Annotated in this window: 43 protein-coding genes (1 of these 43 cut by a window edge); 20 read left to right on the forward strand and 23 right to left on the reverse strand. The window is 66.6% G+C overall.

From position 1 onward, the window contains the following. Both ABQZ09_RS06360 and ABQZ09_RS06365 read right to left on the reverse strand, forming a co-directional pair. Window positions 1-1,317 carry the 5' portion of a cytochrome ubiquinol oxidase subunit I gene (locus ABQZ09_RS06360; protein ID WP_349776429.1) on the reverse strand. 93 nt of this gene lie to the left of the window's left edge, so 1,317 of the gene's 1,410 nt are visible here — the first part of the coding sequence; its start codon is at window positions 1,315-1,317; the stop codon falls past the left edge of the window. A 250-nt stretch (window positions 1,318-1,567) separates the two neighbouring features. After that, complete coding sequence (locus ABQZ09_RS06365; RefSeq protein ID WP_047694764.1) at window positions 1,568-1,849, reverse strand: hypothetical protein; 282 nt, start codon at window positions 1,847-1,849, stop codon at window positions 1,568-1,570. Between the two features lie 530 nt (window positions 1,850-2,379). Between ABQZ09_RS06365 and ABQZ09_RS06370 the strand changes: the two genes are divergently transcribed. Continuing rightward, window positions 2,380-3,660 (forward strand): sigma-54-dependent transcriptional regulator, encoded by a 1,281-nt coding sequence (locus ABQZ09_RS06370; RefSeq protein WP_184555780.1) that lies wholly within the window; start codon window positions 2,380-2,382, stop codon window positions 3,658-3,660. Window positions 3,661-3,725: 65 nt separating this feature from the next. Next, window positions 3,726-3,917 (forward strand): hypothetical protein, encoded by a 192-nt coding sequence (locus ABQZ09_RS06375; RefSeq protein ID WP_425511542.1) that lies wholly within the window; start codon window positions 3,726-3,728, stop codon window positions 3,915-3,917. Here the strand turns inward: ABQZ09_RS06375 and ABQZ09_RS06380 are convergent. Next, window positions 3,911-4,294, reverse strand: a complete 384-nt coding sequence (locus ABQZ09_RS06380) for a response regulator (RefSeq protein WP_047694768.1) — start codon at window positions 4,292-4,294, stop codon at window positions 3,911-3,913. The two genes, ABQZ09_RS06375 and ABQZ09_RS06380, sit on opposite strands and share 7 nt — an antisense overlap. Window positions 4,295-4,494: 200 nt before the next feature. On the opposite strand from ABQZ09_RS06380, the gene ABQZ09_RS06385 reads away from it, so the two are divergent. Continuing rightward, entirely contained in the window at window positions 4,495-8,034 is a 3,540-nt protein-coding gene (locus tag ABQZ09_RS06385) for a CheR family methyltransferase (protein WP_349776430.1), read from the forward strand. Window positions 8,035-8,614: 580 nt separating this feature from the next. Continuing rightward, window positions 8,615-9,187, forward strand: coding sequence for a hypothetical protein (locus ABQZ09_RS06390; protein WP_039405829.1), 573 nt, complete (start codon window positions 8,615-8,617; stop codon window positions 9,185-9,187). A gap of 173 nt (window positions 9,188-9,360) precedes the next feature. Here ABQZ09_RS06390 and ABQZ09_RS06395 read toward each other — a convergent pair whose 3' ends face one another. The 4 genes from ABQZ09_RS06395 to ABQZ09_RS06410 form a co-directional block, all read right to left on the reverse strand. Next, window positions 9,361-9,699, reverse strand: a complete 339-nt coding sequence (locus ABQZ09_RS06395; RefSeq protein WP_228314844.1) for a hypothetical protein — start codon at window positions 9,697-9,699, stop codon at window positions 9,361-9,363. A gap of 82 nt (window positions 9,700-9,781) precedes the next feature. Further along, window positions 9,782-10,681, reverse strand: coding sequence for a manganese catalase family protein (locus ABQZ09_RS06400; RefSeq protein WP_039405823.1), 900 nt, complete (start codon window positions 10,679-10,681; stop codon window positions 9,782-9,784). 130 nt (window positions 10,682-10,811) lie between these two features. Next, window positions 10,812-11,318 carry a YciE/YciF ferroxidase family protein gene (locus ABQZ09_RS06405; RefSeq protein ID WP_039405821.1) on the reverse strand — a complete coding sequence of 169 codons (507 nt, stop codon included), beginning with the start codon at window positions 11,316-11,318 and terminating at the stop codon, window positions 10,812-10,814. A gap of 220 nt (window positions 11,319-11,538) precedes the next feature. Further along, the gene (locus ABQZ09_RS06410) at window positions 11,539-12,090 is read right to left on the reverse strand and encodes a cysteine hydrolase family protein (RefSeq protein ID WP_349776431.1); all 552 of its coding nucleotides are present in this window, start codon (window positions 12,088-12,090) and stop codon (window positions 11,539-11,541) included. A gap of 246 nt (window positions 12,091-12,336) precedes the next feature. On the opposite strand from ABQZ09_RS06410, the gene ABQZ09_RS06415 reads away from it, so the two are divergent. Beyond that, entirely contained in the window at window positions 12,337-12,531 is a 195-nt protein-coding gene (locus ABQZ09_RS06415; RefSeq protein ID WP_039405970.1) for a hypothetical protein, read from the forward strand. A gap of 19 nt (window positions 12,532-12,550) precedes the next feature. Here the strand turns inward: ABQZ09_RS06415 and ABQZ09_RS06420 are convergent, their stop codons facing one another. Continuing rightward, window positions 12,551-13,759 (reverse strand): FAD-dependent oxidoreductase, encoded by a 1,209-nt coding sequence (locus ABQZ09_RS06420; protein ID WP_349776432.1) that lies wholly within the window; start codon window positions 13,757-13,759, stop codon window positions 12,551-12,553. Window positions 13,760-14,038: 279 nt separating this feature from the next. Between ABQZ09_RS06420 and ABQZ09_RS06425 the strand changes: the two genes are divergently transcribed. From ABQZ09_RS06425 to ABQZ09_RS06440, 4 genes are all read left to right on the forward strand, one after another. Then, on the forward strand, window positions 14,039-15,337 hold the full coding sequence (locus ABQZ09_RS06425; protein WP_228314846.1) for a sensor histidine kinase: 1,299 nt from the start codon (window positions 14,039-14,041) through the stop codon (window positions 15,335-15,337). Further along, on the forward strand, window positions 15,334-16,110 hold the full coding sequence (locus tag ABQZ09_RS06430) for a LytR/AlgR family response regulator transcription factor (RefSeq protein ID WP_228314847.1): 777 nt from the start codon (window positions 15,334-15,336) through the stop codon (window positions 16,108-16,110). The genes ABQZ09_RS06425 and ABQZ09_RS06430 overlap by 4 nt, the downstream gene beginning before the upstream one ends. Before the next feature lie 51 nt (window positions 16,111-16,161). Continuing rightward, window positions 16,162-16,533 carry a hypothetical protein gene (locus tag ABQZ09_RS06435; RefSeq protein ID WP_349776433.1) on the forward strand — a complete coding sequence of 124 codons (372 nt, stop codon included), beginning with the start codon at window positions 16,162-16,164 and terminating at the stop codon, window positions 16,531-16,533. A 174-nt stretch (window positions 16,534-16,707) separates the two neighbouring features. Next, window positions 16,708-18,303, forward strand: a complete 1,596-nt coding sequence (locus tag ABQZ09_RS06440) for an APC family permease (RefSeq protein ID WP_047694783.1) — start codon at window positions 16,708-16,710, stop codon at window positions 18,301-18,303. Window positions 18,304-18,487: 184 nt separating this feature from the next. Here the strand turns inward: ABQZ09_RS06440 and ABQZ09_RS06445 are convergent, their stop codons facing one another. Continuing rightward, on the reverse strand, window positions 18,488-19,087 hold the full coding sequence (locus ABQZ09_RS06445; RefSeq protein WP_349776434.1) for a hypothetical protein: 600 nt from the start codon (window positions 19,085-19,087) through the stop codon (window positions 18,488-18,490). Window positions 19,088-19,564: 477 nt separating this feature from the next. Here ABQZ09_RS06445 and ABQZ09_RS06450 point away from each other — a divergent pair, with 477 nt between their 5' ends. After that, window positions 19,565-20,491 carry an oxygenase MpaB family protein gene (locus ABQZ09_RS06450; protein WP_349776435.1) on the forward strand — a complete coding sequence of 309 codons (927 nt, stop codon included), beginning with the start codon at window positions 19,565-19,567 and terminating at the stop codon, window positions 20,489-20,491. A gap of 538 nt (window positions 20,492-21,029) precedes the next feature. On the opposite strand, the gene ABQZ09_RS06455 is transcribed toward ABQZ09_RS06450, so the two are convergent. From ABQZ09_RS06455 to ABQZ09_RS06475, 5 genes are all read right to left on the reverse strand, one after another. Next, a complete protein-coding gene (locus ABQZ09_RS06455; protein WP_228314858.1) occupies window positions 21,030-23,099 on the reverse strand; it encodes a M13 family metallopeptidase in 2,070 nt (689 codons plus the stop codon). A gap of 148 nt (window positions 23,100-23,247) precedes the next feature. Continuing rightward, complete coding sequence (locus ABQZ09_RS06460; protein WP_228314848.1) at window positions 23,248-23,943, reverse strand: glycosyltransferase; 696 nt, start codon at window positions 23,941-23,943, stop codon at window positions 23,248-23,250. 304 nt (window positions 23,944-24,247) lie between these two features. Then, on the reverse strand, window positions 24,248-25,243 hold the full coding sequence (locus ABQZ09_RS06465; RefSeq protein WP_039405793.1) for an aldo/keto reductase: 996 nt from the start codon (window positions 25,241-25,243) through the stop codon (window positions 24,248-24,250). Window positions 25,244-25,623: 380 nt separating this feature from the next. Beyond that, the gene (locus ABQZ09_RS06470; RefSeq protein ID WP_228314850.1) at window positions 25,624-26,193 is read right to left on the reverse strand and encodes a flavodoxin family protein; all 570 of its coding nucleotides are present in this window, start codon (window positions 26,191-26,193) and stop codon (window positions 25,624-25,626) included. Between the two features lie 94 nt (window positions 26,194-26,287). Continuing rightward, window positions 26,288-27,184, reverse strand: coding sequence for a LysR family transcriptional regulator (locus tag ABQZ09_RS06475; RefSeq protein WP_039405787.1), 897 nt, complete (start codon window positions 27,182-27,184; stop codon window positions 26,288-26,290). Between the two features lie 188 nt (window positions 27,185-27,372). Between ABQZ09_RS06475 and ABQZ09_RS06480 the strand changes: the two genes are divergently transcribed. The 3 genes from ABQZ09_RS06480 (at window position 27,373) to ABQZ09_RS06490 (ending at window position 31,330) form a co-directional block, all read left to right on the forward strand. After that, on the forward strand, window positions 27,373-28,188 hold the full coding sequence (locus tag ABQZ09_RS06480) for a dioxygenase family protein (RefSeq protein WP_349776436.1): 816 nt from the start codon (window positions 27,373-27,375) through the stop codon (window positions 28,186-28,188). 111 nt (window positions 28,189-28,299) lie between these two features. After that, entirely contained in the window at window positions 28,300-29,544 is a 1,245-nt protein-coding gene (locus tag ABQZ09_RS06485) for a putative DNA modification/repair radical SAM protein (protein WP_349776437.1), read from the forward strand. Window positions 29,545-29,890: 346 nt separating this feature from the next. Further along, window positions 29,891-31,330 (forward strand): UdgX family uracil-DNA binding protein, encoded by a 1,440-nt coding sequence (locus ABQZ09_RS06490; protein WP_184441590.1) that lies wholly within the window; start codon window positions 29,891-29,893, stop codon window positions 31,328-31,330. Window positions 31,331-31,804: 474 nt separating this feature from the next. Here the strand turns inward: ABQZ09_RS06490 and ABQZ09_RS06495 are convergent, their stop codons facing one another. Further along, on the reverse strand, window positions 31,805-32,362 hold the full coding sequence (locus ABQZ09_RS06495; RefSeq protein ID WP_047696413.1) for a fasciclin domain-containing protein: 558 nt from the start codon (window positions 32,360-32,362) through the stop codon (window positions 31,805-31,807). A gap of 485 nt (window positions 32,363-32,847) precedes the next feature. Here ABQZ09_RS06495 and ABQZ09_RS06500 point away from each other — a divergent pair, with 485 nt between their 5' ends. The 3 genes from ABQZ09_RS06500 (at window position 32,848) to ABQZ09_RS06510 (ending at window position 36,622) form a co-directional block, all read left to right on the forward strand. Beyond that, window positions 32,848-34,485: a Na+/H+ antiporter gene (locus ABQZ09_RS06500; protein WP_039405778.1), complete on the forward strand. Its 1,638-nt coding sequence runs from the start codon at window positions 32,848-32,850 to the stop codon at window positions 34,483-34,485. 434 nt (window positions 34,486-34,919) lie between these two features. After that, window positions 34,920-35,864 carry an ABC transporter ATP-binding protein gene (locus tag ABQZ09_RS06505; protein ID WP_039405775.1) on the forward strand — a complete coding sequence of 315 codons (945 nt, stop codon included), beginning with the start codon at window positions 34,920-34,922 and terminating at the stop codon, window positions 35,862-35,864. Further along, complete coding sequence (locus ABQZ09_RS06510) at window positions 35,861-36,622, forward strand: ABC transporter permease (protein WP_047696421.1); 762 nt, start codon at window positions 35,861-35,863, stop codon at window positions 36,620-36,622. Before ABQZ09_RS06505 ends, ABQZ09_RS06510 begins: the two co-directional genes overlap by 4 nt. A gap of 773 nt (window positions 36,623-37,395) precedes the next feature. Here the strand turns inward: ABQZ09_RS06510 and ABQZ09_RS06515 are convergent. Further along, a complete protein-coding gene (locus ABQZ09_RS06515) occupies window positions 37,396-37,662 on the reverse strand; it encodes a DUF3297 family protein (protein WP_179456768.1) in 267 nt (88 codons plus the stop codon). A gap of 163 nt (window positions 37,663-37,825) precedes the next feature. On the opposite strand from ABQZ09_RS06515, the gene ABQZ09_RS06520 reads away from it, so the two are divergent. After that, window positions 37,826-38,374 carry a DUF6630 family protein gene (locus tag ABQZ09_RS06520; protein WP_184555821.1) on the forward strand — a complete coding sequence of 183 codons (549 nt, stop codon included), beginning with the start codon at window positions 37,826-37,828 and terminating at the stop codon, window positions 38,372-38,374. 379 nt (window positions 38,375-38,753) lie between these two features. Here the strand turns inward: ABQZ09_RS06520 and ABQZ09_RS06525 are convergent, their stop codons facing one another. The 6 genes from ABQZ09_RS06525 to msrB all read right to left on the reverse strand — a co-directional run bounded on the left by ABQZ09_RS06525 (window position 38,754) and on the right by msrB (window position 43,533). Further along, window positions 38,754-39,038: a DUF4031 domain-containing protein gene (locus tag ABQZ09_RS06525; protein WP_039405763.1), complete on the reverse strand. Its 285-nt coding sequence runs from the start codon at window positions 39,036-39,038 to the stop codon at window positions 38,754-38,756. Between the two features lie 8 nt (window positions 39,039-39,046). Continuing rightward, complete coding sequence (locus ABQZ09_RS06530; RefSeq protein WP_039405761.1) at window positions 39,047-39,640, reverse strand: hypothetical protein; 594 nt, start codon at window positions 39,638-39,640, stop codon at window positions 39,047-39,049. Between the two features lie 476 nt (window positions 39,641-40,116). Further along, the gene (gene motB / locus ABQZ09_RS06535; RefSeq protein ID WP_349776438.1) at window positions 40,117-41,319 is read right to left on the reverse strand and encodes a flagellar motor protein MotB; all 1,203 of its coding nucleotides are present in this window, start codon (window positions 41,317-41,319) and stop codon (window positions 40,117-40,119) included. Between the two features lie 10 nt (window positions 41,320-41,329). Beyond that, window positions 41,330-42,184 carry a flagellar motor stator protein MotA gene (gene motA / locus ABQZ09_RS06540; protein WP_039405757.1) on the reverse strand — a complete coding sequence of 285 codons (855 nt, stop codon included), beginning with the start codon at window positions 42,182-42,184 and terminating at the stop codon, window positions 41,330-41,332. A 229-nt stretch (window positions 42,185-42,413) separates the two neighbouring features. Further along, the gene (locus tag ABQZ09_RS06545; protein WP_349776439.1) at window positions 42,414-42,902 is read right to left on the reverse strand and encodes an MliC family protein; all 489 of its coding nucleotides are present in this window, start codon (window positions 42,900-42,902) and stop codon (window positions 42,414-42,416) included. A 166-nt stretch (window positions 42,903-43,068) separates the two neighbouring features. Beyond that, on the reverse strand, window positions 43,069-43,533 hold the full coding sequence (gene msrB / locus ABQZ09_RS06550; protein ID WP_039405751.1) for a peptide-methionine (R)-S-oxide reductase MsrB: 465 nt from the start codon (window positions 43,531-43,533) through the stop codon (window positions 43,069-43,071). Between the two features lie 339 nt (window positions 43,534-43,872). On the opposite strand from msrB, the gene ABQZ09_RS06555 reads away from it, so the two are divergent. Then, window positions 43,873-44,301: a hypothetical protein gene (locus ABQZ09_RS06555; protein ID WP_349776440.1), complete on the forward strand. Its 429-nt coding sequence runs from the start codon at window positions 43,873-43,875 to the stop codon at window positions 44,299-44,301. A 159-nt stretch (window positions 44,302-44,460) separates the two neighbouring features. Here ABQZ09_RS06555 and ABQZ09_RS06560 read toward each other — a convergent pair whose 3' ends face one another. Beyond that, window positions 44,461-44,940: an Lrp/AsnC ligand binding domain-containing protein gene (locus ABQZ09_RS06560; protein WP_047693916.1), complete on the reverse strand. Its 480-nt coding sequence runs from the start codon at window positions 44,938-44,940 to the stop codon at window positions 44,461-44,463. A gap of 148 nt (window positions 44,941-45,088) precedes the next feature. On the opposite strand from ABQZ09_RS06560, the gene ABQZ09_RS06565 reads away from it, so the two are divergent. Then, entirely contained in the window at window positions 45,089-46,378 is a 1,290-nt protein-coding gene (locus ABQZ09_RS06565) for a D-amino acid dehydrogenase (protein ID WP_184555833.1), read from the forward strand. Next, complete coding sequence (gene alr, locus ABQZ09_RS06570; RefSeq protein ID WP_349776441.1) at window positions 46,378-47,475, forward strand: alanine racemase; 1,098 nt, start codon at window positions 46,378-46,380, stop codon at window positions 47,473-47,475. The genes ABQZ09_RS06565 and alr overlap by 1 nt, the downstream gene beginning before the upstream one ends. Window positions 47,476-48,075: the final 600 nt, after the last annotated feature.

The following is a 48,075-nucleotide window of genomic DNA, read 5'->3' on the forward strand; positions in this document are numbered from 1 at the left end:
GTCGCGGCTGGCTTGCGGGCCCGCACGCACCAGCTTCACCAGATAGAAGATGCCGAACCCGAACACGAAGGCGTAGCCCAGCACATACACCAGCAACGACACCGCCACGGTGGCGGTGGACTGCGCACCCACCGCGTCGGCGGTGCGTAGCAGCCCATAGATCACCCACGGTTGCCGCCCGATCTCGGTGACGAACCAACCGGCCACCAGCGCGATGAAACCGGCCGGCAGCATGACATTCCAGGCCAGCACCAGGGCCCTGGCATGCAAGCGCCCGCGCCACCAGGCAAGCGCAGACACCCAGGCCAGCAACAACATCGCCATCCCCAACCCCACCATGATGCGGAAGGCGAAGAACACCGGCGCCACCGGCGGTCGCTGATCGCGCGGCACCGCGGTCAACGGCGTGATGTCGCCATCGGTCGTGTGGGTCAGGATCACGCTGCCCAGCCGCGGGATCGCCACCTCGTAGTCGTTGCGCTCGGCCTCGGCATCGGGCACGGCAAACACCACCAGCGGAACGCCGGCGCCATCAGCCTGCCGATGCCAGTGCGCTTCCATCGCCGCCACCTTCAAGGGCTGATGTTCGAGCGTGTTCAAGCCATGCTGGTCGCCGACCAGCACCTGGATCGGCAACACGATTGCCGCAAACGCCACCGCCAGCCGCAACATGCGCGCCGCAGCGTCTGCATGCAGGCCCCGACGCAGGTAATACGCCCCCACGCCGCCCACCACGAAGCAGGTGGTGATGAACGCGCCCAGCGCCATGTGCACCAGACGATACGGAAACGAGGGGTTGAAGATGATCTGCATCCAGCGCACCGGCTGCACGATGCCGTTGACCATCGCGTAGCCCTGCGGTGTATGCAGCCAGCTGTTGGATGCCAGGATCCAGAACGTGGACACCAGCGTGCCGATCGCCACCATGCAGGTGGCAAAGAAGTGCAGCTTCTCCGAGACGCGTCCCCAGCCAAACAGCATCACGCCCAGGAAGCTGGCCTCCAGGAAAAACGCGGTCAGCACCTCGTAGCTCAGTAGCGGCCCGATCACACTGCCGGCGATGCGGCTGAGTTCGGGCCAGTTCGCCCCGAACTGGAATGCCATCACGATGCCGCTGACCACACCCATGCCGAAGGACACCGCAAAGATGCGCAGCCAGAAGAAATACAGCCGCTTCCAGAGCGCATCGTGCGTGCGCAGCCAGCGCCACTCCAGAAACCCGAGCAGATTGGCCAGCCCGATGGTGAACGCGGGGAACAGCACGTGGAACGAGATGACAAAGGCAAACTGGATACGGGATAGCAGCAGCGCTTCCACAGGGGTCTCCCTAGTGCCGGGTGCGCGTGAGCGCGGTCAGGTGGTCACGGCGTAGTGGTCCGGGCGGGCGCGAGATGACACCGGGGCATGTCGTTGCCGTCTGCATGGGGCGCCGCGCGCGCCGTCGGGGCGTCTGTCGCCAGCGTGCGCGCATGCGACCGCAAAAAGCGTGACGTGCCGCACCGGACGCAGCCGCAACGCAGGGAATCGGCGGTGACCGCGCAAGGACCACACCGCAGCGCCGGCGACCTCAGGCGCTGCGCAGATGACGCAGGCAGCGTGGCGCCAGCCAGTCCGCCAGTGCAGCGTTCATCGAACCCGGGGTCAGGCACAGCGCATCGCGGACTGCCTTGATCGCCTCCTGTTCGCTGAGCTGCGGGCGGGCGTTGTAGGCCGCGCACACTGCGCGCACGGTTGCATCGGGCACGCCGTCGAATGGGTAATACCCGAGCTGTCCGCGGCGGTGTTCGCCGCGCCAGTACTCCAATTGGTCTTGCACATCGGCCGGGCGATGTGCGGAAACTGCCTGCATGGGACACCTCTTGCGACGCGATGGCGCCAATGTCTGCGGCAATATGGAACAGGCACGTGAGCACGCCGTGCACACGCTCTCCACACTGTGTGCGTAGGCTGTGGGTAACCCAGCGGGCCCGACATCGTCATTGAACGGGCTGTTCCGGCTGCACCTGCGGCCACCCGCGTCGGCGCCGGCCACATCCCGTCGCCCTGCAACGCACCAGCGAGCTGATCCACTGGCTCGATCACACGACCTGACGCCGACGACGCGCTGCAGCAGTCGCAAACCTTGCCCTGTTTGGCGTTTCGACACTCCCGGTACGGCGACCGAACCCGACCATGACCCTTGGCACTGGCAAATTCCAGCGCAGCCGTGCGTACTTCGGGCACATCATTCCGGCGAGCTCGACTTGGGGAGGAGCGCCGTATCATCACGATGGTCGTGGCCGCAACGTGCAATCCCGTGGTGACGCGCAGGCGCTTTTTTCGCGCCGCCGTCACAATTCTCAACTGAACATGTATTAGTCATTGCGGACAGAAGCGCTCATGGACCGTCTTTCCTGCGCCATCATCGACGACGACGTGGAGTTCTGCGATCAGGTGGTGGAGTTAGCCACCGATAGCGGCTTCCGTGCCAAGGGCATCCACACCCTTGGCGAGGCCAGCCGTTGGCTGGACAGCAACTTTCCCGACCTGCTGGTCGTGGACGTTGGCCTGCCCGACGGCAGCGGTTTCGATCTCATCGAACGGCTCGACCCGGACCACACCCCCCAGATTGTGGTGGTCTCGGGCGATTACGCCTACGAAACCCAGGGCCGCGCACATCAGTTCGGTGTCAGCGAGTTCCTGACCAAGCCGTTTGCACCCGAGCGCCTGGAGCGGGTGCTCGGTGGCCTGCGCGAAGCGCAGCAGGGCAACCTTGGCATCGTCGGCAACAGCGACAGCATCGTGATGCTGCGCAAGGACATCGTGCGAGTGGCGCCAACCGATCTGAATGTGCTGGTGACCGGCGAAACCGGCACCGGCAAGGATCTGGTGGCGCGTGCCATCCATCGGGTGTCGGGCCGTCGCGGCCGCTTCGTGCCGGTCAACTGTGGCGCGATCCCGGAAGAGCTGCTGGCCAGCCAGTTGTTCGGTCACGAGCGCGGCAGCTTCACCGGTGCCGATCGCCGCCATGCCGGATTTCTGGAGCAGGCGGCGGGCGGCACGCTGTTTCTGGATGAGATCGGCGAGATGCCCAAGCGGCTGCAGGTGTATCTGCTGCGCGCCATCGAGTCGCGCAGCTTCATGCGCGTGGGCGGGAACGAAGAGATCCCGCTGGACGCGCGCGTGGTGGCGGCCACCCATCAGCATGTGCAGCGCGAGCAGGCGGTACTGCGCGAGGACCTGTTCTATCGCCTCAACGAGTATCCCATCCAGGTGCCGCCGCTGCGCGAACGGCGCGGCGATGCGCGCGTGCTGGGGCTGCGGGTGATCGACGAACTCAACGTCAAGTACGGCAAGCGCAAGCTGCCGACCAAGTCGCTGCTGCGCTATCTGGCGTACCACACCTGGCCGGGCAACGTGCGCGAGCTGCGCTCGTTCATCCACTATCTGTATCTGCGCTCGGACGGCGATCTGCTCAGTGCACCGGATGTGGAGCAGACCGTGCCGCAGGCCGACGAAGACGGGTTGCTGATTCCGGCCGGCTGGACCATGCGCCAGGCCGAGGACGCCATGATCGAGTCGGCGCTGGCACGCACGCGCTTCAACAAGAAGGCGGCCGCACGCGAGCTGGGGATCAGCGTGCGGACCCTGCACAATCGCCTCAGCGACAAGGACGCCTAGTGGTCGACGCTTCGCAGGGACGGCGGCGCGAGCTGCTGCATCAGTTGCGCAACCGGCTCAATGTGATGGGCTTTGCGTTGTATGCCTTGCGCAGCGAGGCATCCAAACCGCTGGAGACGCTGCGCAACGCGCATCAATCGGCCACCGAACTGCTCAACCAGCTGGGCGAAGAAGAACGCGCGCAGCACCGGGCCGACGGCCTCCAGGCGGAGATGCCGCCAGGCGACATGTCCCGCAACGATGCCGCCGGTCAGTGATGCTCGGCCGCTTGCGCCTGGTCGCTCAATAGCGTGGTGATGGTGCGCGGGTTGTAGGGCTTCATGCAGTACGACAGATGCGCAAAGCGCGGCGGCAAGGTGTAGCGGTCGTAGCCGGAGCAGAACGAGAACGGCACGCCACGCTCGAGCAAGGCGTCTGCCACCGGAAAAACCGCCTGCCCCCGCACGTTGACGTCCAGCAGCGCGCCATCGATGGCCTGGCCCGAGGCAACCAGCGACAGCGCTTCTGGGACGTTGCCCACCGGCCCCACCACACGGACACCGGCTTCCACCAGCAGGTCGTTGAGCGATTCGGCCAACAGGTAATCGTCTTCCACCACCAGGATGCGACGGCCGTTGAGCGGATTGTCGAGCATGTGACCTCCTGAGCGACGCGCGATCATCCGATGCGCGGCACATGGTGCGCGCAGCGGCGGTTAACGCAGTGCGTAAGCAGGCACTTCCAAGACCGGTCCGTGCAAGGCAGCCGGCACACCTGAGGTTTGCTGCAAGTGCCGGGTGTGCGCGATCATCCCGGCTTGCGCTTGATCACCGGCGCCGACGATACGACGCGGACATGATCGAAGACGACGCTTTTCCCGACGACACCGTGCCGGAGTCCTCCAGGCACGCGCCATTGTTCATTCTTGGCGTGGGTGCGGCCGGCCTGGATGCCACACGGCTGGCCGAGCTGCTGGACGCGGTTGCAGGCGCGGCCAACCTCACGGTCATGCTGCTGCTGCGCGATCGGCAACTGCTCGACCCGGTCCGCCTGCGCGAACTGCTTGGCGCGCAGGCCAGTCTGTTGCTGGTGCCCGAAGATGGCGACCGCCTGCAGCCGGGGCGTTTCTACCTGCCGCCCGACGGCACCGTGGTCACCCTAGAAGAAGGCTGCCTGCGGTTGCGGCCGCTCAATGGCGAAAGCGAGCACGGCCTGATCGACGGCTTCTTCGTGTCGATGGCGCACGACCAGGATGGCAACGTGATCGGTCTGATCATGGGCAATACCGAAGGCGACGGCACCCTAGGCACCGCCGCGATCAAGGAGTGCGGCGGACTGGCGCTGGCGGTGGACGACCCCTCCCTGCACGAACTGGATCTGCGCAGCGCCAGCAACCCGGCTGCAATCACCGACGACATCCTGCCGTTGCCACGGGTGGCTGCGCGTATCGCCGCGCACATGCAGCGCCACCACAGTTTCGGGCATGCGCTGCCGGTCGGCGTGCGCAACGGTAGCGAAAACGATCAGTTGAGCCAGGTGGCCAGCATCCTGCGCAACACCACCGGGCACGACTTCCACGGCTACAAGCGCGCGACCTTCCTGCGGCGGGTGCAGCGCCGCATGCAGGTGGTGCAGGTCGAGGCGCTCGAGCACTACCTGGATGTGCTGCGCAACCGGTTCGACGAACCGCTGCTGCTGTTCAACGATCTGTTGATCGGGGTGACCCAGTTCTTCCGCGATCGTCGCGAGTTCGAGTTTCTCGAAGAGCAGGTGATTCCGCGCCTGTTCCAGGGCAAGCACCTGGGCGATCACCTGCGCGTGTGGGTGCTGGGATGCTCCACCGGCGAGGAAGCCTATTCGCTGGCGATGCTGCTGCGCGAGCATGCCGAAACGCTGGACGCACCACCGCGCATCCAGATCTTCGCCAGCGACATCGACGGACGGGCACTGGCCACCGCGCGGGTAGGGCGCTACTCGTCGAGCATCGTCGGCGAAGTGGCACCGGAGCGCTTGCAGCGCTGGTTCGTCAAGGAAGGCGATACCTACGTGGTGCGCAAGGAGCTGCGCGAGCTGTGCGTGTTTTCCCAGCACAGCATCGTCAAGGACCCGCCCTTCTCGCGGCTGGATCTGGTGTCCTGCCGCAACCTGCTGATCTATCTGGATGCAGAGCTGCAGAACCGGGTGATCCCGATCTTTCATTTTGCGCTCAAGCCAGGCGGCTACCTGTTCCTGGGCAACGCGGAAAACGTCTCGCGGCACGCCAAGCTGTTCGCGCCGGTGGAGCGCAGCTTTCGGGTGTTCCAGAAGATCGATGCCGACAACCGTGTGCATGCCACCTTCCCCACGTTGCCGCACGCGCCCACCAGCCGGGTGCCGGCACCGCCGCAGCCTCAGCGCAGCTCCAGCAATGCGCTGGTGCGTGCCGGCGAGCGGATCGCCGACCGTTACGCACCGGCGTATGCAGTGCTCGACGAGCATTTCGACGTGCTGCATTTCTCCTCGCAGGCCGGGCGCTTCATCCGTCCCGGCGGCGGCGCGCCCAGCCTCAACCTGGTCAACCTCATCCATCGCGACCTGCGACTGGACCTGCGCAGTGCGTTGACCCGCGCCGAAGCGGAAAAGGTGCCGGTGCAGATCAGGGGCATCCAGATACACGAAGATGCTTCGGCATGGGCGGTGGATTTGTTCGTGGAGCCCACCTCCGATTCGGAAGTACCGCGCGGCTATGTGGTGCTGTTTCAGGAGGTGGAAACGCGCGAGTTGCTGGAGCTGACCGGCGCGCGCGATGCGGCTGCCGACAGCGGTCACGTGCAGGTGCTCGAGAACGAGCTGCGCATCACCCGTGAACGGCTGCAGTCGATGATCGAGGAGCTGGAGAGCACCAACGAAGAGCTCAAGTCCTCCAACGAAGAATATCAATCGCTCAACGAGGAACTGCAGAGCGCCAACGAGGAGCTGGAAACCTCCAAGGAAGAGCTGCAGTCGGTGAACGAGGAAGTCACCACCGTCAATGGCGAGCTGGCGCACCGCGTGCAGGAGCTGGCGCACGCCAACAGCGACCTGAAGAACCTGCTGGAAAGTACCCAGATCGCCACGGTGTTCCTGGACAACGACCTGCGCGTGACCAACTTCACCCCGGCGGTGACCGACATCCTGCCGCTGGTGGAAAGCGATATCCACCGGCCGATCAGCCACCTCAAGCTGCATGTGGCCTACGATGAATTGCAGGACGATGTGCGACGGGTGATCCGTACCCTGGCCGTGCTCGACCGCGAGGTCGAGAACCCGTCCACGCGGGCGCGCTACATGGTGCGCGTACTGCCGTACCGCACCGTGGACAACTTCATCGGCGGCGCGGTGCTGACTTTCATGGACGTCACCCCGCTGACGCGCGCCGAGCGCGCGCTGCGCGGCAGCGAGCAGCGCCTGCGGACCCTGATGGAAGGCATCCCACAGCTGGTCTGGCGCTCGCTCGATGGAGGCCACTGGACTTGGTCGAGCCCGCAGTGGTCCAGCTATACCGGGCAAAGCGATGCCGAAAGCCTGGAGCTGGGCTGGTTGCAGGCGGTGCACCCGGATGAGCGCGAGCTCACCATGAACGCGTGGCACGCCAGTGCACGGACCGGCGGGCTGGATGTGGAGCACCGCCTGTTCAATGCGGCCGAGCGTGGCTATCGCTGGTTTCATACACGCAGTGCAGCGGTGCGTGACGAGCGCGGCCAGGTTCTGGAATGGCTGGGTACGTCCACCGAATCGGACAACCTGCGCAGGTTGCAGGAACAACAGCGCGTGCTGGTGACCGAGCTGCAGCATCGCACCCGCAACCTGATCACCGTGGTGCAATCGGTGGCCAAGCAGACCATACAGAGCAGCCACGACATGCCGGACTTCGCTGCCAAGTTCGAGGACCGGCTCTCGGCGCTGTCGCGCGTGCAGGGACTGTTGTCGCAATCGGACAACGAGCCAACCACGATCGGTGCCTTGCTGCGCATGGAGCTGGATGCGCTGGGCGCCGTACCGGATCAGCATCGCATCATCGTCGATGGCCCGGATGTGGCCTTGCGCAAATCCACCGTGCAGACGCTTGCGTTGGCGTTGCACGAGCTGGCGACCAACGCGCTCAAGTACGGTGCGCTGGCAGTGGACACCGGCACCTTGATGATTCGCTGGGATGTGGTCACGACTGACGAGATACCGTCGCGCCTGGTGTTGCAGTGGATCGAGGAAGGTGCCAACCAGCAGCTGCGCGACGACCGCGACAAGGCCGGCGGGTTTGGGCGCCGCCTGATCGAAAAAGCGCTGCCCTACAGCCACGGTGCGCAGACCCGCTACGAGCTCAGCGACACCCGGCTGGAGTGCGAGATCCAGCTGCCGCTCAATCCCGTGAATGGGTAAGCGGGCGGGCATTCGCTGCGTGTCAACGGGCGAGGGTGCAGCAACGCAGGTTATCTGAGCGACCGGACCGGCGGGATGCCGTGCGCGTCGTGGGCACCGGCTGCCTGCCTTGTTGTGTGGCGTTGCATGCGAACGCACGAGCGCGTGCGCATGCCGCAACCTGGCCATCGTGTTGCGCAGCCGAGGCCAGCGAGCGCTGCGGGCAAGGTCCGCGCAACGTTGGTGTGCGTCATTGCTGCATGTGCTGCACGTACTGCGCAGGGCGCTGCCGTTGTGTTCGGCGCTGCGGCGAAACAGCATGCAGCGCACCTTTGTGCCGACGTCCGGCAGATCCTGCAGCTGCCGCTCGCCAGAGCAGACTCTACTGCGCGAATCTGGCACACCTGCTCGCGGCAGGCGCGCTCGATGCGGAAAATCCTGCGCTGCGGTGCATATCTTGCGACCCATTCGCGCCTCGCAATGACTGCGTGCTGGGTGAAGCAGGCGCAAACGCTTGCACCGTCAACATCTGCGCCAGTCAAAAACTTGGCGCGCATTGTGCGTAAGAACTGTTGTCACCTGGATGCACAGTGGAGCAGTCATGATTACCCGCATTTTTCAGTTGTCCGCCCGTGTGGCGAGCAACGCGTGGGTCGAGGTCGGTGTGGGGGCCGATGCCGACATCCTGGTCGCCGATCGTGGTGGCAAACGCGAGGAGCGCGCCACCTTCGGACGGCGTCCGCCCGGCCAACAACGTTCGATCCATATGCAGGAGCCGGCCTGGTTGGGCGGTGTCGACCTGGCCATCTGGGAGACCCAGCGCTGCGCCATTCCGTTGTGCGGATTTGTCTGCACGGCCTCCGCCGATGGCACCACCGCAGCAACCTGGCTGAGCCCGGATGGCGGCGCGCTGTATGCGGCAGGCCTGCGCAATGTGATGGACATCGGCGGTCGTCTGCAGATGGGATTTTCGTTGTTGGTGGCCTCGTCGGCGAGCATGCCCACGCATCGTCCGCTCTGCATCGCTGGCGACGTGCGGTCATGGTTGCAGATGGGTGGCACCGAGGCCATGCGGCATCTGGCGCCGTGGCGGCTGGAGCGTTGCACGGCAGCGGCTGGCGTGCGGCCGGAATGGGCGAACGAGACACATCCGCCAGCGGAGGTGCGCGCGTGATCATGCCAATACGCAGCAATGACAAGGGGCCCGTCGGGCCCCTTCTTTATTGCGGTAATGCCTTGCAGTGAGACCTGCCACAGCGAGCTGTCATCACCAATAGCGATCCGCTTGGTCCTTCCAGGCGATGACGTCGCGCAATCGGTCCGAGCGCACGCGCATCGCGGCGCAGGCTACGTCTGCGACGTGTCGTCGTCGGTTTGCTCACGCGCCTGCTGCTGTGCGTCGATGTGCTGCTGCTTGCCATAGGTACCGCTCTGGCCAAAATTGGGCTGCGTGCTGCCATCGCGCTCGGCGTGCCCGTCGGGCTCGCCTTCGCCCAGACTGCCGCCATGGCCATGGCCGCGCTGCGTGAGTTCTTCCGGCTTACCGTCACGCGGCGGTGGCATGTCGCCTGTCTGCGACGCAGAGGGATCGGTGCGGCCGCGGCCATCTTCGGACGCGTCGGTTCCGCTGCCGCGGTAAGCCGATTGACGCGCGTCGTGCGTATCCAGTGTGGTCTTGTCGTTCATGCAAACTCCTGAAGAAGTGCCAATAAAAAGCCCGGGTCGCTGACGGCCCGGGCCGGGATGGGCGCGGTGGCGCCCATCAGGTCTAGCGCTGAATGTCGCCGGTGGTGGAGCCGGCACCCGGGCCTGCACCCAGGTCTGCACCGGTCACCCGATCCAGTTCCGGGTTCGACAGCAGACGCTGCGACATCGCATCCAGCGCAGCGGTCTGTGTCTTGTCCAGTGCCACCGTCGCCGAGCCATCGCCACCGTCCACTGCCGCCTGCTGTTCGCGGTCGGCCACCACTTCCCACTGCTCGCCCGCATTCCACGGGCCAACCATGTCGCCTTCGCCCTGCGAGGTGTTGTAGTACTTGTCGGTGAAGCGCGGGTCACCCGGCAACTTGCCCGGCGGGAAGTTGGGTTCGATCGAATACAGTGCCTTCTCGAACGACTTCTGGTGTGCCACTTCGCGCGTCATCAGGAAGCGCAACGCATCCACGATGCCCGGGTCGTCGGTGACGTTGATCAGGCGCTCGTAGACCAGCTTGGCGCGTGCTTCGGCGGCGATGTTGGAGCGCATGTCGGCGGTGGGACAACCGATGCTGTCCACATACGCCGCCGTCCACGGCACACCGCTGGAATTGACCAGCGCCGGGCCGCCACCATACAGAATCTGCTGAGTGTGGCTGGTGCTGTTCTGGGTCATGGAACGCATCTCCATGGCCTCTTCCATGCCTTCGGACAACACCGCCTTCGGCCCCTTGTTGAGCATGGCGATGATCGAGCCAATGATTTCCAGATGGCTGATTTCTTCGGTGGCGATATCGAACAACAGGTCCTTCCGGCCCGGATCGTCTTCACCCAGCGCCTGGGTGAAATAGCGCATCGCTGCGGCGAGTTCGCCTTGCGGTCCGCCGAACTGTTCGAGCATCAGCGTGGCCAGATCCGGATTGGGTTGGGCAACGCGGACGGTGTACATCAACCGCTTGTTGTGCATAAACATAGAGATGCTCCATGGCTGGCGCCCGGCAACTACAACCACTCAGGGAGCGGGCAGAAACGTGGGGCTTGGCTTTCGGGATGACCGCACGGGGCGGCAAACGCAGGGCGGCAGGGCCGCCCTGCGCGATGACTCAGGCCGCTTTGCTGGCCTTGGATGCCTTCTGATTGCCGCCCTGTTCTGCAAGCAGGGTCAGCTTCTCGTCGGTGGCTTTTTCTTCTTCCAGCGTGGCCAGCAGCAGCGGCAGCGCATCGGCATAGCCCAGCTGCTTGGCCATCGCGGCAATGGTGCCGTACGAGGCGATCTCGTAATGCTCCACCTTCTGCGCGCCGCCGATCAATGCGGCATCCCGCACTGGGCCGGCTTCGATTTCGTCGATGACTTCGCGGCTCTCTTCGACCAGGCCTTCCATTGCGGCGCACTTGATGCGCTTGAGCTTGATACCCAGCACCTCGACCACCTGGTCGATGCGTTCGATCTGGCCCTGGGTTTCTTCCAGATGGGTTTCAAAGGCCTCTTTCAGCTTCGGCTCGGTGGCAGCACGTGCAAGCCGCGGCAGCGACTTGGTCAGCTGCTTCTCGGCGCTGTAGATATCGGACAGTTCGTGGATGAAAAGCTCTTCGACAGTCTTGATCGCCATGGATGGCTCCTTTCGGTTGGTCAGAGGTTGAAACGCGGCACTTCACCGCTTGGCGGTGACGCCTGACTTGTTGTGCGCGTTCGAGAAGCGCGAGCACGATGACTGCCGTCAACTCGAAGCGTTGCTGCGTGATGGCTAAGCTAGTCCTGCGAGTGTTAGCGCGATTGGTGGAAACGGTGATCCCGATGCGATGCCGGCCTGGGCCGTGACGCGATGCGCGTCACCCAAGGGTGATCGAGCCGGAGCGTGCGAGGCTGGCGTGGAAGCCCTCCTGCAGCACGGTGCGTGCGCAGCTCTCGCGCGTATCGGTCTCGGCCGTCGTGCAATCACGTGGGACCGCGATGGACAGGCCGCGCGCAACGGCGTCGACGGCGGTGGCCAGCACGCACACGTCCAGTGCCACGCCGGTGATCACCACCTGGTCGACCTGCAGGTCTTTCAACAGGGGCGCCAGTGGCGTATGCCCGAACGCCGAATGCGTGGGCTTGAGCATCCGGTAGTCCTGCGGTTGCGGCGCGAGCAGCCGTGCGATGTCGCAACCGCGCGCGTCGGGCTGCGCAGCAAGGGCGATGATGCTCGGCAGGTCGGCGTGCCAGTCTGATACATTGTCGTTGATGTAGATCACCGGCCGCTGTGCCTGGCGGAAGCGCGCAGCCAGTGCGTGGATGCTGCGGGCCGCACCTTGTGCACGGTGTGCGAGCTGCTCGCCGCCGTCGAAGTCGAAGCGGTTGAACATGTCGATGATCAGCAAGGCCGGGCGTGACAGGCTCATGCGGCACCTCCGGCGCAACGCGGTGCGCTGGCGTTGTGTCGTGCGGACGTGGCTGCGTGCGTCGGCAGGGCCGTGCCTGCGTGCAGCGTGAGATCGAACACCATTGCGCGTGCACCTCATCATTGGGGATGTGGGCAGGCTATGCGCGCGGCGTACATCGGCAATGAACGTCTTGTCGAGGATATGTCTGCGCATGCCGCGCGCAGATGCGCTACAACCGTGTTTCCTTATGCCCGGGAGATGCGCATGACGCCACTGGATAAACCGCTACGCCGCGAGCTGCAGATCGGCGAGCAGGCCTATACGCTGATCATCGATCCGGACGGCCTGAAGCTGGTGGAGAAAGGCAAGCGCAAGGGCGTGACCTTGCGCTGGGACGCGCTGGTCAGTGGCGATGCGGCGCTGGCCACCGCGTTGCAGGCATCGCTGGGCGAAGCATGAGCCCGCCGCGCAATGCAGCTCAGCCCGATGCGAACAGGCGCGCCAATTCGCGTACCGCCGCTTCGGAGGCGGCCTGGTCCGGTGCGGCATCGGCATTGTTGAAGTCGTTGGCACCTTGCGACTGCACCAGCAGCCCGTCGCGCCGCGGCACCACGTTGAGATTGTGGCCGCGCCAGACCAACCCGTAGGTCACTTCCGGTTGCGGGATCAGGCGCGCGGTCTGCCCGCGCACCGGGATCACGCTCTCGTCGCCCAGCAGGGCGCGTGCGCCATAGCCGGTGGCGTTGATGAGGATCTTTTCACGCAGGTCGGCGAACTGGCGCGGACTGTCGAAGTTGCGCGTGACCAGCTCGCCGCCAGCCTGCAGGAAGTCCTGCAGCAACAGGCGTGCATAGGCGCTGATGTTGAAGGTCAGTTGGCTGTAGCGGCGCACGAACGGCACCGGAAACGGATGGCTGCCGGCAGCGACCGGTTGCGAGCGCGGGCCCAGATCGTGCAATAGCGTGCGTTCCAGCGCGGGATAGTCCGGCTCGTGCACCTCGGCCGAGGCGACCGGTTGGTCGAACGGCACATCCGACAAGGCGTAGCCATCGCGCCATTCGATCGGCTCGCCCGGCAGGCCCAGCAAGGTCTGGTATCGGCGAAAGGACATCCGCGCCATCTCCTGCCAGCGTGTCTTGAAATCCGTCGTGGCGTACTCACTGGTGCACACGCGCGAATCCGGCGACCACACGCCGGTGGCATAGAACGAGCGCACGTCCGGCAGGCGCTCGCGGGCATAGATGCGCACGCGCAGCCCGGCGCGTTGCGCCACCAACGCCGTGGTCAGCCCGATCGCGCCGCACCCGATCACCGCCAGCTCGCGCGCATCCGCATCGGCAGCACGCACCAACCGGACTGCGTGCTCGGCAGCACCCCACGACAGCGACCAGCCGCTGCCACCGTGGCCGTAGTTGTGCACCACCGTCTTGCGCCCGATGCGCTCGGCCTCGATGCGCGGGCCCTGCGCCCGGAACGGGCGCGTGCAGCCATCGATGGCGATGATGCGATCGACCGAGGCGCGGATCGGTACCAGTGCAGGTGCGGCGGCGAAGCGCAGCGGTGCGCCGATCGGCAGCGCTGCAGAGGGCAGTGCTGCGGCCGCCGGCGTGCGGCTCGCGGCCAAGCCACCGGTCGATGCAGCCGCAAGCGCCACGCCGGCGCTGCGCAGGAAGTGACGGCGGTCCATGCGACTCCTTACGATCTGATCGGGTGTGGGCGGCACGCTGCAGCGTGCGGCAACGCCGCTCCGCCCGGCATGATACGCGCGCTGGCGCGGCCGCACCGGATGACCCACACAGTGGCGCCGGCTGCGCACACCGGGCCTGCCATGCGGGTACGCCGCCGGGGTTCGTCGCCCGATCGCGGCACTTGAGGCGGCGCTGGCGGCCATTCGTCGCCTCGGGCGTTGGCGACGGCACGTGCCGGCTATGCTCGCTCCCGTCCCAGCCCTGCGAGTTGCCCGTCCGTGTCTGCCAGCGTCTTCCTAATCGTGCGCATCGTGTTTGCCTGGGCTGCCGCCTTGGTGGTGGCCGCCATCATGTGGGCGCAGCTGTTCGGTTCCACCGGGGCGTTCTTCGGCCTGATCTGCACCGTGCTGCTGACGCTGGCGTTGATGAGTTCGATCACGCATGTGCGACGCGTGCGGCTGATCGCCGGGCGGCTGGATCACGACACCTTGTCCACCCGCCAGCGGCGCCAGATCGAAGTGCCGCTGGATGTGCGGGCCAGCTTTGCGGTGGTGGAAGAGGCGGTGCGCGCCCTGCCGCGCGTGCAGGACATCGAATGCGCGCCGGGCAGCCTGCTGATCCGCGCCAAGATCCGGCGCATCGACCCGTACGAAGGGCGCCAGCCGTCGCGCTGGAATCTGTTCGCGCGCTTTGCCATCACCCACAACACGGTGCTGGTGACGATTGCGCCAGGGCAGGGCACCAGCAGCGTCACCGTGCTGTGCGAGCCCGACGCCGGTGCCTGGGTGGACCTGTTTGCGGTGGACGAGGGCAGTAACTTCGAAAACGCCGAGGCGATCAATCGCGCGGTGGTGCGCCGGGTCGGCGAGCAGCGTCGCGACGAACAGGCTGCGGCCGAGCAGTCGGTGATGGAGAAGGAACTGGCGGTGGCGCGGCTAAACCTGCTGCACGCCCAGGTCGAACCGCACTTTCTGTACAACACCCTGGCCAGCGCGCAGGTGCTGGCGCGTACCGACCCGCCACGCGCCGACATCATGCTCGGGCACCTGATCCAGTACCTGCGCAGCTCGCTGCCCAGCGCCGACGGCGCCATCTCCACCTTGGGCGAAGAACTCGAGCGCACCCAGGCCTACCTGGAGATCCTGCGCATCCGCATGGGCACGCGGCTGGCCCTGCAGGTGGAAGTGCCGTACGAGCTACGCGGTCTGCAGCTGCCCTCGATGATGCTGCAGACGCTGGTGGAAAACGCCATCAAGCACGGCCTGGAGCCCAAGCCCGGCGGTGGCACGGTGTGGATCCTGGCGCGTCGCCTGGACGACCACGCCACGCTGACCGTGGCCGACGACGGCCAGGGCTTCAACACGCACAGCCAGGGCACCGGCATCGGCCTGAAGAACCTGCGCGAGCGCCTGCAGCTGATCTATGCCGGCAAGGCGAGCTTTGCCATCGTGTCCAATTTTCCCAGTGGCGTGGCGGCCACCCTCACCCTGCCGCTGCCGGCGCAGCTGGTTGCGACGCGGTCGCCGCCGCCGTTGCCCGGCACCGCAACCGCACCCGCCCCGCAGGTGCAGGCATGAGCGCGCTGCGTGCGGTGATCGCCGAGGACGAGGCGCTGCTGCGGCAGTCGCTGCTGACGTTGCTGGGCGAGGTGTGCCCGCAGCTGCAGGTGGTGGGCGAATGCGAGGACGGTTCCGGCGCGCTGGAGACCATCGCCACCGAGCAACCGGATGTGGTGTTTCTGGATATCCGCATGCCCGGCCTCACCGGCATCGAGGTGGCGCGTGGCATGCGCGAGGTCAGCCCGCGCACGCAGGTGGTGTTCGTCACCGCCTACGACCAGTACGCCATCGATGCGTTCGAACACGGCGCGGTGGACTACCTGCTCAAACCGATCAGCCGCGAGCGGCTGCAGGCCACCTGGCAACGCGTGCAGCAACGTGCCGCCGCCGGCCAGCCGGACAGCAGCCTGCTGGAGGCGTTGTTGCAACGCCTGTCCGCGCGTCCCGCCACGCCCGCGGCCGCGCCGCCGCTGGCCTGGCTCACCGCCAGCAGCGGCCGCGAGACGCGTCTGATCGCGCTGGACGAGGTGGCGTATTTCCAGGCCGATCACAAATACACCACGGTGATGACCGCCGCCGGCGAAGCGCTCCTGCGCACGCCATTGCGCGAGTTGCTCGACGTGCTGGACCCGCAGGTGTTCAAGCAGATCCACCGCTCGACCATCGTCAACATGAAGGCGGTGGCCTCGGTGATCCGCGAGGACACCGGCAAGGGTCGCCTGGCGCTGCGCGGGCGCAGCGAGACGCTCACCGTCAGCCAGCCGTTCATGAGCCTGTTCCGCGGCATGTAACCCCGCCCATCCCCCATCCCCCATCCCGCATCGATACGAAGGACTGCCTCCATGCGCCTGATCGCCTCCCTGGTGTATTGCCTGCTCGCCCTGGCCGGTTGCCACGAACGCAACGGCACCACCTCGATCACCCGCGCCATCAGCGATGGCCGCGAGGTGATCTTCAGCAAGACCCTGGTCACCGCCACCGAAACCAACGTGCATTGCCTGGCCAGCAGCAGTGGCCGCTGCCACTACCTGATCTACGAGGAGCACTGCCCGCTGGCCACGGTTGCCGGCAACGTGCCGGCGCCGGCCTGCGTGCGCCGGACCCTGGACAGCTTTGCGCTGACGCCGGGCCAGGTCCGCGCAGTGCGTGGCATCCCGGCAGCGGCACACACCTGCGTGGATTCGAGTGTGCCCGGCGCCGATTGCCACGGCTGAGCCGCAGCGCGCAGCCTGCCTCTGGGGCGCCCGTGGGCCTGATGCGGCGTCTGGCACAGGCTGCCGCATAGCCGTTTCGAGACAAGCCTGAATACGCACTGACGATCAGCGGCCGCTTCTGCGATCATTGCCGGCTTGTTGCCGGTTCACGGCGCCCTCACTGCCAGGCTACTCATGTCCGAACACTCGTTGCGCCGCGACGTCGGCCCCTTTGCGCTCATGCTCACCGGGCTGGGCTCGATCATTGGTTCCGGCTGGCTGTTCGGCGCCTGGCGCGCGGCCGGCCTGGCCGGCCCGGGTGCGATCTGGGCCTGGATTCTGGGCGCGGCGATCATCACCACCATCGCGCTGTCGTATGCCGAGCTGGGCGCCATGTTCCCCGAATCCGGCGGCATGGTGCGCTACAGCCATTACTCGCATGGCTCGCTGGTGGGCTTCATCGCCGGCTGGGCCAACTGGATCGCCATTGTGTCGGTGATCCCGGTGGAAGCCGAGGCCTCGGTGCAGTACATGGCCTCCTGGCCCTGGGCGTGGGCGCAAGGGCTCTACGTGCAGGCACCTGGCGGGGCCGGTGAATTGTCGGTGCCAGGCCTGCTGATCTCGGCGGTGCTGGTGCTGGTGTACTTCTTCCTGAATTTCTGGAGCGTCAAGCTGTTTGCGCGCTCCAACACCTTGATCACCGTGTTCAAGCTGGTGGTGCCTGCGGCGACCGGCGTGGCGCTGATCGCCAGCGGCTTCCACAGCGAGAACTTCAGCGTGGGCATCCACGGCGATGCGCACGTGATCGATCTGGCCGCAGTGCTGACCGCGGTGGCCACCGCAGGCATCGTCTTCAGCTTCAACGGCTTCCAGAGCCCGGTGAACCTGGCCGGCGAAGCGCGCAATCCCGGGCGCAGCATTCCGTTCGCGGTGCTCGGTTCGATCGCGCTGGCCACGGTGGTCTACGTGATCCTGCAGGTGGCCTACATCGGCGCGGTGCCGCCGGACCTGCTGGCCAAGGCCGGCTGGCACGGCATCGATTTCCGCTCGCCGTTCGCCGAGCTGGCCATCATCGTCAACCTGCATTGGCTGGCAATGCTGCTGTACATCGATGCCTTCGTGAGCCCCAGCGGCACCGGCATCACCTACACCGCCACCACCGCGCGCATGGTCTACGGCATGGAAAAGAACGGCACCATGCCGGCCGTGCTGGGCAAGCTGCACCCGGTGTGGGGCGTGCCGCGCATGGCGATGTTCTTCAACCTGGCGGTGTCGTTCGTGTTCCTGTTCTTCTTCCGCGGTTGGGGCACGCTGGCCGCGGTGATCTCGGTGGCGACCATCATTTCCTACCTCACCGGGCCGATCAGTGCGATGGCGCTGCGCCGCCATGCGCCGGAGCTGCACCGCCCGCTGCGCATCGCCGCCTTGCCGGTGCTGGCCGGCGTCGCGTTCGTGATGGCCACCGAGCTGCTGTACTGGGCGCGCTGGCCGCTGACCGGCGAGATCATCCTGCTGATGGTCGTGGCCTTGCCGGTGTACTGCTATTACCAGGCCAAGCAGGGCTGGCCGGACCTGCGCCGTAACCTCAAGGGCGCGGCATGGATGATCTGCTACCTGCCCACCATCGCGCTGGTGTCCTGGGCTGGCAGTACCGACTTCGGTGGCCATGGCTACCTCAGCTACGGCACCGACCTGGCCGTGGTCGCCGCGGTCGGCGCGGTGTTCTACATCTGGGGCGTGCGCAGCGGCTGGCGTACCCCCTCGGTGGAGAAGGCGGTGGCGCAGGCGTGAGTGCTCACAGGTTCGGGTGCGCTGCCAGGAGCGGGCGCCCGTCAACCGGCTGGCAGTGACCGCTGGGACTCAACAAGAACGGCCGGTGCAGTGCGCACCGGCCGTTCTTGTTTGCAGCGGAATCAGTGCTGCAGGCAGCGCGTTTATTGGTCAGCGCGTCGCTGCATCGCCATCACGGCCCTGGTCAGGAATTGACCACCAGCCGTGGCGCGCCGTCGAAGCGGTCGAGGTCGCGCAGCAGTTCGGTATAGCGGCGCAGCCGGCCCATTTCGCGCATGTTGACGATGTCTTCGTGGCGCAGCTCGCGCTTGGAGGTCACTTCCTGCTTGTAACGCAGCACTTCCGGGTAGCGGCGGGTCATCTCCAGTGCGTCGGCAACGCATTCCACCGAGTCGGCGTCCGGCGTCACCCGGGCGCGGCTGTTGAAGGCGCGCAACCAGCGCTCGAAACCGGCGCTGTGGTCGAACAGGTCGGCGATGTACCACATGATGAACAGGATCGACACCCACGAAGTAAAGATGATGACGATGCGACTGAAGGTGAGGTGGTAGTCGTTCTGCCACAGCTGGTGCGTGATCACACCCAGCAGCACCAGCGAGATCGCCTGCCAGCCGATGATCGAGGCGATCACCCATTGCTTCTTGGCCACCTTGAGCAGATCGAGCTCTTCGTCGAGCTGCGCGTCGGTCTTGTCGCGCCAGTAGGCCACCTGCTCGTCGAAGGAGCGCCGATGGAGTGCATTGTCCTGCAATAGCAGGCCCAAACCCTGGAACAAAGCGATCATGACAAGCTCCTGACGGATGACTGGTACGAACGGCTTGCTGCAACGGCGGTTGCCGTGCCCTGGAGCGACCGGCGTGCCACTCGCGCGGCGCGCCGATGTCGGACGGCCCTAGTTCTAGCACTTTCGCCGTGCATGGCAATGCCCGAGGCGAACCGGTGGCCGCGAAATCCTGCGCACCTGCGCACAAAACGCTGAATTCAGGCGAATTCGGCGCGGCGGTGCTACATCGCGCATGTTCCGCTTGCCCGATCTTGTTGCACTGCACACCGGGTGATGCGGCAATCACGCGTTGCGGCGGATGTGGGCAAGCCGCACTGCAGGGTATCGTCGCGACGAAGTGCGCTATTTGCGTGGCGCACTCGCCGAGCCTGCTTCGGGCCGTATGGAGTTGATTCGCGCGCCACTGAACTGGTCGACGGCACCGAGCCGTGCCGGCACACTGACGTGGCGTTGCGACTGCCTGCGTATCATTGCGGCATGTCAGCTGCCCTGCGTACCCTCACCGCCCCCGCCGCCGAACAGATCCGCCGCTGGGTGCTTGGCGCGTTTCCGCGTGGTCAGAGCACCATCGAATACGACCAGCCGCTGGGCGACCCCGGCCTGTTTGGCCCCGACAGCGTGACCTGGCGCGTGCACTCCGAATTTCCCGGCATGCTGTCGGGCGGGTTATGCGCCTTGATGCTGCAGCTGCTGCACCCGCGCGCACTGGCCGGGGTCTATGACCACTCCAACTTTCGTGCCGACCTGGTCGGGCGGCTGCGCCGCACCACCAACTTCGTTGCCGGCACCACCTACGCGCCGCAGGCCGAAGCCGAGCAATTGATCGCACGCGTGCGGGGCATTCATTCGCATATCCGCGGCCATACCGCAGATGGCGTGCCGTACGAGGCCAACGATCCGGCGCTGCTGACCTGGGTGCACGTTACCGAGGCCTACGGGTTCCTGCAGGGCTGCCGCCGTTATTGCCGCGACGTGCCCACCGCGATTGCCGACCGCTACTACGACGAGGCGCGCCGCGTGGCCGACGCATTGGGTGCCCGTGACGTGCCCGCCAGCGAGGCCGAGGTGGACGCGTATTTTGCGTCGGTGCGTGGCGAGCTGCGCATGGACGCGCGCTCGCGCGAGGTGCTCGACATCCTCACCAGCATCCAGCTACCGGTGCCGGCTGCAGGCCTGTCGCGCGGCGTGTTTCTCGGTGCCGGTACCGCCCTGTTGCCGGGCTGGGCCAGTGACATGCTGGGCCGCACCGCCACGCAGCGTGTCCAGGCGCGGGCATCCGCGCGCGTGCTGCGCAGTCTGGCGCCGCTGTTCCGCACTGCGTTGCGCGACGGCCTCTCGGCACGCGCATGCAGGCGCATGCAGTTGCCCCCGGCGATGTTGCTGAAGTGGCCTGACAAGGCCTGATATACGGGGGCAGGGTCGGCTGAGCGTCCTATCGCGGCAAGCGAGGTGGCGTGTTCCAGGAGTGGCTGACACGCCTGCTGCAGAGTGGTGGAGCAGGTGCGGACGGAGTGTTTGGCGTGGAACACTGCTCATCGGAGCGTGCGAGCGGGCGTGTCGCTTTCGGGCGCCATCGGCAGCTGCGTTGCGGCGCCCGCGCGCGTGTGCGTGCAGGACTGGCGCACCGATGTATCGCGTTGTTGTCTAGCTTAAAAGCTGGGTGATATGCGTGGGCGGTAGCGTATGGCAACACCGTACCCTCACCCCAACCCCTCTCCCGGCGGGAGAGGGGCGAGAAAAAAGCAGGGTGATATGCGTGGACGGGAGAGGGCGAATCTCCGCGGCACGCGGCGCTGTACGTGGCAGCCGCAGCGGAGGTCTAAAGCCCCTCTCCCCTCGGGAGAGGGGTTGGGGTGAGGGTAGGGCGCAGGTCGAGCAGCAGTCCATGCATCGCGGGTGTCGAAGCACGAGCCCCGGCACAGGCATCGTCCTGTGCCGCCTCTTACCAGATCTTGACCCGCTGCTCCGGTGCCAGATACAGCTGCTGCTCCGGCTTCACGTCGAACGCCGGGTACCACGCGTCCACATTGCGCACCGTCTGCGCGCGGAAGCGGCCAGGCGCGTGTACATCGGTCAGCACGGCGTTGCGCAGCGCTGCATCGCGATACTTGCCACGCCAGGCCTGCGCGAAGCCGAGGAAGAAGCGCTGGTCCGGGCTGAAGCCATCGATGGTCTGTGGCTGTTTGCCCTGCAGCGACAGCTGATAGGCGTCGTAGGCGGTGGCCAGGCCGGCAACATCGGCGATGTTCTCGCCCAGCGTCAGCTTGCCGTTGACGCTCAGGTCGTCGAAAGGCTTGTATGCGCTGAACTGGGCGGCCAGCGCATTGCCGGCGGCCTCGAATTTCTTCAGGTCCTGCGGCGTCCACCAGTTGTGCAGCTCGCCATGTTCGTCGAACAGCGCACCCATGTTGTCGAAGCTGTGGCTGATCTCATGCCCGATCACCGCGCCGATCGCGCCGTAATTCACTGCATCGTCGGCGGCCGGGTCGAAGAACGGCGGCTGCAGGATCGCGGCAGGAAAGATCAGCCGGTTCTCCAACGGCACGTTCAACGCGTTGACTTCCTGCGGCAGCATGTACCACTCGCGATGGTCGACCGCCTTGCCCAGCTTGGCGAGGTTGCGGCGATACTCGAACAGCTGGGCGCGTTCCACGTTGCCCAGCGCATCGTCGCGACGCACCTCGAGCGCGCTGTAGTCGCGCCAGCTGTCCGGGTAGCCCACCGCCACCGTCAGCCCGGCGATCTTGGCCTTGGCGTGCTGTTTGGTCTCCGGGGTCATCCATTCCAGCGCATCGATGCGCCGGCCGAATGCGGTGACCAGGTTCTTGACCATCTCTTCGGCGCGGGTCTTGGTCTGGGCGCTGACGTATTTCTGCACATATCGCTTGCCGACCGCCTCGCCCAACGCGGCGTTGGTGGCGTCGATCCCGCGCTTCCAACGCTGGCGCTGCTGCGGCGTGCCTTCCAGGGTGGTGCCATAAAACGCAAAGCGCTCGTCGGCAAAAGCCTTGGACAGATACGGCGAAGCCCGGTCCAGGGCACGGAAGCTCAGGTAGTCCTTCCAGGTCTGCAACGGCTCCGATTGCACCAGGGCCGACAAGCCGCGCACCGCCTCCGGTTGCCAGACGATGAAGTCCTGCTGCGCCTTGAGCCCGGCGGCATCGAAGAACAGTGCCCACTCCAGGCCGGGGGCATTGTGCGCAAAATCGGCCTGTTTCCAGGCGTTTGCGCCGGCCTGCACGTTGTTGGTCCGTTCGGGCGTGGCATGCACGCGTGCCATGGCCGTTTCGAGCGCGACGATGCGCTCGGCCCTGGCCGCCGCGTCGGCGATGCCGGCCAGCTCCAGCACCTTGACGATGTGCGCGCGGTAGGCCTCGCGCAGATCCGCCATGCGCCCGCCGTCCAGGTAGAAGCTGCGCTCGGGCATGCCCAGGCCGCCTTGCACCAGATACGGCGCGTAGCGGCCGGGACGGTGCAGATCCTGCGACACCCACAGCCCGAACAGGCGGTCGGTGTAGAAGTTGGTCGCGTTGAGCAGGTCCACGTCTGCGCGCAACTGCCCGCCCAGCGTGCGCGCCAGCGCCTGCTTGTCGCCCAGTTGCGCGATCGCCTCCAGTTCCGGTTGTACCGGACGCACGCCCTTGGTCTCGATGCTGGCCTCGTCCATGTAGGCGGCGTAGTAGTCGCCGATCTGCTTGTCTTCACCGGTGACGCGGTCGTTGGCGGCCGCGCCTTCGATGATGTCGCGGCTGTGGCGTTCGGTCTCGATGGCGATGCTGACGAAGCTGTTGAAGCTGGAGCGGTCCTCGGGAATCTGCGTGGTCCTGACCCAGTTGCCGCTGGCATAAGCGAAGAAGTCATCACCCGGCGCGACGCTGCGGTCCATGCCGGCCGCGTCGAAGCCGAAATCGCCGAGCTTGGGTGTGCTGGGGGCGTGCTCGGCGTGACTGTCGGCGGCAGGCTGCGCGCCCTCGCGGTGACACGCTGCGGCGGTCAATGCCGCAGCGGCCATGGCGGCGATCAGGACAGGGCGATGCAAAGAGGCCATGCGGCGCGACTCGAAACCGGGACAGGTGTCGCAGTGTAAGTGGCCTGCGGTGCCACGTCCCGATTTGAGGGCAGGCACCGCCGCGTCACGCACCGGTGCGGACACACTCGGTTCAGCGCCGTCGTTGATACCAGAAACCCAGCGCATCGCGGGTCTGCAACATGCGCCGTCCGCGCCACAGAAACCGCAGCAGCAGGCCCAGATGCTCGCGTTTGGAAAAACTGCGTAGCTTGCGGTCGGAGGTATGCACGGTCTGGCGCAGGATCACAAAGCGCCCGCAGCGTGCCAGCGCGCGGCTGAGCGCGACATCTTCGCCGGCGTAGTAGCGCGTGTCGAAACCACCGGCCGTGACGAAGGCGGCGCGCGTGCAGAACAGAAAACACCCCGGTGCGATGCCGGCGATGCGGAAGAACCAGCCGAACACCGCTTGCGCGGTGCGTTCGGACCACACCCGGTTGCCGTGCAGGTGGACTTGCGCGCCGCCGCCCACCGCACCGGCGTCCAGCGCTGCCAGTGCGGCGCCGACCACCTGTGGGTTGATGAGGGTGTCGGCATCCAGGAACAGCAGCCGCTCGCCCTGCGCCGCCTGTGCGCCGGTGTTGCGCGTGGCCGCAATGTGCCGCAGCTGGACCTCCAGCACCTGCGCGCCGTTGCTGCGTGCGATGACGGCAGTGTCATCGGCGCAGGCGTCGGCCACCACGATCACTTCGTAGTCCAGCTGGAGCGCGCGTGCGCAAGCGTGCAGGCACTGCAGCGTGTCGCCGATCAGCGCGGCCTCGTCATGGGCGGGGATCACGAAGGACAGCATGGGCGTGCGTGGTGTGAGGTGCTGCCAGTGTGCAGGCGCCGGCGATGCGATGATGTGAGTAGCCGCAGTCAGTCCGGTGGCGCGGCGGCGAAGCGACCGCAACGGCCGCGCACCCGCACCGGGAGCGCGGCCATCTTCCATGGATGGCGGGCACCCACGCCTGCATGCTCGAGCGCGCTGTCATGGACGCGCGGCCCAGCGCGCCGTCGCAGCCGGATGGCGGCAACCGGCAACCGGTTGCGACGGTTTCGGTTACGGCCGGTACCACTGCCATGTGGTCCAGGCGCCATCACGCCGCGTCGGCTCAGCGGTTGACCGCGCCCATCATCGCTTCCGGGTAGCGCGTACCGGCAGCGGCCTGCGGCGGGAAGATCGCATCGATGCGCGCCAGTTCGTCGGGCATCAGCGCCACGTCGAGCGCTGCGATGTTTTCCTCCAGATACGCCAGACGCTTGGTGCCGGGAATCGGAACCAGGTCCTGGCCCTGTGCCAGGACCCAGGCCAATGCCAGTTGCCCGGGCGTGACGCCCTTATCCGCCGCGATCGCCTTGACCTGCTCCACCAGCTGCAGGTTGCGGGTGAAGTTCTCGCCCTGGAAGCGTGGCGAGTGACGGCGGTAGTCGTCTGCGTCGAAATCGTCCGGCGAGGAGAATGCCCCGGTCAGGAAGCCGCGCCCCAGGGGCGAATACGGCACGAACCCGATGCCGAGTTCGCGCACGGTGGCGAACACGCCGTTGTCTTCCGGCTCGCGCGACCACAGCGAATACTCGGTCTGCACGGCGGTGATCGGATGCACCGCATGCGCGCGCCGGATGGTGGCGGCGGCCGCTTCCGACAGCCCGAGAAAACGCACCTTGCCCTGTTCGACCAGCCGCGACATGGCACCGACGGTGTCTTCGATCGGCACGTTGGGATCGACGCGGTGCTGGTAATACAGGTCGATGTGCTCCACGCCCAGGCGGCGCAGGCTGGCTTCGCAGGCAGATTGCACATAGGCCGGGCTGCCATCGATGCCACGTACCGACGGATCGCCGGGGTCGAGCTTGATGCCGAACTTGGTGGCCAGGAACACCTCGTGCCGGCGCGAGGCGATGGCCTTGCCGACCAGCACTTCATTGGTATGCGGGCCATACATGTCGGCGGTATCGAGCAGGCTGATGCCGCGGTCGAGCGCGCGATGGATCACCGCGATCGAGGCAGCCTCGTCGCTGCGGTCGCCATAGAACGCACTCATGCCCATGCAACCAAGGCCGAGTGCGGAAACGGTGGGGCCGGAACGGCCGAGGGTACGGGTTTGCATGGTGGGGGAGGCTCCGTGCAGCAGGGTAGGCGGGGAGAGTGGCGCGGTGTGCGTTAGCGCGGCGTGGCCCACGCGCTAACGCCTGAGGTCGGTGTGCGGTGGTGCAGGTGTGACACGGCATAGCAGCGAGCGCGCTGCGCGACGCCTGGGAGTGCCGTGCGAATCGAAGTGGTTTGCATGGGTCCAGACTGCGCCGATTGGGGAGCGGCAGCGATGGGCAGGCGCATGCGATGCGCTGGTGACCGGGCCGTGCACACGTCTTGCGTGGCGATGGTGACGGGGGGTGTGGCCGCGTTGGCGTACGGCGGCCTGGCGATGCTGTTCAACCGCACCCGCGCATCGCCCTGTTTCGGCACGCGCGCGGGTGCAGTTAGGCCAGCTCAGCCCTTGAGCTTGTTGGTGAATTCGGCAACGCGCTTGCCCAGCAGCCGCGCGGTTTCCAGATCGCCTGCGCGCGGGGCTTCGTCCGGCGAAGCGTCCGATGGCGAGATCGCCAGCGCGCCGCCCCAGCCACCGGTCCAGTTCACGTCCTGCGGCCCGTGCGCCTTGGTGTTGGCTGGCGGCAAACCGGTGCCCACCCAGATCTGGCCGTGCTGCTGCGACAGGGTCCAGAAATACTGGATGGTGGTGACCTTGTCGCCGCTGACCGAGGCCGAGTTGGTGAAGCCGGCGGCAATCTTGTCTTTCCACGCCTGCGTAAACCACGGCTTGGAGCTGGCATCGGCAAATTTCTTGAACTGCCACGCCGGCCCGCCCATGTAGGTGGGGCTGCCGTAGATGATGGCATCGGCGGCACTGATCGCGTCCCACGCGTCGTCAGGCAGGTTGCCGTCCTGGTCGATGCGGTACAGCGTGGCCTCGGCCACACTGGCGGCCCCCGCATGCACGGCTTCGGCCTGCTTGACGGTGTGGCCGTAGCCACTGAAATACACGATGGCAATCTTGCTCATGGATGCTCCTGCTCAACGAGGGGAGGGGGATTGTGGGCATACCGGCCGCGACAGAAGAATGACCACGCGCGGGACGAACTGTTGCCGGGCCCGTTCAGCCGGGTGCCGGTGCGGCCAGGTGCTCGAGCAGGTAGTCGATGAAGCTGCGCACCTTCGGTGCCAGGTGGCTGCGGCTGGTGTAGACGGCAAAGATGCCGATCTGGCCGAGTTCGTACGCCGGAAGGATGCGCACCAGGCGGCCCGCAGCCAGATGCGCGTCGGCCAGGAAGTCCGGCTGCATCACGATGCCCTGGCCGGCCAGCGCCGCCGCATTGAGCACATGGCCATTGTTGGCGCGCAGCCCACCGTGCAAGCGCACATCCACATCGCCATCGGGCCCGTGGAAGCGCACCGCGTCGCCGGTGGGCGAGTAGTGGTAGAGCAGGCACTCGTGGCCAGCCAGATCGGCCGGGTGTGCCGGCGTGCCCGCCCGCGCCAGGTAGGCCGGCGCCGCGCACGGCACCAGCCGCACCGTGCCCAGCTGGCGGGCGATCAGCATCGGTGCCGGCTCGCGGGTGATGCGGATGGCGACATCGAAGCCTTCCTCGACCATATCGACCAGGCGATCGGTCAGCGACAGGTCCAGCTCCACCTGCGGGTAGCGCGCACGAAAGCCAGGCAGCAAGGCACCCAGGCGCTCGATCCCGTAGCTCACCGGGGCATTGACCCGCAGCACGCCGGCCGGCTCCAGCGCCTGCGCGCCGATGGTGGCCTCCAGGTCGTCCAGGTCGGCCAACAATTGCAGGCAGCGCTGGTAATACGCGGTGCCGGCGCTGGTCAGGCTGACCCGGCGCGTGGTGCGATTGAGCAGGCGGGTGCCCAGGCGTTGTTCCAGCGCAGCCACCTGCCGGGTGACGCTGGCGGTGGAGCGGTCCAGTGCGTCGGCCGCGGCGCTGAAGCCGCTGCGTTCGGCCACGGCGGTGAAGACGCGCATCGCATCCAGGGTATCCATCCGGGCTCCGATTATTGCTTGTGGTGCAACAAATTATCCGACCTCGCGCCCTTTATCCGAATGCCACGGGTCATAGGCTAGGGCGGTCCTCAACGGAGTGCTCGCATGTCCACCACCCTTGCACCCCCGCGCACCGCGGCCTACGGCGCGGCCTTGCTGTGCATCAGCCTGGGCGCATGGAGTTGCGCATGAGCCGCCTGCCATCGTTGTACATCTCGCATGGATCGCCCATGACGGCGTTGCAGCCGGGCCAGGTGGGGCAGCGGCTGCAGGAACTGCGTCGGCAGCTGCCGCGGCCGCGCGCGATCATCGTCGCCAGCGCGCATTGGCTGGGCCGTCGTCCGCTGGTCAGCGGTGCAGCGCGGCCGCAGACCATCCACGACTTCGGCGGCTTCCCTGCGCCGCTGTATGCGCTGGACTATCCGGCGCCGGGCGAGCCGGCGTTGGCGCAGCAGGTCGTGCGCCGCCTGGAGCAGGCCGGGCTGCATCCGCACCTGGACCCGCAACGCGGTTTCGACCACGGCGTCTGGGTGCCGCTGCGCCTGCTGTACCCGGCGGCCGACATCCCGGTGGTGTCGGTGTCGATCCAGCCCGAGCTCGGGCCGGCGCACCAGTTCGCGCTGGGCCGCGCGCTGGCGCCGTTGCGCGACGAAGGCGTTCTGGTCATCGGCTCCGGCAGCATCACCCATAACCTGCACGACTTCGGCCAGGGCTACAGCGCCGAGCGCGAAGCGCCCTACGTGCGTCCCTTCATCGCATGGACCGAGCGCGCACTGGCGGACAACGACATCCCGGCATTGCTGGACTACCGCCGCCAGGCACCGTATGCAGCGCGCGCACATCCCAGCGACGAGCATCTGCTGCCGCTCTACGTCGCGATGGGTGCGGCCGGGGGCGACCAGCTCGGCGCACAGCGCATCGATGCCGGCATCGATGCGGGCTTTCTGGCGATGGATCTCTATCGCTTCGATGGCGCCGCGGCCACTGCGGCTACCGCAGTCTGACCGGGCCGCAGGACGGTGCCGGCGTGTGCGCCAGCGCTGCGCTCTGAAGCGTTCACGATCGGCTGCTGCGCAGTCTCATAGGCTGAGACGCCCCGGCTGCATGCTGCTTGCGTGAAAATCCTCGACAAGCTCGCCGTCCTTGCCGACGCCGCCAAATACGACGCCTCCTGCGCCTCCAGTGGCGCGAACAAGCGCAATTCGCTCGGCACCGGCGGGATCGGCAGCACCGAGGGCATGGGCATCTGCCACTCGTACACGCCGGACGGCCGCTGCGTGTCGCTGCTGAAGATCCTGCTGACCAACTTCTGCGTGTTCGACTGCGCGTACTGCGTCAACCGCGTCTCCAGCAACGTGCGGCGTGCACGTTTCACGCCCGAAGAAGTGGTCACGCTGACGCTGGACTTCTACAAGCGCAACTACATCGAAGGCCTGTTCCTCTCCAGCGGCATCATCCGCAACTCCGACTACACCATGGAGCAGCTGGTGGAAGTGGCACGCCAGCTGCGCGAAGAGCATCACTTTGCCGGCTACATCCATCTCAAGACCATTCCCGATGCAGCGCCCGAACTGCTGGCGGCGGCCGGCCGCTATGCGGACCGTCTGAGCATCAACGTGGAGTTGCCCACCGAGCAGGGGCTGACCCAGCTGGCACCGGAGAAGAGCGTCGGCGGCATCCGCTCGGCCATGGGCGAGCTGCGCTGGCGCATCGAAGAAAACCAGCTCGAACGCAAGGCCGAAAAGGTACGCCGGGCCAAGCCGCCGCGGTTTGCCCCGGCCGGGCAGAGCACGCAGATGATCGTCGGTGCCGATGATGCCAACGACCGCAGCATCCTGGACACCAGCCGTAATCTTTACGGCAATTACCGCATGCGGCGGGTGTATTACTCGGCCTTCAGCCCGATCCCCGATGCCTCGTCGAAGCTGCCCTTGCAGGCACCGCCGCTGCAGCGCGAGCACCGGCTCTACCAAGCCGACTGGTTGCTGCGCTTCTACGAATTCAGCGTGGAAGAAATTGCGCCCGCGCAGTCCAGCGGCATGCTCGATCTGGACGTGGACCCCAAGCTGGCATGGGCATTGCGCAACCCGGAGCGGTTTCCGGTGGATCTGAACCAGGCGCCGCGCGAGATGTTGCTGCGGGTGCCGGGGCTGGGCACCCGCAACGTGGAGCGGCTGCTGTTGTCGCGGCGGCACGCGCGGTTGCGGGTGGGCGACCTTGCCCGCTTGCGGGTACCGATGAAGAAGCTGCTGCCGTTTGTGAGTGTGCTGGATCATCATCCGCGGCAACGCCTGGACGACCCGGTGCGCTTGCGTGCGCAGCTGGCGCCTGCACCGCGGCAGGCGAGCCTGTTTGAGTGATGCCTCATCGTCGGGAGGGCGCCACCTTCTCCCCGGACGAGGATGCCCGACGGGCGGATGAGGGGCAGGCCGCTCGCCGGAGGTGCGGCGCACGGCAATGTGTTCACACAGCAATATGGCGCTGCCTTGCAAATTCCCGCTCCCGTCATCCCGCGCTCTGCCCCAAGCGCTTCGGCACCTGGCGGCGTGGGGCGCTTCCTGCGTCAAGGCGGGGTGGGACAGCAACCTCAGGGGCCGGCGTGGTCACGGTCGCGCAGCAGCGCTGGCGAGATCGGGTACAGCCGCGTCGGAGGTGGCTGGCCAGTGCGCGTTGCTGCGTGGGAACCAGGATGATCGGATGTGAGTGATGTTCAGCGCTGAGGTGGATCCACCGTGGAGTTTCGAGGCGTGGCGTGCATTGGCGCGGGCCGGCTGGTGTGCGCAGGTTGAGCCGGATGACGTGGCATGGAACGGCGGGGCGCAGGGCGGGTTGCTGATGGGGCAGCGGCTGCAGGACCTGCCGGTGGTAGTGGCACCGCCACGGGTGTCGGCGGACTTCATGCAATTGGCGGCGTCGGTGCTATGCCATCGTGACCCGCAGCGGCATGCGGTGTTGTATCGGTTGCTGTGGCGGATCGCCTCCGGCGAGAAGGCGCTGCTGGAGCGCGCCACCGACGTGGATGTGCATCGTTTGCGGCAATGGCAGAAAGCGGTGCAGCGCGATACCCACAAGATGAAGGCGTTTGTGCGGTTTCGCCGCCTGCCGGGCGAGGTGGAGGACTTCGTTGCCTGGTTCGAGCCCGATCACTGCATCGTGGACCGCGTCGCCCCGTTTTTTGCGCGGCGGTTTGCCGGCATGCAGTGGGCGATCCTGACGCCGTATCGCAGCGTGCGCTGGGATGGCGAGGCATTGTCGTTCGGCGATGGTGCGGTGCGGACGCAGGTGCCGGCCGACGATGCGCAGGAAGCCCTGTGGCGCACCTATTACGCGCATATTTTCAATCCGGCGCGGCTCAATCCCACCATGATGCGGCAGGAGATGCCGCAGAAATACTGGAAGAACCTGCCCGAAGCGGCACTGCTGCCGGAGCTGATCCGCGAAGCCGGCGTGCGGGTGCGCGAGATGGCCGAGCGCGCGCCCGAGCCGGTGCGACGGCGGGTGCCGGTGGCACCCGTACCAGCCGTGGAAGTGGCAACCCAAAGCCTTGCGCAGCTGCGTGTGGCAGCGCGCGATTGCCGGCGCTGCGAGCTGTGGCAACCGGCCACCCAGACCGTGTTCGGCGAAGGGCCGGACGATGCAGCGGTGATGGTCATCGGCGAGCAGCCGGGCGACGAAGAAGATCTGAGTGGGCGTCCGTTTGTCGGCCCGGCCGGGCGTCTGTTCACGATGGCATTGGGCGAGTTGGGTGTGGACCGCACGACCTTCTACGTGACCAATGCGGTCAAGCACTTTCGGTTCGAGCAGCGCGGCAAGCGCCGCCTGCATCGCAACCCGGAGCGTTCGCATGTGCAGGCCTGCAGCGGCTGGCTGCACGCCGAACGCGCGCAACTGCGGCCGGCGCATATCGTCTGTCTGGGGGCGACGGCCGCACAGGCGGTGTTGGGGAGCCGCTTTCGCTTGATGCAGCAGCGCGGCCAGTGGCAGGTGCTGGACGATGGCACGCCGGTGCTGGCCACCGTGCATCCCTCGTGGGTCTTGCGGCAAGGCTCGGAGGCCGCGCGCGAGGAAGGCTACCGAGGCTTTGTCGACGACCTGCGCCAGCTGCTGCATGCACCGGTCGCCGCAGATCGCACCGTGGTTACATAAAAGATGCGCGTGCATCTGCACGCGCATGGTGTCGGAGAACGATGACACCAATCGGGGCCACTGGCGAACCGGTGGTCCCGCACCGCCGCTTCACGGTGTGGTGGCGCCGCCCGACGTCTGGTGCCCGGACGCGTGCGGCTTCGCTGTTCACTGGTGTCTATGTGTCGTAGCAGGAAGCGGACGCGATGGCGCCGGAGTGCAACGCCATCGCATTCAGACAGGTCACTCAAGCGCAGCCAGTGAATTGCTGCGCCGTCATAGGGGGGCCTGGATGGTGTCGGGATCAGCGTGTACCGCCAGTGCGCCCCGGCTTGGAGCGCATCTGTCGGGACACCCACAATCGCCGGGTGCTCATCACGATTGAACTCCCTGCAAGTGCCGCATGCGCGGTCGGCGTCGACCATCGACGGAACGCGGCCCGTTCCGCCGATGACCTCGCGCGCAGGCCACCTGCAGGTGGCGCAGCAACTGCCGTTACGGCATCAACACCTTGTCGATCACGTGGATCACGCCGTTGCTCTGGTTGACATCGGCGATGGTGACTGTGGCGGTATTGCCCTTGACGTCGGTGAGGGTGACCTTCTTGCCATTGAGCTTTGCGGTGAGCGGCTCGCCCTGCACCGTGGTCAGCGTGGCGCTACCGCCGCCGGCCTTGATCTTGGCGATCAGCGAGGCGGCGTCCACCTTGCCCGGCACCACGTGATAGGTGAGCACCTTGGTCAAGGTCGCCTTGGACTCGGGCTTCAGCAAGGTGTCCACCGTACCGGCCGGCAGTGCGGAAAACGCCGCATTGGTCGGCGCAAACACGGTAAACGGGCCCGGACCCTTCAAGGTCTCGACCAGGCCGGCGGCCTTCACTGCGGCAACCAACGTGGTGTGATCCTTGGAGTTGGCGGCGTTGTCGACGATGTCCTTGGTGACCAGCATCGGCGCACCACCCACCGTCGGGTTGGACGCAGCGTAAGCAGGAGCCATCGCGCTGGTCAGGGCAATGGCGGTAGCAATGGCAAGCGACTGCAGTGACGTCTTCATGAGGCATCGATCCTTTGGGTTGGCGGTCGCCTGGATGGCAACCGTAGGGTCAATACGCCTGCCGCTGCGGGCCGGATGCATCACGTGGTCTTGATGTTCATTACGGGGTTTGGCGTGGTGAGTGCGGCGTCAGGAACAACGTGAATCGCTTCGCCTGGCTGTCGACGCGATGGCTGCTGGTCGCGTGTGCAGCATCAGGTGCGCTGCCGCCGGTTGCCCGATTGGTATCGGTGTTGCGTGGCCTGTCTCACGTCTCGGGATGCGGCAGTCTCCGCAGCATTGGCGGACTGTTCGTATCGGGGCGTTGCCGCAGGTGACCTGCGATCGAGTGGCTGAGGAAGGGCGGCGCGATAGGCTGTCAGGGCCGAATCGATCGCGCCTGATGGTTTCATCACCGGTTGCAAACCGGTATGTTCCCGTCAGTGCGTTGTTGTGCGTCGCAAGATGATGCCGCACGTGCGGTCGTTTCTTCTTCCGGGTTTTACATGCATTCGATCGATGTCGTCCTCGCCATGTTGCTGGCGGTCGCGGCCAGCGGTTATCTGATCCGCATCCTGCCGTTCTCGCTGCCGTTGCCGTTGGTCCAGATCGCGCTGGGCGCGGTGGTCTCCGGTGTGTTCGATGCGGGGCACGAGCTGGAACCGGAATTGTTCTTCCTGCTGTTCCTGCCGCCGCTGCTGTTCCTGGACGGCTGGCGCATTCCCAAACAAGGCCTGTTCCGCGACAAGGCGGCGATCCTGGAGCTGGCGCTGGGCCTGGTGGTGTTCACGGTGATCGGTGCCGGCCTGTTGATCCATTGGCTGATCCCGGCCATGCCGCTGGCGGTGGCGTTCGCGCTGGCTGCCATCATTTCGCCGACCGACCCGGTGGCGGTGTCCTCGATCGCCTCCAAGGTGCCGATTCCCAAGCGCCTGATGCACATTCTGGAAGGCGAGTCGCTGCTCAACGACGCCTCGGGCCTGGTGTGCTTCCAGTTCGCCGTGGCCGCGGTGTTGACCGGTACGTTCTCGGTGGCGACCGCTTCGCTCACCTTCCTGTGGGTGGCGCTGGCCGGGTTGGCGCTGGGCGTGGCCACCACCTTCGGCCTGAGCCGGATCCAGGCCTGGATCTGGCGCCATTTCGGCGAGGAGCCCGGCTCGGCGATCCTGGTCAACCTGCTCACGCCGTTCGCCGCGTACCTGCTGGCCGAAGCCTTCCACGCCTCCGGAATCCTGGCCGCGGTGGCCGCCGGCATCACCATGAGCTACGTGGAAATGGCCGGCAACGCGCCGGGCAACATGCGTCTGCAGCGCTCGGCGGTGTGGGACACGGTGCAGTTCACCTTCAACGGCATCATCTTCGTGCTGCTGGGCGAGCAGTTGCCGGGCATCCTGGACGGGGCGGTGCGCAGCGTGCAGGAGGCCGGGCACCTCAATCCGTGGTGGCTGGCGGTGTACGTGGCCACCATCAGCACCAGCCTGATGGCGCTGCGCTTTGTGTGGGTGTTCCTGTCGCTGCGCTGGAACATCTTCAAGGCGCAACGACGGGGCGAGGCGCATGTCAGCCCGCCCTGGCGAATCGTGGTGGCGGTATCGCTGGCGGGCGTGCGCGGGGCGATCACCCTGGCCGGCGTGCTGACGCTGCCGCTGATGCTGGAAGACGGCTCGCCGTTTCCAGCCCGCCAGCTGGCGATCTTCCTGGCGGCCTCGGTGATCCTGGTCTCCTTGCTGGTGGCCAGCGTGGCATTGCCGCGACTGCTGCGCGGGCTGGAGTTGCCGGAAGAGGAAGACGAACAGCAAAAGGAAGACCTGGCCGTCAAGGCCGCCTCGCAGGCGGCCCTGGAGGCGGTGGAAAAGCTGCGCCAGCGGCTGGTGGAAGACAGCGCGCATGCCGAGCGCTACAACGCCGCCGCCAATCAGGTCAGTCAGCGTTACCAGCGCAAGCTGGGTGCCGTGGACATGGCCGAAACCGATCCGGAAGAGGCCGGCGCCTACGAGCAGGCCTTGCGCCAGTTCCGTCACACCGCCCTGGTGGCCGAGCGCAACGAGCTGTTCAAGCTTGCGCGCCGTCGCGAGATTTCCGACGACCTGTCGCGGCGGCTGGTGCGCAACCTGGACCTGATCGAGTCGCGCAAGCGCGCGTAGGTGCTGGGAATGGGGATTCGGGAATAGGGAATCGCAAAAGCCAGGGCGATGTCCACGGCCATCGTAGGAGCGCACCCGGGCGCGACCGGGCTGTCCCGACACACGTCCAGGCGTGCGCCGGCTCGCGAATCGGAAATCGCAGCGGCCAGGGCATTGTCCATGGCCTTCGTAGGAGCGCACCAGGGCGCGAGAGGCGTTCCCTGGACAGCCCCCGTCGCGCCCAGGTGCGCTCCTACCACACCACGCGCGCCACAAGGATGTAAGCATCGCAGCCCTTGAGCCGACGCAACGCGCAACCTGCCGGTCTGTCCGTGTGTAGCGTGCACCAGGCACCAGGCAAATCACGCGTCGGGAGACACCATCCCATCAGCCCCCCTCCCATCGTCACGGCGCAGCGCCTACCCTGTGGCGCTTCTGGTCCCCGTGCACAACCCATGACGCCCATCGTTTCCATCCAGGGAGTGAGCAAGACCTACGCCGGCGGTTTTCAGGCGCTCAAGCAGGTGGATCTGCAGATCCAGCGCGGCGAGATCTTCGCGCTGCTTGGCCCCAACGGTGCCGGCAAGACCACGCTGATCAGCATCATCTGCGGGCTGGTCAACCCCAGCACCGGCACCGTGCTGGCCGATGGTCACGACATCGTGCGCGACTACCGCGCGGCACGTGCCAGCATTGGGCTGGTGCCGCAGGAGCTGGCCACCGACGCCTTCGAAACGGTGTGGGCCACCGTGCGTTTCAGCCGCGGGCTGTTCGGCAAGCCCGCCAACCCGCAGTACCTGGAAACGGTGCTGCGCGAGCTGTCGCTATGGGACAAGCGCAACAGCAAGATTTCCACATTGTCCGGCGGCATGAAGCGACGCGTGCTGATCGCCAAGGCCCTGGCGCACGAGCCGCGGATCCTGTTCCTGGACGAGCCCACTGCCGGCGTGGACGTAGAGCTGCGCCACGAGATGTGGCAGATGGTGCGTCGGCTGCGCGAGCAGGGCACCACCGTCATCCTGACCACCCATTACATCGAAGAGGCCGAAGACATGGCCGACCGGGTCGGGGTGATCAACCGCGGCGAGCTGGTACTGGTGGAAGACAAGCACACGCTGATGCGCAAGCTCGGCAAGAAGCAGCTCAGCCTGAGCCTGCAATCGCCGCTGCAGGCGGTGCCGGCCGGGCTGGCGGATCTGCCGCTGGAGTTGTCGGCCGACGGCAGCAGCCTGATCTACACGTTCGACACGCAGGCCGAGCAGACTGGCATCGGGGCGGTGTTGCGCCGGCTCAACGAGCAGGGCATCGACTTCAAGGACCTGCATTCCAGCGAGAGCTCGCTGGAAGAGATCTTCGTCACCCTCGTGCATGGCGCCCGTCAACCGGAGATGCGCGCATGAACATGCATGCGATTGCCGCGATTTATCGCTTCGAAATGGCGCGCGCCTTCCGCACGCTGACCCAGTCGATCGCTTCGCCGGTGTTGTCGACCTCGCTGTATTTCGTGGTGTTCGGCGCAGCCATCGGCTCGCGCATGGGAGATATCGACGGCATCAGCTACGGCGCCTTCATCATTCCCGGCTTGGTGATGTTGTCGCTGCTCAACGAGAGCATCTCCAATGCCTCGTTCGGCATCTACATGCCGCGCTGGGCCGGCACCATCTACGAGGTGCTGTCCGCGCCGGTGGCATGGTGGGAGATCGTCATCGGCTACGTGGGCGCGGCGGCCACCAAGTCGGTGATGCTGGGCCTGCTGATCCTGCTCACCGCACGGCTGTTTGTTCCGTACGAGATTGCGCATCCGGTGTGGATGCTGGGCTTTCTGGTGCTCACCGCACTGACCTTCAGCCTGTTCGGCTTCATCATCGGCATCTGGGCCGACGGCTTCGAGAAGCTGCAGGTCATCCCGCTGATGGTGGTGACGCCGCTGACCTTTCTGGGCGGCAGCTTCTATTCGATCAACATGCTGCCGCCGGTGTGGCAGAAGGTCACGCTGTTCAACCCGGTGGTCTACCTGATCAGCGGGTTCCGCTGGAGTTTCTACGGCAAGGCCGACGTGCACATCGCGGTGAGCACCGGCATGACGTTCCTGTTCCTGCTGGTGTGCCTGGGCGTGGTGGCGGCCATCTTCCGCAGCGGGTATCGGCTCAAGGCGTGAGTGAGTCGCGTGTGCGGTGTCTCACCGCTTGCTGGCTGTTTGATCGAACGCCATGCGCACCGACCTACGTGACTGGTCCTTGCCCGCTCACCGTCGCGGGATGGTGAGCGGCATGGATGCCGCGCCAGAGCTTACAAGGCCGTACTTGCAGCGTGTCCTGCGATGGTGGGCTGAGCAAAGGCGCAGCGTCGAGTGCGCGGTGCCCTCACCGCTTGCGGGACACGCCGTTAACCCGTCCATGGGGCTGGATGGCGGCATCCATGCCGCCAACGGTCCCGCAATCGGCGAGGACACCGCACCAGATAGTTGGCTGGTGGTTTTGTTGAAGATCGAGGGCACCGCGTCGCAAGTTAGCTAATCGCTTGTTGAAGACTCTGCGCACCGACCAACTTGACTGGTCCTTGCCCGCTCACCGTCGCGGGACCTTGAGCGGCATGGATGCCGCGCCAGAGCCTCCAGGGACGGATTCACGGCGTGTCCCGCGATGGTGGGCGGGCAAGGGCCCTGCAGCAACTAAAAGCGTCTAGTGCACGGTGCCTTTGCCACTCGCGGGACATGCCGTTAACCCGTCCGTGGGAGCCACGATGGCGGCATCCATGCCGCCATCGGTCCCGCAATCGGCAAAGACACCGCACCAGACAGTTAACCGGCTGCTTTGTTGAAAGCCATGCGCACCGCCCATCTTCCATGGTGCGCGGGCAAGGGTGCTGCAGCCCGGCCACAGATCAGCCGGCCTGCAGTAGACCGGTATGAAGTAGGGTAATTGGCCTCTCTTATTCGGAAGCCGGTTTGGCGTCGTTCTTGGTGTCCAGGTAATACGCCACCACCTCGCCCTTGATCTTCATCGTCATCGGATTGCCGCGGCGGTCGCGTGCCTTGCCGACCTGTACCTTGATCCAGCCTTCGCTCACCGAATATTCCTCCACGTTGTCGCGTTCGATACCGTTGAAGCGCACGCCGATGCCGCGGTTGAGGGCGTCGGCATCGTGGAACGGACTACGTGCGTCGATGGCCAGGTGATCGGGAGGGGTATCGCTCATGGGGAAGGCGCCATGACGGGCCGGATGGCCGTCTTCGGCCGCACAGGATACGTACCTGCGCCCGGAAGACCAGCCCTGCTGGCGCAGCGGCGGGCCGGCCTCGGTTTGCTTGCGCCGCCGCAGGCCTCACACTTGGCGCCTGCAATCCTTCAGCGAGACCGCCATGCCCGACAACAGTGCCGACTACGAAGACGACGAAGGCCTGCAGCCCGAAAGCGACGAAGACGATGTCGACGACCATCCGGCACGGGTCTGGAATCTGCTGGTGTTGATCAACCCCGGCGATGAAGACACCGCGCTGGCCCAGTTCGATGCCTGGCGCGAAGCACAGGCCGATGCAGACGATGACGACGACGATGCGTGGCTGTGGACGCTGAAAGACGTCATCGACTGGCGCTCGGGATTCTACGTGGACTGGAAGGACACCGACTCGTTCATCGCCGCCATCGACGAACTCGGCGCGCGCTGGAACCTGCGCATCGACTGGGGCGGCGACCTGGACGACGAAGACTTCGCCGGCGATCTCGAGGTCCCCGACCTGATGGCCGTGGCGTTCGACCGCCTGCGCGAACACGGCTACTCGCTGTGGAACTGGAACACCGGCGGCGACGCCTATGCCGGCTGGATCGCCCTCAGCCGCGACGACGACGCCATGCTGGCGCTGACCTCGTTGCTGGGCGTCGAGGTGCGGCTGGGCAACGAGGCCTTTTGAGGGCCGGGAGTGGGGAGTCGCGAGAGCGGTCTCCGGGTGCGTGGGTCTGGCAGGCATTGTCCGCGGCCAGATGACTGCCCCGTAGGAGCGCGCTGGCGCGCGGTCGGGCGTTACCGGGACAGCTCCTCGCGCTCGGGCGCGCTCCTACAACGGGGTGGCGTCATGGTGTAGGGGGGGATGCCGCCGTCGTGAAGTTGCAGGCCTCTTTACCAGGAGGCTCACACGGCCCAGCAATGGCCACGTAGGAGCGTGCCTGCGCGCGATAGGCGTTACCGGGACAGCTCCTCGCGCTCAGGCGCGCGCCTACTAAGGCGCGCCGCCAATCAGGTTGCGGCCACCGCCGTTGCCAATCCCCAATCCCGAATCCCAAATCCCCGCCTCAAGGCGCCTCGCCCCGTGCCTGCGCACGCGCATTGGCGATCAAGGCCTTGAGCAAGACGCGATCGGTGTGACGTGAGATCGCGATGGCACCGAGTGCGATCGCCTCGATACGCAGCGAGGCGGGCACGTCGTAGTGCGCGCCGCTGAGTTTGTTCTGGAAGGCGCGGCGGGGAATGCCCAGCCGCGCCGCCATGGCATGCAGCTCGTCCAGCGTATCGCCGAGCAGGTGCGCCCAGCGCTGGTCGCGCCACAGGTGCACCGCATCGTCGACGTAGACGGCCATCTGCCAGGTCAGTCCTGCTTCTTGGACTTCTTCGACTTCTTGCCGGCGCTCTCGCTGTCAGCGTCGTCCGCGACCGCGTCGGCGGCCTTGTCGCTGGTCGCCTCGTCTGCAGTGCTGTCGTCTTCGGCCGTCGCGGCATCTTCGGCAGCGGCATCGCTGTCGGCCGCAGGTGTTGCATCGGCGTCGTCGGCGTCTTCATCGCCGTCTTCATCCGCATCGGCGTTCTGGAACTCGGACACCAGCTTGGTCAGGTATTCCTCGGCGGTCTGGCCTTCGTCGGCGGCCAGGTCGTCGATCATCTGCTGCAGCTGGGTCGAATATTCCAGCGAGATGGTCTTGCCTTCGGCTTCCTGCAGGTTGGCCAGGTGCTTGAGCATGGCCAGCATCGGCACCGGGTTGTCGGCGCTGCCCATGGTCTGGCCGCCGATCGACAGCATCCACTCGCTGCCACCTTGCAGGCCGATCGCCGCGACCACGCGGCCGTCGGCGTCCTGCAGCACGGCATGGTTGCTGACCTGGGGCGCCTGGCCCAGACGGGCGAAGGGGCGCTTGGGTTGCTGCTTCTTGCGCTTGTCGCGCTTGGCCTTGGAATTGCGGGACACGGTATTCTCGACGCTGGGAATGGCCGGCCATTCTAGAGCGTGCGCCGCACGATGCGATGAGCAGCCGGCTTCGGGGTGACCGGGCGCGGGCGGCCCCGCCTGCTGTCGATCACAGTGTCGATCGTGATGCCGCGGCAATCCCCGCTCGCCGCGGGCCTGGATGAGGCGGGCAGCCGCGCCGATGGTCCGGCAAGCGCCGCACCTGCCAGGCCGGTGGCAGGGCGCCAGCCTGGCCTGTAGGGCAGACGGCGCGTGCGCCAGGCCCTCCCCATCGCCGGCCCCGCAGCAGGCGTGGAGATCGGGTTCGCCGCGTTGCCGATGGATTCGGCAAGGCACCTCTGCTGGGACGGCACTCAGAGCATGCCGCCGTCCAGGCACGCCAACCGCAAATCACCGGCTCGACGACACCGTCGGCAGCGATACGTCAGACAAGCCAGACCGGGCATGCATCTGGAACTCCAACCCCGGCCTCGCAATCAATGCGCTTCGACCGCCACGCGCGGCGCGGCCACGGCGGCTTCGGCGGCCTTGGCGAGTGCGGCGGCCGAGGCGACCTGAGCGCTGGTGGACACGCGCGGTGCCGCCGGGCGTGCGGAGGCGGTGCCCGGCGGAGGCGCGGGTGAGCCGCCGGCGGCGCCTGTCGCAGCCGCGGAGCCTGGCGCAGCCGCCGCAGCCGCTGGCGCCGCAGCGCCCAGCGCGGGGCCACTGGTCGCTGCACCCACCGTCGCGGTACCGGTGGCAGCGGCGCCGCTGAGGTCCGGCACGTGGGTGTCGGCGTCATGGACGGGCTTGCCCAGCGCCACGCCCTGGCCGGCGCCAGCCAGCGCCGCTTCTTCGGCGTCCTGGGTCATCACCACGATGCTGATGCGGCGGTTGATCGGATTCTGCGGGTCGGTCTTGTCGAATAGCACCGAGGACGACAACCCCACCACGCGGGTCACCTTGGCATCGGCCATGCCACCGCCCACCAGCGCGCGGCGCGCAGCATTGGCACGGTCGGCGCTGAGTTCCCAGTTGGTGTAGCCGGCATCGCTGCTGTAGGCGGTGGTGTCGGTGTGACCGGTGATGCTGATGTGGTTGGGCACCTGATTGATGAAGCTGGACAGCTCGCGCAGGATGTCCACCGTGTACGGCTTGAGCTGGTCGCGGCCGATATCGAACATCGGGCGGTTCTGCTTGTCCACGATCTGGATGCGCAGGCCATCGGGCGTGAGATCCAGCAGCAACTGGTCCTTGAACGGCTCCAGCGCCTGGCTCTTGTCGATGGCCTCTTTCAGGTCCTGCATCAACGCTTCCAGGCGCCGCTTGTCCTTGGCGCGGCTGTCCACGTCGGTGTCTGCCGCGTTGTCGCGCTTGCGGCCCATTTCGTCCTTCTGCCCCTTGGCCATGTCGGCGGTGCCGCCGAGCTTGATCATCGAGGTGCTGGCGCCGCCGGGGCCATTCATGCCGGGCGAGGGCGCCGGCGACTTGCCGGACAGCGGGCTGGGGTTGCGGAAGTATTCGGAGATCGCCGCGCGCTGCTCCTTGGTGGTGGCGGCCATCAGCCACAGCACCAGGAAGAAGGCCATCATCGCGGTCACGAAGTCGGCAAACGCCACCTTCCAGGCGCCGCCGTGATGGCCGCCGCCCTGCACCTTCTTGACCCGTCGGATGACGACGGTGGATTTGCCCTCGGCCATGACCGCGGTCCTACTTGATCGTCTTCAGGTGCGTTTCGAAATCGCCGAAGCTCGGACGCACGTTGGAGGGCAGGGTCTTGCGCGCAAATTCCAGCGCAATCTTGGGGTTGTAGCCGCGCAGGCAGGCCAGCAGCGCGGTCTTGACCGCCTCGTAGATGCGCCCGTCCTGTTCGGCACGCGCTTCCATCGCCGCCGACAACGGCGACACGAAGCCGTACGCCAGCAGGATGCCCAGGAAGGTGCCCACCAGCGCGGCGCCGACGTGGTGGCCGATCTCTTCGATCGGCCCGCCGATCGAGCCCATGGTGATCACGATGCCGAGCACTGCCGCCACGATGCCGAAGCCGGGCAGGCCGTCGGAGACCTTGCTCAGCGCATGCGCCGGCGCCAGGGCCTCGTGGTGGTGCTTTTCCAGTTCCAGTTCGAGCAGCGGTTCCAGTTCGTGCGGCTCGATGTTGCTGCCGATCATCAGGCGCAGGCAGTCGGTGATGAAGTCCAGCAGGTGATGGTCGGCCACCACCTTGGGGTAGTTGCCGAAGATGGTGCTGTCCTGCGGTTTTTCGACGTGGTCTTCCAGCGCCATGAAGCCGTCGCGACGGGCCTTGTTCAACAGCTCGTAGATCAGGCTCAGGGTGTCCTTGTAGTCGTCGGACTTGTACTGCGGGCCCTTGAACACGCCCAGCACGCCGGTCAGCGTCTCCTTGACGATCTTGCCCGGCGTACTGACCAGGAACGCACCCAGGGCCGCGCCGCCGATGATCATCAGCTCGTACGGCTGCCACAACGCACCCAGTTTTCCGTGCGACAGCACATAGCCGCCGAGGACGCTGACGATGACGACGATGAAGCCAACGATGATGAGCATGGCGAAGCCGAAAGCAATCTGGGAGTGCTAGTGGTTTCGGCTTGCGCGGCCGATTCTTGAAGCGCACGGCGTGAAGATGTGCGCTGTGACTGAACGATCAGCCGATTGTCGTTGCGGCCTCATGCACACATTTGACCGCATCGCCGCCTGCCAGCGACAGCGTCGCCTCGCCGGCATGCTCCCGGAACCGGCGCCGTGGGCGTCGGCAAGGTGCGTTGTGCCTGAACCGTCAGCCGATCGTGCTTGCGGGCTCATGCACGCATTTGACCGCATCCCCGCCTGCCAGCGACAGCGTCGCTTCGCCGGCATGCTCCCAGAACTGGTTGCCATGGGCGTCGGCAAAGCGCGCGCCGGAGGCGGCCTGGGCACTGAGCAGGGTCAGCGCACGGCCGTCCAGGGTCAACCGCAGGGCATCGGTGGCGGGGTCGAAGCGGGTAGTGATGGCGCGCTCGCCGCAGCGCCAGGCCACGGTATCCGGGGCCTGGGTCAGGGCTGGTGGCGGCGTGACCGGCCCCGGATGGCCGGCATGGGGCAGCGGGCCGGTCACGCTGGCGTCGGTGGCCATCGGCGGCGGGCTGCCGTCCGAGCCTGCGGTTGCGATGGACGGTGGCTCCGTCGCGGTCGCAGGTGCGGTGTCGGCAGAGCGATCGCCTGCGGTGCAGCTGGCCAGGGTGGCGGCCAGCACTGCGGCGAGCATCAGGGTCGAGGACGTGTGCATCTGCGTACTCCTGCCTGGATCGTCCGTCGCCGGCGTGGCGACGGTTGGGACATGGTGTGGCCAGTGCTTAAGGGATCTGGCGCTGCGCATGGTGCCCTGCGACGTCAGTGGGTGCCAGATCGGCGCCACGCGTGGGCGCCGCCGCCGACCGGCACTTGGCCTGGCCTCAGGCCGGCTGCGCCTCAGCGCCATCGCGGTGCAACGGGTTGGGCAGTGCCTGGCCGTTCTCGGTGAAGCCCAGCGAGACCGAGTTGAGGCAGTGCCGTTCGCCGGTCGGCGGCGGGCCGTCCGGGAACACGTGGCCCAGGTGGCTGTCGCAGCGCGCGCAGACGATCTCGGTGCGGATCATGCCGTAGCTGGTGTCGCGGATCTCGCGCACATGGGCGGTGTCGTAGGGCGCGAAGAAGCTCGGCCAGCCGGTGCCGGAATCGAACTTGGCGCTGGAGCGGAACAGCGGCAGCCCGCACAGCCGGCAGGTGTAGACCCCGTCCAGCTTGTTGTCCAGAAAGACCCCGCAAAACGGCGCTTCGGTACCGTGGTGCAGCAGCACGCGCTGTTCCTCATCGCTGAGCCCGGCGATCAGGGCGTCGCGCTGGGCGGGGGAGGGAGGGGTCAGATCGAACTGGCTCATGAGGCTCTCGCATGCGCTCGCCGGCGGGGTGCCGGCGCCTGCCCCAGTGATGTGGGCGCTGCGCGGGTGGTTCAACCGGTCGACGTATTCGAGAAAGTCACGCGTGCGCTGGAGAGCCCGTGGCTGCGCCCGTACCCTCATCCGGCGCTGCGCGCCACCTTCTCCCCCATGAAGGAGGACATGTCCCGGCGGGAGAAGGGAACGGCCCGGCGGGAGATTGGCGTCTTCGCAGTGCAACGACCTGACCAAAGCGTTCATCCCCCGGCCGGTTGCGTGCATTGCTGCCGCCTGGTCGCGCCCCCATCGATTAACCACTCCCGATCAATCACGGTGCCTGTCATGGCGATCCATTCCTCAACGCGCGGCCTGCTGTTCTGCGGTCTGCTGGCGATGGCCGGCGTGGCGGTGGCGCAGTCGGCCACCACCACGCGTTCGTCCAACACGTTGCAGCCCATCACCACGCCGACACCGGTTCAGCCCACTGTGACGCCGCCGCGCGCGCTACAGCCGGCTAACTCGACCGCCCCCGTGCCCTCGCAGCTGGGGCAGCGCCCGGTCGCGCCGAGCATCCCCACCCGTGGTCCGGCGCAGACACCGGTGGCGCCTGCCGGCAGCCAGGTGTCGCCGACGACGCCGATGGTCTACGACCGCAATGGCCGCTTGCTGCAGGGCATGCAGCCGGCCGGCGCCAACCGGGTGCTGGATACCAAGACCGGCCGCTACTACGACGCAGTACCGGCAGGCGACGGCATGCGCGTTGTGCGCTGACGGCAGCGATCCGGTCTATTGCCGACCGCCGACCGCCGACCGCCAACACCGGCCACCACCGCTAGCGATTCCCCCCGATGCCACGGGTACCGGCAACCCACAACTCTCGAAACCCCAGTCCCGATTCTCCAATCCCATTCCCAATTCCCGATTCCCGATTCAATCGGCAATCGGCAACGCCAGCGTCTCCTTGACCTCCTCCATCACGATGTAGCTCTTGGATTCGCGCACGTGCGGCAGGGTCAGCAAGGTGCTGCCGAGCAGCTTGCGATAGGAGGCCATTTCGCTGATGCGCGCCTTGAGCAGGTAGTCGAAGTCGCCGGAGACCAGATGGCACTCCAGCACGTTGGGCAGCTTCAGCGCGGCGCGGCGGAATTCTTCGAAGATGTCGCCGGATTTGTAGGCCAGGCTGATCTCCACGAACACCAGCAGGCTGGCCTTGAGATAGTGCGGATCCAGCCGTGCGTAGTAGCCGGTGATGGCGCCGTCGCGCTCCAGTCGGCGCACGCGCTCGGTGCACGGCGTGGTCGACAGGCCCACCCGCTCGCCCAGTTCTGTGAACGAGATCCGCCCCTCCTGCTGCAGGATGCGCAGGATCTTGCGGTCGATCTTGTCCAGTTCGCGGGTGCGGGTGGTCATGCGGTCTGTCTCGGCAGGGTTTAGCAGGAAGTTTCACTACAAAGGCGTGGCGATTCCAGAAATGGCACTGCCTGCCTCGCAATATACTGCGGCTAACTGTCCCTCTCAGTGTCTTGTTGTGGGGGAATACCCTTTTCAGGAGAACGACATGCGGGTGCTCATTCTCGGCAGCGGCGTCATCGGCGTGACCAGTGCGTGGTACCTGGCGCAGGCCGGTTGCGAAGTGACCGTGGTCGACCGCCAGCCAGCGGCGGCGCTGGAGACCAGCTATGCCAACGCCGGCCAGCTGTCGTTCGGCTACACCTCGCCGTGGGCTGCGCCTGGCGTCCCCGGCAAGGCGATGAAGTGGCTGTTCGAGCAGCACGCGCCGCTGTCGATCCGCCCCACCCGCGACCTGCGCCAGCTGGCGTGGCTGAGCCAGATGCTGCGCAACTGCACCGCCGAGCGCTATGCGGTGAACAAGGCGCGCATGGTGCGCATGTCCGACTACAGCCGCGATTGCCTCAACGCATTGCGCGCCGAGACCGGTATCGAATTCGAAGGCCGCCAGCTCGGCACCACGCAGTTGTTCCGCACCCAGCAGCAGCTGGATGCGGCCGCCCAGGACATCGAGGTGCTGGCCCAGTACGGCGTGCCGTATGAGCTGCTGAGCCCGGCGCAGATCGCGCACTTCGAACCCGGCCTGGCCGGCGGCGGCGCGCAGATGGCCGGCGCGCTGCGCCTGCCCGAAGACCAGACCGGCGACTGCCGCCTGTTCACCCAGCGGCTGGCCGAGCTGGCTGCGCAGGCGGGTGTCACCTTCCGCTACGGGCAGCAGATCGAGCGCCTGGCGCATGCCGGCGGCCGGGTCACCGGCGTACAGATCGACGGCCGCATCGAAACCGCCGACCGCTACGTGCTGGCGCTGGGCAGCTATTCGGCCGATCTGCTGCTCTCGCTCGGCCTGCATCTGCCGGTGTACCCGCTCAAGGGCTATTCGCTGACCATTCCGATCGTCGATGCGCAGCGCGCGCCGACCTCCACGGTGCTGGACGAGAGCTACAAGATCGCGCTGACCCGCTTCGACGACCGCATCCGCGTCGGCGGCATGGCCGAGGTGGCCGGCTTCGACATGTCCTTGAATCCGCGCCGTCGCGCCACCCTGGAAATGGTGGTCAACGACCTGTTCCCCGGCGGCGGCGATCTGGCCCAGGCCGAGTTCTGGACCGGCCTGCGCCCGGCCACCCCGGATGGCACCCCGGTGGTGGGCGCTACCCCGTTCGCCAACCTGTTCCTGAACACCGGCCACGGCACCCTGGGCTGGACCATGGCCTGCGGCTCCGGGCGCTACCTGGCCGACCTGATGCAGGGCCGCACGCCGGAAATCGATACCGAGGGCCTGGACGTGTTCCGTTACCTGTCGCCGCGCAGCGTGCGCCCGCAGCGGGAGGCCGCGTAGTGCGTCCTGCGCAAGCGTCGATCGACCTGGATGCATTGCGCCACAATTACCGCCTGGCCAAGCGCCTGGGCGGCAGCAAGGCGCTGGCGGTGGTCAAGGCCGACGCGTACGGGCACGGTGCAGTGCGCTGCGCGCAGGCGCTGGAGCCGGAGGCCGACGGCTTCGCAGTGGCCTGCATCGAAGAAGCGCTGGAGCTGCGCCAGGCAGGTATCCGCGCACCGATCCTGCTACTGGAAGGTTTTTTCGAACATGACGAACTGCGCCTGATCGCCGAGCATGATCTGTGGACGGTGGCGGCCACCCCGCAACAGGTACGCGCGCTGGCCGAGTTCCAGAGCCCGCGCCCGTTGCGTGTCTGGTTGAAGATGGACAGCGGCATGCACCGGCTGGGCCTGTCGCCGGACGATTTCCGCGCCGCCTGGCTGCGCCTGCGCGGGTTGCCGCAGATCGCTTCGCTGGTGTTGATGACGCACCTGGCGCGCGCCGACGAACTGGACTGCAGCCGCACTGACGAACAGGCCGTGGCATTCGCGCTGACTGCCGGCGGCATGCGCGCGGAAACCAGCATCCGCAATTCGCCCGGCCTGCTCGGCTGGCCGGCGCTGCGCAACGACTGGTCGCGCCCGGGCCTGATGTTGTACGGCGCCAACCCGTTCGCGCAGGACACCGACAGCACCGCGCAACTGCGCCCGGTGATGACGCTGCGCTCGCGCATCATCTCGGTGCGCGAACTGCCCGCGGGCGAACCGGTGGGGTATGGCGCGCGCTTCGTGGCCGAGCGCCCCACGCGCGTGGGCGTGGTCGCGATGGGCTATGCCGACGGCTACCCGCAGTTCGCGCCCAACGGCACCCCGGTGCTGGTCGACGGCCAGGTCTGCCCATTGATCGGGCGCGTTTCGATGGACATGTTGACGGTGGACCTCACCGATCACCCGCAGGCCGGGATCGGCGCGCCGGTGCAGCTGTGGGGCGATGCACCCCAAGTCAGCCCGCTGGCCGCGCAATGCAACGTCAGCGCGTATCAGCTGCTGTGCGGGCTCAAGCGCGTACCGCGGGTGTATGCGGGCGAGGCGGCGGTGGGCAAAATTTCAGCATAGATGCATTCCCTTCTCCCGCCGGGACAGTGCCCCCCTTCATGGGGAGAAGGGCCCGGAAGGGGGCGTGATCGGTAGCTGCGGCGTTCTTCCCTTCTCCCATCGGGAGAAGGTGGCGCGTAGCGCCGGATGAGGGTACGGGCGAACTCCGTGTGGTTGGAACGGCACGTGGGCTTCGCCCCGAACCCTCACCCCAACCCCTCTCCCGGCGGGAGAGGGGCGTGATCGGTAGCTGCGGCGTTCTTCCCTTCTCCCATCGAGAGAAGGTGGCGCGTAGCGCCGGATGAGGGTACGGGCGAAGCCTCATGGGGTTGGAGCGGCACGTAAGCTTCGCCCCGTACCCTCACCCCAACCCCTCTCCCGGCGGGAGAGGGGCGTGATAGGTAGCTGCGGCGTTCTTCCCTTCTCCCATCGGGAGAAGGTGGCGCGTAGCGCCGGATGAGGGTACGGGCGAAGCCTCGTGCGGTTGGAACGGCACGTGGGCTTCGCCCCGTACCCTCACCCCGACCCCTCTCCCGGCGGGAGAGGGGCGTGATCGGTAGCTGCGGCGTTCTTCCCTTCTCCCATCGGGAGAAGGTGGCGCGTAGCGCCGGATGAGGGTAC

Source organism: Xanthomonas sp. WHRI 6106 (assembly GCF_040202405.1).
Classification (GTDB): Bacteria; Pseudomonadota; Gammaproteobacteria; order Xanthomonadales; family Xanthomonadaceae; genus Xanthomonas; species Xanthomonas cannabis.

Coding starts and splice junctions, on each gene's coding strand:
- ABQZ09_RS06365 (WP_047694764.1), bottom strand. CDS start 1,849: ATGCAGGCAGTTTCCGCACATCGCCCGGCCGATGTGCAAGACCAATTG.
- ABQZ09_RS06370 (WP_184555780.1), top strand. CDS start 2,380: ATGGACCGTCTTTCCTGCGCCATCATCGACGACGACGTGGAGTTCTGC.
- ABQZ09_RS06375 (WP_425511542.1), top strand. CDS start 3,726: ATGGGCTTTGCGTTGTATGCCTTGCGCAGCGAGGCATCCAAACCGCTG.
- ABQZ09_RS06380 (WP_047694768.1), bottom strand. CDS start 4,294: ATGCTCGACAATCCGCTCAACGGCCGTCGCATCCTGGTGGTGGAAGAC.
- ABQZ09_RS06385 (WP_349776430.1), top strand. CDS start 4,495: ATGATCGAAGACGACGCTTTTCCCGACGACACCGTGCCGGAGTCCTCC.
- ABQZ09_RS06390 (WP_039405829.1), top strand. CDS start 8,615: ATGATTACCCGCATTTTTCAGTTGTCCGCCCGTGTGGCGAGCAACGCG.
- ABQZ09_RS06395 (WP_228314844.1), bottom strand. CDS start 9,699: ATGAACGACAAGACCACACTGGATACGCACGACGCGCGTCAATCGGCT.
- ABQZ09_RS06400 (WP_039405823.1), bottom strand. CDS start 10,681: ATGTTTATGCACAACAAGCGGTTGATGTACACCGTCCGCGTTGCCCAA.
- ABQZ09_RS06405 (WP_039405821.1), bottom strand. CDS start 11,318: ATGGCGATCAAGACTGTCGAAGAGCTTTTCATCCACGAACTGTCCGAT.
- ABQZ09_RS06410 (WP_349776431.1), bottom strand. CDS start 12,090: ATGAGCCTGTCACGCCCGGCCTTGCTGATCATCGACATGTTCAACCGC.
- ABQZ09_RS06415 (WP_039405970.1), top strand. CDS start 12,337: ATGACGCCACTGGATAAACCGCTACGCCGCGAGCTGCAGATCGGCGAG.
- ABQZ09_RS06420 (WP_349776432.1), bottom strand. CDS start 13,759: ATGGACCGCCGTCACTTCCTGCGCAGCGCCGGCGTGGCGCTTGCGGCT.
- ABQZ09_RS06430 (WP_228314847.1), top strand. CDS start 15,334: ATGAGCGCGCTGCGTGCGGTGATCGCCGAGGACGAGGCGCTGCTGCGG.
- ABQZ09_RS06435 (WP_349776433.1), top strand. CDS start 16,162: ATGCGCCTGATCGCCTCCCTGGTGTATTGCCTGCTCGCCCTGGCCGGT.
- ABQZ09_RS06440 (WP_047694783.1), top strand. CDS start 16,708: ATGTCCGAACACTCGTTGCGCCGCGACGTCGGCCCCTTTGCGCTCATG.
- ABQZ09_RS06445 (WP_349776434.1), bottom strand. CDS start 19,087: ATGATCGCTTTGTTCCAGGGTTTGGGCCTGCTATTGCAGGACAATGCA.
- ABQZ09_RS06450 (WP_349776435.1), top strand. CDS start 19,565: ATGTCAGCTGCCCTGCGTACCCTCACCGCCCCCGCCGCCGAACAGATC.
- ABQZ09_RS06455 (WP_228314858.1), bottom strand. CDS start 23,099: ATGGCCGCTGCGGCATTGACCGCCGCAGCGTGTCACCGCGAGGGCGCG.
- ABQZ09_RS06460 (WP_228314848.1), bottom strand. CDS start 23,943: ATGCTGTCCTTCGTGATCCCCGCCCATGACGAGGCCGCGCTGATCGGC.
- ABQZ09_RS06465 (WP_039405793.1), bottom strand. CDS start 25,243: ATGCAAACCCGTACCCTCGGCCGTTCCGGCCCCACCGTTTCCGCACTC.
- ABQZ09_RS06470 (WP_228314850.1), bottom strand. CDS start 26,193: ATGAGCAAGATTGCCATCGTGTATTTCAGTGGCTACGGCCACACCGTC.
- ABQZ09_RS06475 (WP_039405787.1), bottom strand. CDS start 27,184: ATGGATACCCTGGATGCGATGCGCGTCTTCACCGCCGTGGCCGAACGC.
- ABQZ09_RS06480 (WP_349776436.1), top strand. CDS start 27,373: ATGAGCCGCCTGCCATCGTTGTACATCTCGCATGGATCGCCCATGACG.
- ABQZ09_RS06490 (WP_184441590.1), top strand. CDS start 29,891: ATGTTCAGCGCTGAGGTGGATCCACCGTGGAGTTTCGAGGCGTGGCGT.
- ABQZ09_RS06495 (WP_047696413.1), bottom strand. CDS start 32,362: ATGAAGACGTCACTGCAGTCGCTTGCCATTGCTACCGCCATTGCCCTG.
- ABQZ09_RS06500 (WP_039405778.1), top strand. CDS start 32,848: ATGCATTCGATCGATGTCGTCCTCGCCATGTTGCTGGCGGTCGCGGCC.
- ABQZ09_RS06505 (WP_039405775.1), top strand. CDS start 34,920: ATGACGCCCATCGTTTCCATCCAGGGAGTGAGCAAGACCTACGCCGGC.
- ABQZ09_RS06510 (WP_047696421.1), top strand. CDS start 35,861: ATGAACATGCATGCGATTGCCGCGATTTATCGCTTCGAAATGGCGCGC.
- ABQZ09_RS06515 (WP_179456768.1), bottom strand. CDS start 37,662: ATGAGCGATACCCCTCCCGATCACCTGGCCATCGACGCACGTAGTCCG.
- ABQZ09_RS06520 (WP_184555821.1), top strand. CDS start 37,826: ATGCCCGACAACAGTGCCGACTACGAAGACGACGAAGGCCTGCAGCCC.
- ABQZ09_RS06525 (WP_039405763.1), bottom strand. CDS start 39,038: ATGGCCGTCTACGTCGACGATGCGGTGCACCTGTGGCGCGACCAGCGC.
- motB (WP_349776438.1), bottom strand. CDS start 41,319: ATGGCCGAGGGCAAATCCACCGTCGTCATCCGACGGGTCAAGAAGGTG.
- motA (WP_039405757.1), bottom strand. CDS start 42,184: ATGCTCATCATCGTTGGCTTCATCGTCGTCATCGTCAGCGTCCTCGGC.
- ABQZ09_RS06545 (WP_349776439.1), bottom strand. CDS start 42,902: ATGCACACGTCCTCGACCCTGATGCTCGCCGCAGTGCTGGCCGCCACC.
- msrB (WP_039405751.1), bottom strand. CDS start 43,533: ATGAGCCAGTTCGATCTGACCCCTCCCTCCCCCGCCCAGCGCGACGCC.
- ABQZ09_RS06555 (WP_349776440.1), top strand. CDS start 43,873: ATGGCGATCCATTCCTCAACGCGCGGCCTGCTGTTCTGCGGTCTGCTG.
- ABQZ09_RS06560 (WP_047693916.1), bottom strand. CDS start 44,940: ATGACCACCCGCACCCGCGAACTGGACAAGATCGACCGCAAGATCCTG.
- ABQZ09_RS06565 (WP_184555833.1), top strand. CDS start 45,089: ATGCGGGTGCTCATTCTCGGCAGCGGCGTCATCGGCGTGACCAGTGCG.